At 34.2% G+C, this 41,900-nt stretch carries 48 protein-coding genes, 1 other RNA gene, 1 pseudogene and 2 riboswitches (1 of these 52 cut by a window edge); of the genes and pseudogenes, 39 read left to right on the top strand and 11 right to left on the bottom strand.

Annotation, left to right across the window (positions count from 1 at the left end; translation table 11 throughout):
* The first annotated feature begins 77 nt into the window (after positions 1-77).
* The 5 genes from NiCM35_RS19860 to NiCM35_RS19840 all read left to right on the top strand — a co-directional run bounded on the left by NiCM35_RS19860 (position 78) and on the right by NiCM35_RS19840 (position 2,196).
* Positions 78-500: a DUF1617 family protein gene (locus NiCM35_RS19860; RefSeq protein WP_433780660.1), complete on the top strand. Its 423-nt coding sequence runs from the start codon at positions 78-80 to the stop codon at positions 498-500.
* On the top strand, positions 500-727 hold the full coding sequence (locus NiCM35_RS19855; RefSeq protein ID WP_433780658.1) for a hypothetical protein: 228 nt from the start codon (positions 500-502) through the stop codon (positions 725-727). The genes NiCM35_RS19860 and NiCM35_RS19855 overlap by 1 nt, the downstream gene beginning before the upstream one ends.
* 35 nt (positions 728-762) lie before the next feature.
* Positions 763-954 carry a BhlA/UviB family holin-like peptide gene (locus tag NiCM35_RS19850; RefSeq protein ID WP_433780656.1) on the top strand — a complete coding sequence of 64 codons (192 nt, stop codon included), beginning with the start codon at positions 763-765 and terminating at the stop codon, positions 952-954.
* A gap of 14 nt (positions 955-968) precedes the next feature.
* The gene (locus NiCM35_RS19845; RefSeq protein WP_433780655.1) at positions 969-1,202 is read left to right on the top strand and encodes a transposase; all 234 of its coding nucleotides are present in this window, start codon (positions 969-971) and stop codon (positions 1,200-1,202) included.
* A 133-nt stretch (positions 1,203-1,335) separates the two neighbouring features.
* On the top strand, positions 1,336-2,196 hold the full coding sequence (locus NiCM35_RS19840; protein ID WP_433780654.1) for a peptidoglycan-binding protein: 861 nt from the start codon (positions 1,336-1,338) through the stop codon (positions 2,194-2,196).
* Positions 2,197-2,237: 41 nt separating this feature from the next.
* Here the strand turns inward: NiCM35_RS19840 and NiCM35_RS19835 are convergent, their stop codons facing one another.
* Both NiCM35_RS19835 and NiCM35_RS19830 read right to left on the bottom strand, forming a co-directional pair.
* Positions 2,238-2,984 (bottom strand): Panacea domain-containing protein, encoded by a 747-nt coding sequence (locus tag NiCM35_RS19835; RefSeq protein WP_433780652.1) that lies wholly within the window; start codon positions 2,982-2,984, stop codon positions 2,238-2,240.
* A 22-nt stretch (positions 2,985-3,006) separates the two neighbouring features.
* Complete coding sequence (locus NiCM35_RS19830; RefSeq protein ID WP_433780650.1) at positions 3,007-3,681, bottom strand: RelA/SpoT-related domain-containing protein; 675 nt, start codon at positions 3,679-3,681, stop codon at positions 3,007-3,009.
* A 227-nt stretch (positions 3,682-3,908) separates the two neighbouring features.
* Between NiCM35_RS19830 and NiCM35_RS19825 the strand changes: the two genes are divergently transcribed.
* Positions 3,909-4,031 carry a hypothetical protein gene (locus NiCM35_RS19825; RefSeq protein ID WP_433780648.1) on the top strand — a complete coding sequence of 41 codons (123 nt, stop codon included), beginning with the start codon at positions 3,909-3,911 and terminating at the stop codon, positions 4,029-4,031.
* On the opposite strand, the gene NiCM35_RS19820 is transcribed toward NiCM35_RS19825, so the two are convergent.
* Both NiCM35_RS19820 and NiCM35_RS19815 read right to left on the bottom strand, forming a co-directional pair.
* Positions 4,019-4,381 (bottom strand): YhjD family protein, encoded by a 363-nt coding sequence (locus tag NiCM35_RS19820; protein WP_433780646.1) that lies wholly within the window; start codon positions 4,379-4,381, stop codon positions 4,019-4,021. The two genes, NiCM35_RS19825 and NiCM35_RS19820, sit on opposite strands and share 13 nt — an antisense overlap.
* Positions 4,382-4,395: 14 nt before the next feature.
* A complete protein-coding gene (locus NiCM35_RS19815; protein WP_433780644.1) occupies positions 4,396-4,725 on the bottom strand; it encodes a YolD-like family protein in 330 nt (109 codons plus the stop codon).
* Positions 4,726-4,835: 110 nt separating this feature from the next.
* Here NiCM35_RS19815 and NiCM35_RS19810 point away from each other — a divergent pair, with 110 nt between their 5' ends.
* Together NiCM35_RS19810 and NiCM35_RS19805 are read left to right on the top strand one after the other, a co-directional pair.
* On the top strand, positions 4,836-5,054 hold the full coding sequence (locus NiCM35_RS19810) for a hypothetical protein (RefSeq protein ID WP_433780643.1): 219 nt from the start codon (positions 4,836-4,838) through the stop codon (positions 5,052-5,054).
* Positions 5,055-5,056: 2 nt separating this feature from the next.
* Positions 5,057-5,317 (top strand): YolD-like family protein, encoded by a 261-nt coding sequence (locus NiCM35_RS19805; protein WP_433780641.1) that lies wholly within the window; start codon positions 5,057-5,059, stop codon positions 5,315-5,317.
* 42 nt (positions 5,318-5,359) lie between these two features.
* On the opposite strand, the gene NiCM35_RS19800 is transcribed toward NiCM35_RS19805, so the two are convergent.
* Positions 5,360-6,121 carry a hypothetical protein gene (locus NiCM35_RS19800; protein WP_433780639.1) on the bottom strand — a complete coding sequence of 254 codons (762 nt, stop codon included), beginning with the start codon at positions 6,119-6,121 and terminating at the stop codon, positions 5,360-5,362.
* Positions 6,122-6,402: 281 nt separating this feature from the next.
* Here NiCM35_RS19800 and NiCM35_RS19795 point away from each other — a divergent pair.
* The 8 genes and pseudogenes from NiCM35_RS19795 to NiCM35_RS19760 all read left to right on the top strand — a co-directional run.
* Positions 6,403-7,050, top strand: a pseudogene (locus NiCM35_RS19795) (ATPase, T2SS/T4P/T4SS family); the annotation flags it as partial.
* Positions 7,037-8,074, top strand: coding sequence for a competence type IV pilus assembly protein ComGB (gene comGB, locus NiCM35_RS19790; RefSeq protein WP_164464131.1), 1,038 nt, complete (start codon positions 7,037-7,039; stop codon positions 8,072-8,074). The pseudogene NiCM35_RS19795 and the gene comGB, both read left to right, overlap by 14 nt.
* Before the next feature lie 12 nt (positions 8,075-8,086).
* Positions 8,087-8,401, top strand: a complete 315-nt coding sequence (gene comGC, locus NiCM35_RS19785; protein WP_123260859.1) for a competence type IV pilus major pilin ComGC — start codon at positions 8,087-8,089, stop codon at positions 8,399-8,401.
* On the top strand, positions 8,398-8,835 hold the full coding sequence (gene comGD / locus NiCM35_RS19780; RefSeq protein WP_095332773.1) for a competence type IV pilus minor pilin ComGD: 438 nt from the start codon (positions 8,398-8,400) through the stop codon (positions 8,833-8,835). The genes comGC and comGD overlap by 4 nt, the downstream gene beginning before the upstream one ends.
* A complete protein-coding gene (locus NiCM35_RS19775) occupies positions 8,819-9,142 on the top strand; it encodes a hypothetical protein (RefSeq protein WP_095332775.1) in 324 nt (107 codons plus the stop codon). Before comGD ends, NiCM35_RS19775 begins: the two co-directional genes overlap by 17 nt.
* On the top strand, positions 9,139-9,582 hold the full coding sequence (gene comGF / locus NiCM35_RS19770; protein WP_235850334.1) for a competence type IV pilus minor pilin ComGF: 444 nt from the start codon (positions 9,139-9,141) through the stop codon (positions 9,580-9,582). The genes NiCM35_RS19775 and comGF overlap by 4 nt, the downstream gene beginning before the upstream one ends.
* 6 nt (positions 9,583-9,588) lie before the next feature.
* Positions 9,589-9,969: a competence type IV pilus minor pilin ComGG gene (gene comGG / locus NiCM35_RS19765; protein ID WP_095332777.1), complete on the top strand. Its 381-nt coding sequence runs from the start codon at positions 9,589-9,591 to the stop codon at positions 9,967-9,969.
* A 54-nt stretch (positions 9,970-10,023) separates the two neighbouring features.
* Positions 10,024-10,212, top strand: a complete 189-nt coding sequence (locus NiCM35_RS19760) for a YqzE family protein (RefSeq protein WP_095332779.1) — start codon at positions 10,024-10,026, stop codon at positions 10,210-10,212.
* Positions 10,213-10,276: 64 nt separating this feature from the next.
* Here the strand turns inward: NiCM35_RS19760 and NiCM35_RS19755 are convergent, their stop codons facing one another.
* Together NiCM35_RS19755 and NiCM35_RS19750 are read right to left on the bottom strand one after the other, a co-directional pair.
* Positions 10,277-11,083, bottom strand: coding sequence for a YqhG family protein (locus NiCM35_RS19755; protein WP_433780635.1), 807 nt, complete (start codon positions 11,081-11,083; stop codon positions 10,277-10,279).
* The gene (locus NiCM35_RS19750) at positions 11,052-12,764 is read right to left on the bottom strand and encodes a DEAD/DEAH box helicase (protein WP_095332783.1); all 1,713 of its coding nucleotides are present in this window, start codon (positions 12,762-12,764) and stop codon (positions 11,052-11,054) included. Before NiCM35_RS19750 ends, NiCM35_RS19755 begins: the two co-directional genes overlap by 32 nt.
* Before the next feature lie 292 nt (positions 12,765-13,056).
* Positions 13,057-13,148, top strand: a riboswitch (glycine riboswitch).
* Positions 13,149-13,150: 2 nt separating this feature from the next.
* Positions 13,151-13,240, top strand: a riboswitch (glycine riboswitch).
* A gap of 103 nt (positions 13,241-13,343) precedes the next feature.
* On the opposite strand from NiCM35_RS19750, the gene gcvT reads away from it, so the two are divergent.
* Genes gcvT through gcvPB form a run of 3 tightly spaced genes read left to right on the top strand, consistent with a single transcriptional unit; the run spans position 13,344 to position 17,298 of the window.
* Positions 13,344-14,444 carry a glycine cleavage system aminomethyltransferase GcvT gene (gene gcvT / locus NiCM35_RS19745; RefSeq protein ID WP_433780633.1) on the top strand — a complete coding sequence of 367 codons (1,101 nt, stop codon included), beginning with the start codon at positions 13,344-13,346 and terminating at the stop codon, positions 14,442-14,444.
* A gap of 57 nt (positions 14,445-14,501) precedes the next feature.
* A complete protein-coding gene (gcvPA, locus tag NiCM35_RS19740) occupies positions 14,502-15,848 on the top strand; it encodes an aminomethyl-transferring glycine dehydrogenase subunit GcvPA (RefSeq protein WP_095332787.1) in 1,347 nt (448 codons plus the stop codon).
* Positions 15,841-17,298, top strand: a complete 1,458-nt coding sequence (gcvPB, locus tag NiCM35_RS19735; RefSeq protein ID WP_095332789.1) for an aminomethyl-transferring glycine dehydrogenase subunit GcvPB — start codon at positions 15,841-15,843, stop codon at positions 17,296-17,298. The genes gcvPA and gcvPB overlap by 8 nt, the downstream gene beginning before the upstream one ends.
* A gap of 96 nt (positions 17,299-17,394) precedes the next feature.
* Here the strand turns inward: gcvPB and NiCM35_RS19730 are convergent, their stop codons facing one another.
* Entirely contained in the window at positions 17,395-17,772 is a 378-nt protein-coding gene (locus tag NiCM35_RS19730) for a rhodanese-like domain-containing protein (protein ID WP_371000273.1), read from the bottom strand.
* Between the two features lie 208 nt (positions 17,773-17,980).
* Between NiCM35_RS19730 and NiCM35_RS19725 the strand changes: the two genes are divergently transcribed.
* From NiCM35_RS19725 to NiCM35_RS19695, 7 genes are all read left to right on the top strand, one after another.
* Positions 17,981-18,817 carry a lipoate--protein ligase family protein gene (locus NiCM35_RS19725; RefSeq protein WP_433780631.1) on the top strand — a complete coding sequence of 279 codons (837 nt, stop codon included), beginning with the start codon at positions 17,981-17,983 and terminating at the stop codon, positions 18,815-18,817.
* A 554-nt stretch (positions 18,818-19,371) separates the two neighbouring features.
* Positions 19,372-21,924, top strand: coding sequence for a vitamin B12-dependent ribonucleotide reductase (locus NiCM35_RS19720; RefSeq protein ID WP_095332794.1), 2,553 nt, complete (start codon positions 19,372-19,374; stop codon positions 21,922-21,924).
* A 277-nt stretch (positions 21,925-22,201) separates the two neighbouring features.
* The gene (locus NiCM35_RS19715; RefSeq protein ID WP_095332797.1) at positions 22,202-22,900 is read left to right on the top strand and encodes a response regulator transcription factor; all 699 of its coding nucleotides are present in this window, start codon (positions 22,202-22,204) and stop codon (positions 22,898-22,900) included.
* Positions 22,893-24,005, top strand: a complete 1,113-nt coding sequence (locus NiCM35_RS19710; RefSeq protein WP_095332897.1) for a HAMP domain-containing sensor histidine kinase — start codon at positions 22,893-22,895, stop codon at positions 24,003-24,005. The genes NiCM35_RS19715 and NiCM35_RS19710 overlap by 8 nt, the downstream gene beginning before the upstream one ends.
* 90 nt (positions 24,006-24,095) lie before the next feature.
* Positions 24,096-24,992, top strand: coding sequence for a VanY-A/VanY-F/VanY-M family D-Ala-D-Ala carboxypeptidase (gene vanY / locus NiCM35_RS19705; RefSeq protein WP_433780628.1), 897 nt, complete (start codon positions 24,096-24,098; stop codon positions 24,990-24,992).
* Positions 24,993-25,455: 463 nt separating this feature from the next.
* The gene (locus tag NiCM35_RS19700; protein WP_095332801.1) at positions 25,456-25,755 is read left to right on the top strand and encodes a DUF2089 family protein; all 300 of its coding nucleotides are present in this window, start codon (positions 25,456-25,458) and stop codon (positions 25,753-25,755) included.
* Positions 25,755-26,042 carry a hypothetical protein gene (locus NiCM35_RS19695; protein WP_433780627.1) on the top strand — a complete coding sequence of 96 codons (288 nt, stop codon included), beginning with the start codon at positions 25,755-25,757 and terminating at the stop codon, positions 26,040-26,042. Before NiCM35_RS19700 ends, NiCM35_RS19695 begins: the two co-directional genes overlap by 1 nt.
* 211 nt (positions 26,043-26,253) lie before the next feature.
* Here NiCM35_RS19695 and NiCM35_RS19690 read toward each other — a convergent pair whose 3' ends face one another.
* Positions 26,254-26,484 carry an inner spore coat protein YmaG gene (locus tag NiCM35_RS19690; protein WP_433780625.1) on the bottom strand — a complete coding sequence of 77 codons (231 nt, stop codon included), beginning with the start codon at positions 26,482-26,484 and terminating at the stop codon, positions 26,254-26,256.
* A gap of 325 nt (positions 26,485-26,809) precedes the next feature.
* Here NiCM35_RS19690 and NiCM35_RS19685 point away from each other — a divergent pair, with 325 nt between their 5' ends.
* Positions 26,810-27,694 carry a patatin-like phospholipase family protein gene (locus NiCM35_RS19685; protein WP_095332804.1) on the top strand — a complete coding sequence of 295 codons (885 nt, stop codon included), beginning with the start codon at positions 26,810-26,812 and terminating at the stop codon, positions 27,692-27,694.
* Between the two features lie 60 nt (positions 27,695-27,754).
* On the opposite strand, the gene NiCM35_RS19680 is transcribed toward NiCM35_RS19685, so the two are convergent.
* Complete coding sequence (locus tag NiCM35_RS19680; RefSeq protein ID WP_235850335.1) at positions 27,755-28,144, bottom strand: SA1362 family protein; 390 nt, start codon at positions 28,142-28,144, stop codon at positions 27,755-27,757.
* Between the two features lie 188 nt (positions 28,145-28,332).
* Positions 28,333-29,274 (bottom strand): DUF1385 domain-containing protein, encoded by a 942-nt coding sequence (locus NiCM35_RS19675; protein ID WP_095332808.1) that lies wholly within the window; start codon positions 29,272-29,274, stop codon positions 28,333-28,335.
* 229 nt (positions 29,275-29,503) lie between these two features.
* Between NiCM35_RS19675 and NiCM35_RS19670 the strand changes: the two genes are divergently transcribed.
* The 12 genes from NiCM35_RS19670 to NiCM35_RS19615 all read left to right on the top strand — a co-directional run.
* Positions 29,504-30,034 (top strand): YqhR family membrane protein, encoded by a 531-nt coding sequence (locus NiCM35_RS19670; protein ID WP_123257923.1) that lies wholly within the window; start codon positions 29,504-29,506, stop codon positions 30,032-30,034.
* A gap of 252 nt (positions 30,035-30,286) precedes the next feature.
* Positions 30,287-31,348 (top strand): M24 family metallopeptidase, encoded by a 1,062-nt coding sequence (locus tag NiCM35_RS19665; protein ID WP_095332811.1) that lies wholly within the window; start codon positions 30,287-30,289, stop codon positions 31,346-31,348.
* Positions 31,349-31,360: 12 nt separating this feature from the next.
* A complete protein-coding gene (gene efp, locus NiCM35_RS19660) occupies positions 31,361-31,918 on the top strand; it encodes an elongation factor P (RefSeq protein ID WP_047941155.1) in 558 nt (185 codons plus the stop codon).
* Positions 31,919-31,992: 74 nt separating this feature from the next.
* Positions 31,993-32,184: non-coding RNA, 6S RNA (ssrS, locus tag NiCM35_RS19655), on the top strand.
* Between the two features lie 134 nt (positions 32,185-32,318).
* Complete coding sequence (locus tag NiCM35_RS19650) at positions 32,319-32,495, top strand: hypothetical protein (protein ID WP_433780621.1); 177 nt, start codon at positions 32,319-32,321, stop codon at positions 32,493-32,495.
* Positions 32,496-32,534: 39 nt separating this feature from the next.
* On the top strand, positions 32,535-34,766 hold the full coding sequence (locus tag NiCM35_RS19645) for a glycosyl hydrolase family 95 catalytic domain-containing protein (RefSeq protein WP_433780619.1): 2,232 nt from the start codon (positions 32,535-32,537) through the stop codon (positions 34,764-34,766).
* A gap of 111 nt (positions 34,767-34,877) precedes the next feature.
* Positions 34,878-36,644 carry a cache domain-containing sensor histidine kinase gene (locus NiCM35_RS19640; protein ID WP_123259222.1) on the top strand — a complete coding sequence of 589 codons (1,767 nt, stop codon included), beginning with the start codon at positions 34,878-34,880 and terminating at the stop codon, positions 36,642-36,644.
* A gap of 12 nt (positions 36,645-36,656) precedes the next feature.
* Positions 36,657-38,111 (top strand): response regulator transcription factor, encoded by a 1,455-nt coding sequence (locus NiCM35_RS19635; protein WP_095332815.1) that lies wholly within the window; start codon positions 36,657-36,659, stop codon positions 38,109-38,111.
* Entirely contained in the window at positions 37,999-38,769 is a 771-nt protein-coding gene (locus tag NiCM35_RS19630; RefSeq protein ID WP_123259223.1) for a DUF624 domain-containing protein, read from the top strand. The genes NiCM35_RS19635 and NiCM35_RS19630 overlap by 113 nt, the downstream gene beginning before the upstream one ends.
* On the top strand, positions 38,766-40,049 hold the full coding sequence (locus NiCM35_RS19625) for a DUF4340 domain-containing protein (RefSeq protein ID WP_123259224.1): 1,284 nt from the start codon (positions 38,766-38,768) through the stop codon (positions 40,047-40,049). The genes NiCM35_RS19630 and NiCM35_RS19625 overlap by 4 nt, the downstream gene beginning before the upstream one ends.
* A 285-nt stretch (positions 40,050-40,334) precedes the next feature.
* Entirely contained in the window at positions 40,335-41,291 is a 957-nt protein-coding gene (locus tag NiCM35_RS19620; protein ID WP_095332819.1) for an ABC transporter permease, read from the top strand.
* Between the two features lie 10 nt (positions 41,292-41,301).
* Positions 41,302-41,900: the 5' portion of a carbohydrate ABC transporter permease gene (locus tag NiCM35_RS19615; RefSeq protein WP_123259226.1), read on the top strand. 316 nt of this gene lie beyond the right edge of the window; only the first 599 of its 915 coding nucleotides appear in the window; its start codon is at positions 41,302-41,304; its stop codon lies off the right edge, out of view.

The following is a 41,900-nucleotide window of genomic DNA, read 5'->3' as shown; positions in this document are numbered from 1 at the left end:
TTGTTTATGCAGCGTAAAAAAATAAAATCAAAGCTGATCGTAAAATTCGGTCAGCTTTTTATTATGGAGGGAAGAACATGAGAGTAGAGATTGAAAAACGAAGAATTGTTGGTTGTATTGCAGTTTTAGAGAAATTACAGATTAAGGGTCTTAAATCAATACATCGCACCAGATTAGCCAATAAATTATTGGAACATTTAAAGCAAGTTTCAGAAGAGGAAGTTCAATTAAAACAAGATCATAGTAAGAAAGATGAACAGGGAGAAGCAATTATTAAAGAAGGAAAATACGATGTAGAGGATATAGATTCTCTTAAGGAAGATATAGAAAAATTATTTAAAGAAAAGGTGATAATCGAAGGGGGTGATTCGCCAGTATTCCTAAAGTCGGTTAAACAGTCGCTAGAAGAGTCGGAAGTCGAGTGGGTAGGAAAAGAGTCTTATGATTATGCTTATTTATATGAAGCTCTTGAGAACAGTGAAAACAAGGAGGAAGAATAATGTTTACAATCGAAATTACAAGCGTAAATATCGCATATTCAAAAGGTGTAGTCAGTGGGGTTAATGTTAATTTTTTTGCTAGTCACGAGTACCAAACAATTAATCTAAATGGGTATATCCCTTTAACATTTGAGGAATACACTCCAATCGCAAACGATATTGTTGGGCTGCAACAAAAAGTTAGAGAGAAAGTAGTCGCAGGACTTACAGAGACAGAAGCCGAGTAAGGCTTTTTTATTTTGCTTAAATGGGGGAAATGGGAATGGATATGGAGTTGTCCAAGTATTTTCTTACGCAGGGGCCATTTGCGATATTATTCGTGTGGCTCCTTATTTACGTAATGAAAAATAATAAAGAGAGAGAAAATCGATTACAAGATTTACTTGATAAGTTTAGCGATAAATATGATTTAGTCATAAACAAATTGGATGATATTAAGCAAAAATTAAAGTAAAGGAGAGGTTGAAAGTGGGAGAATTATCAGTTGCAGTATTTATTGCATTAATTGTTGGATTGGTGGAATTATTCAAGAAAAGTTTAGGTTTACCTGTTAGGTATGCTCCTTTAGTGTCTGTTTTATTAGGAATTCCAGTAGGGATTCTATATTTAGGTGTCGACCTTAAAACAGGAATCGTATATGGATTAATCATTGGTTTATCTGCTTGTGGATTATACAGCGGCGCAAAATCTATAACAAAGTAAGAGTGGCTTAACAGCTGCTCTTTTTTATTGGAGTGATAAGAGTGTTTAAGAAAATAAAATGGTTCTTTAGCAAAGTAGACAAGAAAGAAATTGAAATCTTATTAAACGAAAAATATTAAGGAGTGTGGAAAGAATGAGCTTGAAAACATTACAAGATAAAGCTATAAAACGTATGGGTTCTGGAATGAAAGCGATAGTTGTAACAAAAGTATTAGAGATCATTGAAGAAGCGTACGATGAAGGCATTTACGTATTGATTACAGATGGCTATCGTTCATATGCGGAACAAGATGCCTTATATGCACAGGGCAGAACAAAGCCTGGTAAAATCGTTACGAATGCAAAAGGTGGACAATCTAATCATAATTTTGGTATTGCGGTAGACTTTTGTTTAACTAACAAAGAAGGTACAGATGCATACTGGACGGTAAATAAAGACTGGAAACGTGTTGCAGCTATCGCAAAATCAAAAGGATTCGAATGGGGTGGAGACTGGACTAGCTTTAAAGATAATCCACATCTCGAATATACTGGTGAAATTACTGTAACACCTGAAAAACCAAAAGTAGGTTCAGTTATTGTTAATACTCCATCTAAACCATCTAAAAAGGACATGATTAAGAAATTCCAAAAGTTCGAGAATGGATATACGGTTAAAGCTAAGTTCTCAAAACTAGATGAGAATGGTATATTCGGTAAGAAGACGAAAGAAGCAGCAATAAGAATCTATCAATATTTTTCCGACATATCTATCGATGGGATATTTGGTCCTAAATCTAAAGCGGCTGCTCCTGTCGTAGTATACGGAACGACTTGGAGTAAATGGACAAGGTTAATTCAAGGTATGTTGTATGCAAAGGGATATGATCCAAATGGTATCGATGGCATATTCGGAAAAGGAATGCTTGCTGCAGTTAAACAGTTCCAGAAAGACAAAGGACTTGTAGTTGATGGTGAAGTAGGTCCAGCTACTTTTGCTAAGTTGTTTGCATAAAAAAGAGAACCCATTAAACAAAAATGTTTATGGGTTCTCTTTTAGTTATGGCAAGATTCCTCAATTAACTTGTGAGGGATTTTGTCATCTTTTCCAATTCCTTCACGATAAATTATATCCCAAGGACCGGATGGTTCATGAGTAATTTCTACTAATTCAAATGCATCCAAATCTCCGAACTTTGAAATTGTTTCATCTAAAGTCTCTATTACTTCTTGATGTTGTGGGGTCTTCATAAACCTTGAAAAAACAGAAAGTTTAAAGGCTGTTTCTTTGTCAATTGTCTGAGAATCATCTTCTCTGTCAATTTGTTGTTTACCGTATACTTTATATTTATCGTAGACTTCTCTAATAACAGGTCCGTATGGCCAAGCAAGAAAATCTTCCTCAAAAGGTTTTCTCCCATGTTTTTTTACGAAGTTGCAATAAAATAAATATAATAGTTTTTGTAATTTTAGATGTGTAATCTTTAATTTGGTAGTCATAAGATTAGCTACATCTAAAGCTGTTATTTTAGAGTCGTCTGAAATATAGTGCTTAAAAGTTTCAATATCTTCAAAAGGAGTAACATCTATAAAAAACTTATCATATTTAATCACTGAATCCCATGAATGTTCAGCTGTTTGTAAATGGTGAAAACCAAAAGATAAATGTTTAAAGTCTACTTTTAGCTGTTCCATTAATCCAATTACTTCAAAAATTCCACTTACAGATAAATCACTCTTATGAAAAGCCATTCGTCTACCGCTTTTATAATCACTATATAATATTATAAAATGTTCAATCATTATTATTCACCTCTTTTTCTTATTAACCTTTTTTATAAATTTCAGGCCAGGAGGTATACTCCTTTTTATAAATTTCATGGGAGGCTAAATTAGTTTGTTCGTTTTTAGTATCCCATATTTGCAATTCGACTGGAAAGTATTTTGCATCTTTACCCATGAAATATATATGGTATGCTTCATAATCTCCGTTTATTCTTCTTTTATGTTGGAATCTAAAACCATCTGTTTTTAATGAATTTAATATTTCGATAATATATGTAATATTTTCTCCAAAGTTAGGATCAATTATTCTAAATCCTAGTAAATCATTTAAAACTTTGTTAATGGAAAAAGCACCGTTTTGCTCTTTTCTTTTTTTATGTAATTTATTGATAATTGATTCCTCGTTTTTAATTCTCCCCTTTATATAAGGAGTTAAACTTTGATTTAGTCCATTAATTATATCGGCATATAAAGTAATAAGTTCATTTTTATAGCTAATAATATAATCATAAAATTCACTTTGAAGCTGAATGTTACCTTCATTTGACATAATTGTTCTAACTTCGGTTTTCTTTAAATTATATAGCGATATCCCAGACTGTTTTGAAAGCCATTTTCCATTATGCGAAGTGTGTTTTTCGTATATTGTTTTAATAATATCTAGATATTGTTCACTAGAATAACTAATAATTGGAGAAATATTTGTTGATTGCATAATAATAAATACCCCGTTATTTTTTTCCATGCTTAGTTTACTAAATTATACCACTTTTTTTTAATAATTTCTTTGAGAGAATTTGTAGAATTTTGTCGAAATATAACATGTTAAGTATTTTTTTATTAGAACTTGGAATGAAAGACCTATTTTATTTTGTCTAATTCGTGAACTAAAAGGAATATCTACCTATTATAAAGAAACCTCCTATAGAAAGGAGGGATAAAATGACCGACTATGATTTATTGCTTCAACTGAAAGAACAGTACGAATCCGCGAAAGACTCCACAGATTTAAAACATCTAATCGAAACCTTTTTAAATAACTTTCCTGCAGATCAATCCGAATGACGATGAAAAAAATAATGATTAAGTAGCTTTTCTGTATTGTTTCTTAAATTGTAATTGAAATAACGATGTACTTCATGATATCCGTTGATATAAAAATTGTATTCCGTAAATGCTTCGTCACTTTCACCTTTGACTAGTTTCCACTTATTCTTATACATTGTCGTTTTGTTTTCTCGCATGTCCTTTTGAACTTTCTTCATCGTGTGTTCGATTAAGTTTAAGTAGACTTGCTTAAGTTTAAACGGTGCAGCATCAGCTACTTTCAAATCACGATCAAGTACAGTAAGAAGCATCGGTAAATATATAGCATTTTCAAAAATGTCTCTTTCTTCTTCAGATAATCTACTCATTATTTCTACTCCATTTATGCTCTTTCTACATCAACTAATTTTCTAAATGATACGTAGTGAATTTGATCTTTTTCGTCTTGGATACGCAGCTGGTTGTTTAAATAATCTATGTAAACAGTACGGCCATATAAAGTATTTATGTATCCATCTTTATACAAGCTGAATTTAAGCAACTGATTATATTCCATTGCTTCATGGATCAATATATCTATATCATTCAACTTATCTTCATCTAGCACAGGCTGCTCAATCTTATTTTGGTTCTCAATAACTTCTTTTACTCCTGCAACATGTTCAGGCAGCATCATAGCTACCCATTTTTTCGTACCCCGATCTTTTAACATATCCCCAACTCCTTTTCGATAGGATAATTATATAAGAACAATTGTTCGATTTCAATATTGTTTTCGAACGAATGTTCGTATATAATGATTAAAAAAAGGAGGTCTAACTGATGAAAGGTTTACTTAAAAGAGCTGCAGAAAGTAAAGAGGTTTTAGAAATGATTTATCAAAACAATAAAGGGGAATTCAGCCAACGTAGGATTCAGGTTATTAAAATGAGTGAAGAGTCCTTTAGTGCTTATTGCTTTACTCGTATGCAGCAACGAACTTTTAAGATAAGTAATGTTTTATCAGTTGGACCAGTTCGGAAAGTAAGGAGAGGTGCATAATTATGATGTTAGCAAAACCAAAAAGAGTTAAAAAACCAGCAAGGCCCATTAGAGATAAGTTCGAGTTAGAGGAACTTGCCAATACTTTAATAGAGGCATTAGAGGATAAGGTTGAACTTAGATTAACTGTGTGGAAGAGAGAAGATCCAGTCCGAGGGAAGGTAGTTAAGATGGACGGAAATACTAAACTCATTCATATAGAAAGATTCACTGAAATAATTAAAGTTCCATTTATAGATATTTTGCAGGTTAAGAGAGCGTAAGTAAAAGCCCTTCTCAAAAGAGTTGGGCCTTATTATTTTTCATTAGTTTTCATCATAATAAATGGCACTAACTTTAGCATGATCTACTTTATCTATTTCAGAAGAAGGAAAACTTGGGACACTGAATTCAACACCAGTTTTGTTATTAGCTGAAACTTTGATTTCATTATCAGATCCTAAAAGCACTGCACCCACAAATTTATTATCCTTATCAAATAGACCTGCACCAGCTTCTACTACTGGATTATTTATTTCCGTGTCATTGAGTATGAATCCAGTAACAGATAGCATCCCTCCCCATTCATCCTTTTTTATTACATTTAATTTATCAGATTTTAAGGAGTTTACACCTATCTCCATTTTCATTGGTGCAACGTTAATTTCAACGTCCTTCAAATTATCAAACTGTTCGTCTATATCCTCATTTATTGCTAAATAGGCTGTTTCACCAGGTCCGATAGATGAAGGAGCTATATTCGCATAAAATCCATTAGCTTTTGTGGTGCCAATGACTCCACCATCTTTATCAATATAAGTTAATTGTGTATCAGCTACATTTACTGGAACATTACCTGTATTTTCAATTGTTGCATATGTGACTATTTGCGGAACGTTACCAACAGATTCGTTATTCCATTTATAAAACACTTTGTTTGTTACTTCTGTTTTAACTTCTTCCTTTTTCTGTTCAGTGTCTTCTTGATTAACTGCTTGATTGGTGTTTTTCGTTGCTTCTTCTTGATTTCCACAACCTACGATTAAAGATAGTGTTAACGCAGAAATAAAAATTAAAATTTTTTTCATTGAATTTCCCCCCCTGATACTTGTCTTCTAAGCAACAATATTTTACAGTTTAAGAGGAAATATTACTAGATTTTCGACAAAAGTAGACAAAAAGATACACGGACTTAGGACTTAAATATAGCTGTATAGTTTACATCAAGGAACTTAGCCACAAAAAAACGCAATGGGAGTTTATGTATTGATTCAGATATCTCCATTGATATTAAATGTCTTGAAACAAATCGGAGGGGCTATATAATTGCTTGAAGAAGAATAGGGATGATGTGTAAATAATTAGTTATATTTACGTAACGCTACCAACTGGGTCTGGCAAGACAACAACACTCTACTCTCTCCTAAATGAAAATGCACATCTTTATCAGCGAAATGTGATTAGCTTAGAAGATCCCATTGAAAAAACGCAGGAAAACGTTTTGCAAATTCAAGTCAATGAGAAAGCTGGTATTACGTATTCCACTGGCTTAAAAGCAATTCTTCGCCATGATCCAGATATTATTATGGTTGGAGAAATCCGCGACAAAGAAACTGCTCATATTGCGATAAGGGCGAGCTTAACAGGTCATTTAGTATTGAGCACAATGCATACGAGAGATGCGAAAGGTGCGATTCATCGACTGTTAGAGTTTGGTATTAAAGAGACTGAGATTGAACAAACCTTAATCGCTATTACTGCTCAAAGACTAGTTGAAATGGTATGTCCTTTTTGTGATAAAGATTGTTCCCCTAACTGTTACCGTTTAGATAACCACTTAAAAAGATCAACTGTGTTTGAAATGATTACAGGCAGGATGATTTCTGATATTCTCTATAACCGAACAGAAACTAAGAGAGCTAACTATAAATCACTAGGAGATATTATTTGTAAAGGGATTGCCTTAGGCTATATAAAGAAAGGAGAATATGAACGGTGGATTTATGATGAAAAATAATCATGCATGGTCTAATATAGAACAAGCGAAATTTTTAAAGTGTATTGGTGAGCTGCTGGATAGAGGCTATTCGATGGCAGAGGCAGTCCAGTCTTCTCGTTACTATATGCCCGATCGTCGAATGGAAGATATTAATGCATGTTACGGTTCTTTAAAAGGAGGAGAGTCGTTTTTTGAGAACCTAGTAAGATTCAATTTTGATTATCAAGTGATAAGTTTTGTTTACTTTGCTGAAAAGCATGGCGGATTTGCTAGTGCTTTTCAAGATGCAAGTAGAATGATTCAGAATAAGCAAGATACGATAAGAAAATTAAGAAAAATCCTTACCTATCCTCTTTTTCTTTTGTGTTTTACCTTCGTTTTATTTTTCTTTGTTCAAAGTATCCTCATCCCGAAGTTTAATTCTATCTTTTTAACGATGAATATTAACAAGAATTTCTTTCTCCTATTTCTCCAATTTATTGGTCACATTATTCCATTTCTTCTTGTTTTCTTATCCCTATGTTTTATTTCCGCGCTTCTCTACTATTATTTTTCTTTTCGAAAATTAGATGTTATCAAGCAAATAAATGCACTAGCGAGTATTCCGATGATTGGGATATTTGTTAGACGTTATTTTTCCTATCTACTATCCGTGCAGTTAAGTTATTTATTATCAAGTGGTTTTTCGATTTATGAGTGTATGCAATTTTTTCTTGAAAACAAGGAGCAAAAACTATATTCCCAAATAGGCGAAATCACTATTTCACAGTTAAAAAAAGGAGTGCGACTTGAACAAGCTTTTGCTTCCTTTGATTTTTTGGAAAAAGAGCTATTACAAATTATTCAGCACGGCCAGGAAAATGGAAAGCTTGATCAGGAATTCTATTATTTCGGAAACTATTGCTTAATACAAATAGAAGAAAATTTACAAAAAACATTAAAAGTCCTTCAACCTACATTGTATACAGCTGTTGGAATTCTAATAATTTCTATTTATTTATCTGTGTTAATGCCAATGTTTCAATTACTGGACGGCTTTTGAAAGGAGAAAAAAATGAAGAATGAGCGAGGATTTACCCTAATTGAAATGATGATTGTTTTGGTAGTTATTTCCATATTATTGATTATCACCATTCCCAATATAACCAAGCATAATTCCAAAATCAATAATACTGGGTGTGAAGCATTAACAAAGATGGTACAAGCAGAGGTTCAATCTTACTATATAGAGCATAAAGCGTATCCAGAGAATCTTGCTAAACTGGAAGAAGAAAATTATATAACAGCAGACCAAAAAAAATGTCCCAATGGCAAGGCGTTAATTATTAAAAATGGAGTAATTACTACCTCGGGATCAGACAGTCCATGATAAATAATCAAAGAGGTTTTACGTTAATGGAAATGTTTGTTGCCATGTCTTTACTAGTTGTTCTTTCCTCTCTATCCATATTCCTTGTTACTTCCCAACAAACTTCTCTTAATGAAACTCACTTCTTAACCCAATTGGAAGGTGATCTTTATTATGCTCAAGCGTATGCGCTAGAAAATCAAATGCCCATTCAAGTGAGGATATATCCAACTTTACATTATTACTACATGCGTGCTGATGCTAATACTGGGAATATTGTGGAACGTTATTATGCAGATGATATTATTTTTTCTACTAACGCGACACTTTCCTTTAACATTAATTCAAATGGTAATTTTTCGAAATTTGGCACTTATGAATTTAGAATTGGTAAACAACCCTATAAATTAACCGTTTTAATAGGGAAAGGACGATTTTATGCGACTAAATTGTAAAGGCTTTATGCTGCCGGATTATTTATTGTCCTTTACGATATGGTTGTTGATAGCGCTAACATGGATGCCGGTTTATGTCCATGTGCTAAAACAGCTAGAAGATTCCGAGCATAGTAAGCTAGTAAATGAATTATTTTATAACCATTTAATAGAGCTTAAATTAGGGGAAGTGGAAAGAGGAAATACGACTATTGAAAACGAAGGTACGAGCTACTCGATTGTCTGGGAAAAAGATAGTATTGTCTGTTTGCAATATAAAAATGTATTTCAAAAAAACAAAAAAATCTGTGAAGTGTGGAAAGAATGATTAAACGAATACTTCTTAATAATAAGGGCTATGTTTTGGCAGAAATGCTTCTTTCTTTTTTTATTTTCACGATTATACTTACTCTCCTGTTAACTCCTTTGCGACTTATGCTTGACAAGCACTTTTCGGAAAAAGAATTACAAGAAATGGAGTGGGAAGTGTTCATTCTTGAATTAAAAAAAGAAACAAAAATGTCACAAGGGATTTCTGTTTCAAACAATAAATTGGTGCTCTATGTGGATGGAAGGGTTGTTACTTATGAAAAATATGGCAGCAGCATTAGAAGGCGAGTAGATTCAACAGGGCATGAGGTAGCATTACAAGCTATTAACAAAGTAGAGTTTATTATGCAGAAGAACGGATTTCGAGTTAAGGTAGTAGACCGATTTGGTAGGGAAAAAGAGTCTAGTATAAGATCTTATCTTACATTTTTGGAGTGATCGGAATTGATCAAGAACAATAAAGGATTTATTTACCCATTATCTTTATGTGTATATATTCTTTTTATCCATTTTTTATTTATACTGTATGGAATTTATGTGAATAAGAAGGGGATAGATGCAGGAGTGAAAAATAGCAATATTCAAGAATATTATTTTCTATCTTCCTTAAAAGAAATTGAGCACGAACTCTCTACAAATGAACATCCTGACCTTTCAGGTACAAAGAATTTTTCACATGGTAATGTCTTTTATACAATGGAAAAAAATTCACGTACGACTGTTAAAATCGATTATCAATTAAAGATGCAAGGGGCGATAAAGCCGATTTATGCGATAAGTTACTTTGATATAGAGCAGAATAAAATGACGAAATGGGTTGAATGAATAAAAAACAAATGATAGGGCTATCCTAGTACAAATGCTAGAGTAGGTGATTAGATGAATACCAATGATTATGTGAAGTATTTAACCCAAACATTTGTCCAGTACATGGATCAGCCCAAAGAAGAAAGAAAAAAGTTAAAAGCGGAAAGAAAAGGACTGAAAGAACCTTTCATGTTGAGGTGGTTTGGGATTTTACCTTATTTAATTTTATTCAGTTTTAAGCGTAGAAAACTAAAAAAATAGTTTGGGAAAGGAGTAGATACTGCCTTTGACAGTAATTTACTCCTTTTTTAACTAAAGATGATCTTTACGAAACAGCTTCTGAAGCTAAATAAAAAAGTCCGCCATTAACAATCGAAATATTAATCTTTGGTTCGTACTGCTCCTGTAGAGCTAATCTTTCCGTCTCCAAGGTTTCTTGTCCTTCCTCCATGCCTTCCATATCTTCATAAAAATGCTCTAGCAAGTCTAAATCCTTTTTCCACCTTTTTTTTGCTTCATCTGCCCATGTATGATCTTCTGCTAATAAAGATTGCTTTATCATATTCTCAATTCTTGTTATCCCACTTATTGGCATGATTAAGGGAGAAAGTGTGAACGCATAATCAGGAATTTTGGCAGAAAGGTTCATTTTCTCTACTTTTGCTTGGAAATCTGTTGCGATTTGACCATTGATAAGCTGCAGTCCAATCGATTGAAATACATCTCGTTTTCTGTCACATTGATACGAAATTTTCACATTAAGTGCAAGCCATGGTTGTAAAGCGGTTTGCTGCTTTCCGTGTGTTATCTTATTTTCATATAAACGAATATACTTCGATAAGTTTTTTGCAGAAGCAAAAAGTTGATGAAGACGGGGAGACCCAAAGTGAATCAGTTCACCCTTCAAATCCTCTGGTGCCAGCTTTGGATCAGTAATGAGGGTAAGACTGGCAGGATTCGGAACACCACCAGTCTTTTCAAGATAATGCCAATAAAACGGTCGATTCATTAACTCCTTGTCCATTTCAATTGTTAATTGGACAAGGAGATAACCAGGTTTATTCTCCACTATCTCACAATCATTTGCGACAAAAAATCGTTCAAGAAATTGATGAATTTCCTGCTGCTTCATACGGCTGATCCTCCTTCATACTTTGTGCGAATTCAATCATGCTTGTTAAATTATCCATTTTGATTTTCATTTCTCCTTCAGATTTAGAGTGGGAGAAAATATCAATCATATAATCATCCATATTGCCAAAATCCAATTTCGTCAAAATATCATCTAGCTCGCCAATAACTTTTTCAAAAAGATGGATTTTTTCATAAAGTAATTTTAAAATATGATCTTCCACTGTGTCTTTTACGGCAAAATTATAAATCTTCACATCTTCTTTTTGACCAAGTCGATGAATCCGGCCAATTCTTTGCTCCAATCTCATTGGATTCCATGGTAAATCAAAGTTTATAATATGATGACAAAATTGGAGGTTGATACCTTCACCGCCGGCCTCTGTGGCAATTAATACTTGTGCATGATTCTGGAAGAGATCTCGCATCCAATCCTTTTTGCCTCGTTTAAAGCCGCCGCGAAATGGAACAGATGTAATACCGTGCTGCTTCAAAAACCATTGTAAATAAAGTTGCGTAGCCCTATATTCGGTAAAGATGATTACTTTATCATTTATCTTCTTAATAAGCTCTAGTGCCTTGTTTGCCTTTGAGTTTTGCTGAACTGCTTCGACTTTTTTTATTAGTTCTTGTATTCTTTGTTGGAATTGTGGTGTTGGATTTTCCACTTTTCTCACCATGTTTTGCAGTGTATAATATACTGCTTCCCTGCTGGAGCATGCCTCTCTTTGTAATGTAATCATCGAAAAAGGACTGCGGGAATTTTCGATGTTGCTAGAAAGATTGGTTTCTGTTTTTAAATCTACCAGTCCTTCATACAATGCTCTTTCTTCTTTCGTAAATTCAATAGGAACGGCTTCAACAATTCTTTTGGTCCATTCAATCCCTGTATCATGGCGTCTGTTTCTGATCATGACTTTATTGACCAATGCTTTTAGATTTTCATCGTCATCAATGGAGCGAGCATCTTTTTTATATTTTTCATAGAAAGATGATTCACTTCCTAGATGACCTGGTTTTAATAAAGATACTAAATTAAAAATTTCGCTAATTCTATTTTGGATAGGGGTAGCTGTTAATAGCAAACAAAATTTCTTTTTTAAATTTTGGACAAACTCATAGTTTTTTGTTTTATTGTTTTTGAGTTTATGGGCCTCGTCAATAATCACCAAATCATAGTCCAGATTGTTTATAATATCACGATGAGGCTGTCTTTTTGCTGTATCAATAGAAGACACGACAATGTCGCATTGCTCCCAAACATAGCTTTTGCGCTGAACCATTGCAGGAATATAAAATTTGCTATTTAACTCATACGCCCATTGTGTGACTAGAGAGGCAGGAACTAAAATAAGCACTTTTTTTACTAAACCACGAATCATGTATTCTTTTAGTATCAATCCTGCTTCAATCGTTTTTCCAAGACCTACTTCATCTGCCAAAATAGCTTTTCCATTCATATCTTCTATTACTTTTTTCGCAACCTCCAGCTGGTGAGGTAATGGAGAAAGGTCTGATAGGTATTTAGGGGCTTGGAGACCTTCGAATTCTGGTATGATATTATGTTGTTCCACTTCTACTGCTAGCTTATATAGTTCCCAATTGGCCCATGGGCCATCATCTGAAATTCGCTTTAATAGCTGATTATTCCACGAATCATCAAAATTGATTTGGAGCGTCATCTTTATTCATCCTTTCTAATGTTTCCTTTGGTAAAGCTAAAATATTATGTATATAAGAATTAAAAAAAGAGAGCTAGTAAACATAAAAACTTATTGCCACCTTTTCATTCGGATGTTAGGATAAAAGGGTAAAAAAGTTTTTAATTTTGTCACAATTTATTTATATTGGGACAAAACATGAACATTAAATGAAAAATGATCAAATATTAATCGTATTTTGCTAAGTACATAAACAAACATTATTTCTGGTAGTATTTAGTATGACCAATGGAGAAAATTTTATGAATCGCGGATGAGAAATAGGGGAGAGACTACGTTCGTAGCGCCGAAGGAGCAAGCAATATTATTTGTGAATCTCTCAGGCAAAAGAACTCTATTTGGACGCAGCTCTGGAGAGTGCTTACAAGTACATGTGTAAGCCACCAAAGGGGACAGCCGACATTATATCGGTAAACTTTCAGGTGCAAGGACAGAGCCCTTACTTTTTTTAAAAGGGGGGTTTCTGTCTTTTTTTGTTGCCATTTTATGATATGCAATAAATGAGAATGTCTAATACATAGGGGAATGGAGTGTTGTTCATTGACTTTATTAAAGCAAACACCGTTATACGAGGTGTATAAACAGTATGGCGGAAAGACAATCGATTTCGGAGGCTGGGATTTACCTGTACAATTTTCTGGCATAAAACAGGAGCATGAGGCTGTTCGTACAAAAGCAGGCTTATTTGATGTTTCTCATATGGGGGAAATCGAGGTTAAAGGGAACGATAGTTTAGCTTTTCTGCAAAAAATGCTTACGAATGATATTGAAAAAATCAAAAATGGTGCTGCTCAATATTCAGCAATGTGCTATGAAAATGGTGGCACTGTGGATGATTTATTAACATATAAGCTAGCGGATAACCACTATTTATTAGTTGTAAATGCATCCAATATTGAAAAGGATTTCGAATGGTTACAAAAGCATGCAAGTGGGGATGTAATCTTAAGTAATTTATCAGAAGATTTTGCTCAATTAGCACTGCAAGGTCCATTAGCAGAAGAGGTTCTAAGGAAAATAAACCCTTCTATTGATTATGCTTCTATTAAATATTTTCACTTTCAGAACAAGGTGAATATAGCAGGTAAAGAAGTTCTTTTATCCCGTACTGGCTACACAGGTGAAGATGGATTTGAAATTTATTGTCAAAGTGAAGATGCTATTGACTTATGGAGAGAAATTTTGACAACAGGAGAGCCGCTAGGTGTACTTCCTTGTGGGTTAGGTGCAAGGGATACGTTGCGCTTTGAAGCAACACTCGCCTTATATGGGCAAGAATTATCAGCAGATATCTCTCCTTTAGAAGCTGGAATTGGCTTTGCTGTTAAAGTAAATAAAGAAGCAGATTTTATTGGAAAAGCAGCTTTAACGAAGCAAAAAGAAGAAGGACTGATTAGAAAATTAGCCGGTATCGAAATGGTAGATAGAGGAATACCGAGACATGGCTATAAAGTATATGCAAATGGATTATGTATTGGGGAAGTAACTACTGGTACACAATCACCAACCTTAAAGAAAAACATTGGTCTTGCATTAATTCAAAGTGATTATACAGCAATAGATACAGAAGTAGAAGTAGAAATTAGAGGAAAGTATTTAAAGGCAAAAGTAACCCAAATTCCTTTTTATAAACGAAAGTAATTTTTAGGCTTTTTTCTACAAATAAATCAAATGGGCTAATGACTGGGGGAAAAACGAATGAAGCATCGTTATTTACCGATGACGGAACAGGATCAAAAGGAAATGCTAGCGGCAATAGGAGTAAGTTCAGTAGAAGATTTATTTTCAGATATACCAGAAAAAGTGCGTTTTCAAGGAAACTATTCGATTAAACGCGCAAAAAGTGAATCAGCTTTATTGAAAGAATTAACAAAACTTGCCCAAAAGAATGCTGATGCAAAAGCGAATGTTTCTTTTTTAGGTGCAGGAGTTTATGATCACTATTCGCCTGTTATTGTCGATCATGTTTTATCACGATCTGAATTTTATACAGCCTATACTCCATATCAACCAGAAATTTCTCAAGGGGAATTACAGGCTATTTTCGAATTTCAGACAATGATATGTGAACTGACGGGAATGGACGTAGCAAACTCTTCTATGTACGATGGGGCAACGGCATTAGCAGAAGCAGGAATGTTAAGTGCCGGTACGACGAAACGGAAGAAAATTCTTCTCTCAAGTGCTGTCCACCCTGAAGCAAAAGAAGTAGTGAAAACCTATGCAAAGGGACAGTATATTGAAGTTCAAGAAATTCCTCATAAAGACGGGATAACAGATATAGAGGCATTAGAGGATATGGTAGATGATACAGTTGCAGCTGTTATGATTCAATATCCGAACTTTTTTGGAAGAGTTGAGCCGCTTAAGGACTTAGAAGCAATTATTCATGCCCATAAATCATTATTTGTTGTATCTAGTAATCCATTAGCTTTAGGGGCGTTGACACCACCAGGAAATTTTCAGGCAGATATTGTCGTGGGGGATGCGCAACCTTTTGGAATTCCAATGGGCTTTGGAGGTCCGCACTGTGGTTATTTTGCGGTAACGTCAAAATTAATGCGTAAAGTGCCTGGGCGTTTAGTGGGGCAAACTGTAGATGACAATGGCCAAAGAGGTTTTGTGTTAACTCTGCAGGCGCGAGAACAACATATTCGCCGTGATAAGGCAACTTCTAATATATGCTCGAACCAAGCACTTAATGCATTAGCTGCTTCCGTTGCTATGACCGCACTTGGAAAACATGGCGTGAAGGAAATGGCGATTGCTAATATCCAGAAAGCCCATTATGCTAAAACCAAATTAAAAGAAGCAGGATTTGAAATAGTGTATGAGGGACCATCCTTTAATGAGTTTATTATTAAATGTAATTCCTCTATTTCGGCAGTAAACCGAGCGTTATTAGAAAAAGGTATGATTGGTGGCTATGATTTAGGAAGAGACTTCAAACAATTAGAAAATCATATGCTCATTGCCGTAACCGAATTGCGTACAAAAGAAGAAATAGATGAATTCGTTGCAGAAATGGAGGATTATCATGTCTAATAAAAATCAACCTCTTATCTTTGAAAGCAGTACACCAGGCAGAATTGGCTATAGTTTGCCAGAAATGGATATTCCAGCAGCAGATCTTACGGAATTGCTGCCGAATGATTATATAAGAGAAGAAAATCCAGAACTACCAGAGGTCTCTGAATTAGATATTATGCGTCATTATACTGCATTATCCAAACGAAATCATGGCTTGGATTCTGGTTTTTACCCATTAGGTTCTTGTACGATGAAATATAATCCAAAAATAAATGAAAATGTGGCAAGATTTAATGGGTTTGCCCATATTCATCCGCTCCAAGAAGTGTCAGCTGTACAAGGGGCTCTTGAGTTAATGTATGATTTACAACAGCATCTCGTCGAAATCACAGGGATGGATGAAGTAACCTTGCAGCCGGCTGCAGGTGCACATGGCGAATGGACGGGTTTAATGCTGATTAGAGCATACCATGAAGCCAATGGAGATATGCATCGTACAAAGGTAATTGTTCCCGATTCTGCGCATGGAACCAATCCTGCTTCGGCAACTGTTGCTGGCTTAGAAACAATAACGGTTAAATCTAACGAACATGGACTTGTTGATCTAGAGGATTTAAAACGAGTAGTAGGAGAAGATACTGCAGCATTAATGTTAACAAATCCTAATACTTTAGGTCTATTTGAAGAAAATATTCTAGAAATGGCGGAAATAGTCCATAATGCCGGTGGGAAATTATATTATGATGGCGCTAATTTAAACGCTGTTCTTTCTAAAGCCAGACCTGGAGATATGGGCTTTGATGTTGTTCATTTAAATTTGCATAAGACATTTACAGGACCACATGGCGGCGGTGGACCGGGTTCAGGACCGGTAGGAGTGAAAGCTGATTTAATTCCATTCTTGCCAAAGCCAGTATTGACTAAAGTAGGGGAAGAATTTGTATTAGATTACAATAGACCTCAATCGATCGGCAGAGTTAAGCCATTCTATGGTAATTTTGGGATTAATGTCCGTGCTTACACTTATATCCGTTCTATGGGACCAGATGGCTTAAAAGCGGTCACAGAAAATGCTGTATTAAATGCAAACTACATGATGCGTCGTTTGGCTGAATATTACGATTTACCATTTGATCGTCATTGTAAACATGAATTTGTATTAAGCGGAAGACGACAAAAGAAGCTAGGTGTCAGAACACTTGATATAGCCAAAAGGCTTCTGGATTTTGGCTATCATCCACCTACTATCTATTTTCCGCTTAATGTAGAGGAGTGTATAATGATTGAGCCGACTGAGACCGAGTCAAAAGAGACATTAGACAGCTTTATCGATGCAATGATCCAAATTGCAAAAGAGGCAGAAGAAACACCGGAAATCGTTCAGGAGGCTCCACATACAACGGTGATCGGTCGCTTGGACGAAACATTAGCAGCGAGAAAACCTGTTTTACGCTATACAAAGTAATTCGTCTGGGTGCTATGATTTAAGTAATAAAAAAGCTGATGTCCAAGTAAATTGGCATCAGCTTTCTTCTATATAATAATTTCAATAAGAGCATTATTATTTTTTTGCTTTAATTTTCCCTGTCCACTTTTTAAATCCGCCTTCTAATTGGGTTAAATCCTTGTACCCTTTACGATATAGAAATTGAGCAGCTCTGCCGCTTCTCATCCCATTTTGACAGTATAGATATACTGGTTTATCAGGACGGATTTCACTTTTTCTCATCTTTAGCTGTGATAGTGGAATATTTCTTGCGCCAAGTACATGTCCTGCCTCATATTCGTTCGGTTCACGTACATCAATTAATTGTGCTTTTCTGTAGCCTTGACGAAATTCATCTTGGTTAACAGTTTTAACAATTCGGCGTTGATACAGCCACATCACTAATGAATATACAAGGAATGCGACTAAAATGATGAGAAGAGTATAAATCATTGTCAATTCTCATTTCTCCTTTCAATTACTTGCACTATCTCTATTATATCTATCAACTGGTATAGTAGTAAAGTAAATACTTACATGAACCTTCTAAAGTTTGAAGAATAGCATGTTTTTCATGCAAGTTACTTTTAAATAATCTGATATTTTGATATCCTTAGTAAGGATTTAGGAATACATCATACATAGAAAAAGAGGGTTCATCATGGTAAAAGAAACATGGAGATTTATTGATTCAGGCAATCATTCTCCTTCTTTTAATATGGCATTAGACGAAGCTTTATTAGAATGGCATTCTAAAGGAGTTTTTCCGCCGGTTATCCGTTTTTATGGCTGGAATCCTGCTACTTTATCTATTGGATATTTTCAGAAGGTAGAGAAAGAAATTGATTTAGACGCAGTGAAAGAATTGGGACTTGGATTTGTTAGAAGACCGACAGGCGGAAGAGGTGTACTGCATGAACACGAATTAACATATAGTGTTATTGTTTCAGAAGAGCATCCTAATATGCCTAAAACAGTTACAGAAGCATATCGTGTAATTTCGGAAGGCATTTTAAAAGGTTTTCATTTTTTAGATTTGGATGCCTATTTTGCAGTGCCGAAAACAGAAGAGCAGCGAAATAATTTAAAAAGCCCAAGGTCCGCAGTATGCTTTGATGCTCCTAGCTGGTATGAATTAGTTGTGGAAGGCAGAAAAGTTGCTGGAAGTGCACAGACAAGACAGCAAGGTGTAATTTTGCAGCATGGTTCCATTTTACTTGATTTAGATGAGGATAAATTATTCCGTTTATTTAAGTATCCAAATGAGCGTGTTAAAGAGAGAATGCAAAAAGCATTTAAGAGCAAAGCAGTGGCAATTAATGAGTTAACCACAAGAAATATTACTATTGAAATGGCGAAAGAGGCCTTTAAAAAAGGGTTTGAAGAAGGGCTACAAATTCAATTAGAAAACTATCAACTATCAGATGAAGAAGTAGAATATGTTGAAAAAATTGCCAAAGAAAAATATGAAAACGATGAATGGAACTTTAGACGATAACATCCTTAAACACGAAATTCTTTTATTAATGGAATTTCGTGTTTTTTTGTGGACAATTGTTAATGTGAAAAACGAGTATTCGCTTATAAATGCAAAAAAATTTGAGCTATTTTATCAATCGATAAATCGCTCTATTCCAATGGCTTATGCTTTTTTGTATGTTGCAAGTGCAAAAAGAGTTGAAAATCCTTTTAAATAACCCGTTATCTTAATTTCTCTTTCCTTTTCTTTAGAATCTATTTATTTTATCATTTGACAAATAGGTTAACACTCTATCTATATACAATATATAGATGTTTTGCATTTGTTTATATACTATATATTGATTTCGCTGTTTTTGTGTGATAGATTTAGGTTATCACATTACTAGACACCTATTGATGGATTTATCCCACTCTTAAACTTCTATAAGGAGAAGGGTAGATATCAACTGTTTGGAAAGGTATGTATGGATCAATTAACCATGATTATGGATAGAAGTTTCTTAATTTAAGTTTAATAGAAATTTTTCATCAATTAGTTAGCATTTTTTTATGAGTGAAGGAGTTGTCTGCATGTCAGTATTGTTAAGCCAGGGTATTAAGTTAAATGTTGAGAAGCTGAATAAGGATATTGCTTTATTTCCGGAGGTCCATCCAATTACCCCAGATATGAAGCTAACATATAAAGGCGTTTCTCGACTGGTAATGCTTGATCGTTATACGTATAAAGATACAGAGAAAATTACATTAACTGCTGGTGATTTTGTAGTTTTAACTATTAAAGAGGATCCTAAGTTTCCCGCAAGAGGACTAGGATTTATTCAAGAAATTGATCATGTCTTAAACACGGCAACAGTGTTAGTAGAAGAAGATTATCGTGGTGTGCTGGAAGGAAAAGAAGCAGAAACAGGTGTTGTCATTCGTTCTTTAGAGGTTATTGAAAAACCACTGGAGCTATATTATGAGCAAATCGCTAAGCGTAATGCAACTGGTCTAGCGTCAGTAGAAAAGACGGAAGAGAAAAGAAAAGAATGGTTCGAAAAGTTTTACCATGAGCTTGTTAATTTGAACTTCATCCCGGCTGGTCGTGTGTTATATGGAGCAGGTGCAGGAACAGATGTTACATATTTTAATTGCTATGTAATGCCTTTTGTTCCAGATTCAAGAGAAGGTATTTCTGAGCATCGTAAGCAGGTTATGGAAATCATGAGTCGTGGAGGCGGTGTAGGAACAAATGGATCTACATTAAGACCGCGGAATACATTAGCCAAAGGAGTTAATGGAAAATCTTCAGGTTCTGTTTCTTGGTTGGATGATATTGCAAAATTAACCCATTTAGTAGAGCAAGGTGGATCTCGTCGTGGCGCTCAAATGATTATGCTAGCTGACTGGCATCCAGATATTATTGAATTCATTATTTCGAAAATGCAAAATCCCCGCATTTTACGGTTCTTGATCGATAATACACAAGATCAAACCATTAAAAAATATGCACAAGATAAATTAAAATTTACGCCATTAACGGAAAAAGAGCGTGCCATGTATCGAGGCATTCTAAATTATAAGAATATCCCTGGCCAAGGTGGTTTTAACGAGGAAATTTTCAGGGATGCAGAAGAAAAGCTTTCAATCGGCGGGACATATTCCGTTCATCAGACAGAATTTTTAACTGGCGCAAATATTTCTGTCTGCTTAACAAATGAATTTATGGAAGCGGTGGAAAAGGATGAAGAATATGCACTTCGTTTCCCAGATGTAGAAAGTTACGATGAGGAGCAAATGCAACATTATAATGAAGAATGGCATAAAGTTGGTGATGTAAGAGAGTGGGAGGCAAAGGGAAATAGAGTTCGTATTTATCGTAAAATGAAGGCAAAGGAATTATGGAATCTAATTAATATCTGTGCAACTTATTCTGCAGAGCCCGGTATCTTCTATATTGATAATGCGAATGAAATGACAAACGCAACTAGCTACGGTCAAAAAGTTGTCGCGACAAACCCATGTGGTGAGCAGCCGCTGGCACCATATAGTGTATGTAACCTTGCTGCTGTTAATCTTGCAGAAATGGCAGATAAAGAAAACAAGACCGTTAATTTTGAGAAGCTTAAGAAAACAGTAGAAGTAGGCGTAAGATTGCAGGATAATGTTATTGATGCCACACCTTACTTCTTGGAAGAAAATAAAAACCAGGCTCTAGGAGAGCGCCGTGTTGGACTTGGAGTAATGGGCCTTCATGATTTACTCATATACTGTGAAACAGAATATGGCAGTGAAGAAGGAAATGTCTTAGTAGATAGAGTATTTGAAACGATTGCAACAACTGCATACAGAACATCGATTGACTTGGCAAAAGAAAAAGGCAGCTTCCCATTCTTACAAGCAGAAACAGAAGAGGAAGAAGCGGGATTACGCAATGCTTTTATTCATACTGGCTACATGAAAAAAATGCCTGAGGATATTAGAGACAATATTCTTCAATATGGTATCCGTAATTCCCATTTACTAACTGTTGCACCAACCGGAAGCACAGGTACAATGGTTGGGGTATCAACTGGTCTAGAGCCATACTTCTCCTTCTCTTACTTCCGAAGCGGGAGACTTGGAAAATTTATCGAAGTAAAAGCAGATATTGTTCAAGAATATTTAGATGCACATCCAGAGGCAGACTCAGATAATCTTCCCAATTGGTTCGTTGCTGCAATGGATCTGGCACCTGAGGCTCATGCTGATGTACAATGTATCATTCAGCGATGGATTGACAGCTCTATTAGTAAAACGGTAAATGCGCCAAAAGGATATAGTGTAGAGCAGGTTCAGAAAGTATATGAGAGATTATACCGTGGCGGTGCTAAGGGTGGTACGGTATATGTTGATGGTTCACGTGACAGTCAAGTGCTAACATTAAAGGCAGAAGAGAATACATTCGAAGATATACTACTACAAAAACAGGAAAAAACACATGTTGTTCTTGTTGATACAATAAATGAATTGCAATCAACAAACGTAACGATTGGGTCAGAGATAGGCGATACTTGTCCTGTATGCAGACAAGGCGTCGTCGAAGAAATTGGCGGCTGTAATACTTGTACGAATTGCAACACACAATTAAAATGTGGACTTTAATAAATTTTAGATATAGAAAAATGGCTGAATTGAAAACATTCTCCCAAAAAACCTCTTCTTAATATTAATGAAGAGGTTTTTTTATAGCTGAAAGTTGAGAATGAATTTATGTGATACTAAATAGGGACAGGAGAAGTTGCGTAAAAGTAGTATAACAGCTTATAGTAATGAATAGAACTCGGAGAGGATATATTGAAAAACGGTATTCCTCCTAACCATTTTTGAAGCTTGGAGTTGTGCTATTAAAGCGATGAAACTTCTTAAAGGAGTGAAACAGATGAAAACTATTTCGATTTTAATTGCAGATGATGAGGAAGAGATTGCTGATCTGGTTGCAATCCATCTAGAAAAAGAAGGTTACAATTGCGTGAAAGTGCTTAATGGCCAAGATGCAATATTAGCTATCCAGACTCGGTCCATTGATTTAGTGATTTTAGACATAATGATGCCGATAATGGATGGATATGACGTAACTCGCCTGATTCGGGAAAAATATAATATGCCTATCATTTTTTTGAGTGCAAAAACTTCTGATTTTGATAAAGTCCATGGATTAGTGATTGGAGCAGATGATTATATGACAAAGCCATTTACTCCCATTGAATTAGTGGCACGTGTAAATGCTCAGTTACGACGATTTATGAAGCTGAATAATCCAATCGCAAGCACTAATAAAACAATCTTGGAATTTGGTGAAATAGTCATTTCACTTGAGCAACGTACTGTGTTGCTTCAAGGAGAAACGATTGAACTGACACCGAAAGAGTTTGATATATTACATTTGTTAGCCAGTCATCCGAAAAAAGTTTATAGTGTTGAAAATATCTTTCAAAAAGTATGGGGGGATGCATATTTTGAAGGAGCTAATACGGTAATGGTGCATATACGTACATTGAGGAAGAAGCTTGGAGAAGATAAGCGGAAAAATAAGATTATCAAAACTGTATGGGGAGTGGGGTATGCTTTCAATGGCTAAATTTATGCGCAGTTTTCGTGCTAGAATAACTGCATTATTTGCTGCCAGTATGTTTCTGACAGGTATCATCACTTATTTCATTTATAAAGTGTTACAACTTTACTATCATACGATGGTTCAATATGGTGATTCACTAGTACTACTTCGTCAATTCATCAAAAGTATTGGAGATTTTGCCTTCTTCTTTATATTATTTTTCTGCCTGTCCTTATTGTTTTTTTATATACTCACAAAGCCTTATTCAAATTATTTCAAGGATATATCCAATGGAATTCATTATCTTTCTCATGGGAATTTTAAACATAAAGTAATAATCAACTCAAATGATGAATTTGGAGATATTGGACAAGCAATTAATCTGGCTAGCGAGAAATTAGAAGATGCCATACAAAGAGGCGACTTTTCAGAAAGTAGTAAGGAACAGTTAGTTGTAAATTTGGCTCATGATTTGCGTACTCCCTTAACTTCTATTTTAGGTTATTTAGACTTAATCCTGAAGGATGAGAAGTTGACTAAAGAACAACGGAGGCATTTTTTAACGATTGCTTATACTAAATCCCAGCGTTTGGAAAGATTGATTGATGAATTATTCGAAATTACTAGAATGAACTATGGGATGCTGCCAATTGATAAGAAGGAAATTAATATAAGTGATTTACTTCTTCAATTAAAAGAAGAATTATATCCTGTTTTCGAAAAAAATGATTTGATTGCCCGAATAAATATTCTCCCCCGTTTACTTATTTGGGGAGATGGAGAGTTATTAGCTCGTGTATTTGAAAATCTTTTAACTAATGCTATTCGATATGGATATGATGGCCGGTATGTGGACATTAATGGTTTTGTTGAAGAAAATGTAGTAGTTGTTCAGATTGTGAATTATGGAGATAGTATTCCGGCTGAAGAACACCCTTTTCTTTTTGATATGTTTTATACAGGTGATAAAGCACGAACTCAGCAAGAAAATAGCACAGGCCTTGGTTTATTCATTGCAAAGAATATTGTGGAGCAGCATAATGGCACGATAAAAGCTGAAAGTAATTTGATACGTACTGTGTTTGAAGTACGTTTACCGCAGGAAAATGCTCCAATTGAAATTTTATAAAGAATTTAAGAAAAATTTAAACTTTACCCTACTCTTTTTTTAAAAAGTTGCCCCTATTCTATTATTTATAAGAATAAGGAGGATTTTAAAATGAAGAAGTGGGGATGTTTATTGTTATTATTAATAGGTGTGTTTTTTTTCTTTGTCTATAAAGAATCTCCTCTTTCAGATAAAATAGTGATTCAAAAAAACAGTGGATATTTAGACAATCGTGCTAACGATGAGGGTTTACGAAAAATAAAGATTTCAAGAGAAATGGTCTTTCAAGGAAATTTGCTTCTGATTAATAAAGAATTTCCGGTTCATCAAGAGAGTATAAAGTCAGATGTTGTCGAGTTATTCAGACATAAAGAATGGACACAGGGATTTGTGCTGTTCGATAATAAAATTAAATTGTCTAAGGAGGTACTCCATGAATTCTCAGAGATGATAGCTGCCGCTAAAAAGGAAGGGGTTAATCATTTTCTAATCAGTAGTGGCTTTCGAGACTTTGAGGAACAAAATGTTCTGTATCATGATATGGGGGCAGACTATGCTTTGCCGGCAGGCTATAGCGAACATAATTTAGGTTTATCACTTGATGTAGGATCTACACAAATGAAGATGGAGGCAGCACCTGAAGGTAAATGGTTAGAGAATAACGCTTGGAGATATGGCTTTATATTACGTTATCCCAATGATAAAACAGAAGTTACTGGAATTCAATATGAACCTTGGCACATTCGCTATGTTGGATTGCCGCATAGTGCAATTATGGCGGAAAAGGATTTAGTTTTAGAAGAATACTTAGCTTATTTAAAAGAAGAAAGAAACATTTCTATTACGCTAAATGAGAAAAAATATGATGTCTCTTATTATCCACTCGCAAAAACTACGGATATTCATGTACCAGACAATCTTCACTATGAGCTATCAGGCAACAATATAGATGGTGTTATAGTGACAGTATTTAATGGGGAAACAAATCCTTCTCAGATGGATAGATGAGGGGGATGCAAAATGTGATTAATCCCAAAACTGAATTACATGTAAAAGAAGGCTGTGAAATGCACAGTCTCTCAGACTATAGACAAACTCTTTGAAATTTGAGGTTTTGCCTATGGTCTTTTTTTATGACCTCTTCTAATAAGGTATTTATTTCCGCTACAGGGGTTCGCTTTCCTTGGGTCGAGCGCCGAGCCGCTTCGTCTCATACGCTCCTGCAGGGTCTCAGACTTTCTATCAGCCCATAGGAGTCTCACCCCTTCCGCTCCAATTATTGGTAGAGAAAGTAATGATTTAAAGTAATAACTTCTTTCATTCTTAAATAAAACTCTAAAAAACTCAACTAAATTATCATAAAAATTAAAGTGTAGATATAAAATGTTTTTAATAAAATTAATATTTTGTTTTATTTTGTTCAAAAATATGTTAAACTAATTTTGTGATAAATAGAAAGGAGTGAGGTTGTGTGGATATAAAAGATGTGCCAAACTGGATTTTAACATTAGAAATTGAAGATCTTGAATTTATCAAGAAGTTTATTCTAACTTCAGGATCGTTAAAAGAAATTGCCAAAATCTATGAGGTTTCCTATCCAACAGTGAGACTTAAACTTGATCGTTTAATAGATAAAATTAAAATGAATGATGTCTTGGAAAACGAAGAGTTTATTAAATTTATCAAGGGCCTCTCAATTGATGATCGTATAAGTGTGGAAGATGCAAAATTAATTATTGAAAAATATAAAAAAGAAAGGAATGAGAAATAATGGATATAGATTTTTATGGTGTTTTTATTACTGCTGGTATTTTAGCTGTTCAGTTCTTCTTTTCAACTAGAAACAGCATTTACTGGGGAGCAGTTTTACCTTTACTTTATATTGGATTTGTTACATGGATGCTGGCAACAGATCGAATCGAAAGTTTTATTGCATACATCCTTATTCTGTTATTAGGAATTTTATTTCTTCTTGCAGAATGGAGTGGCGGAAGAAAATATCTTCACGAAAAAAGAAGAAAAGAATTAGATAAAATGAAATCTCATGATATGAAATAGCGAAAGCTTAGTAAAGGTACTTCTGAACTATGTATATTGGTCACGAATAAATACCTAAACAATAATGTAATGGAACTTACATATTATTGTTTAGGTTTATTTCTATTGCGATAGTGAATTCTTCTTTTTAACAAATTCGCAAATGATTGCTAGATTAAGTTATGATTTATACTGTTTTCACCATACATACACTATAGGGAACAACCGGTTTTTAATAAAAACCAAATGGCGGAACGCCAAAGCCGAAACCAAATGGTGGATAACCCCATCCTCCAACAAATGCTGGACTAAGCAATGCACCAGTTGCAAATCCGCCTAATAATCCTAGTCCAAATCCAAATCCTGGTCTTCCAAACCCTGGTCTTCCAAAACCAAACCCTGGTCTTCCAAAGCCAGGTCGAATTCTTCGTAGGTCATTTGTATAAATGTATTGATTTTGCATAACATTTCCTCCTCTTTGTATTTTTGTTTTAACACATATCCTTAAAACAAACTTCATCTTTTTATTAGCTTTTTTGCAAGGGAAAGTGCCTAGATTTTTCTGCTTTCGAAATAGTGTATGTTTCTCAGCGCTATTTTGCTTGATACAAATGCCTAACAAGCATACGGCAATTTTATAATTTAGCTAAAAAGATGCTTATAAAACCACTAACTTTTAACTTGTCTTCTGTACTATTTTTCACTTTGTAATACTAAATTTGAGGTAGGGAGGTGTAGGGATTCCATCTATATCTTTCGTCTTAACCGCTTTTAAAAGGAGTGATTATATGTATATAGACGGGGTATTTTCTGGCGGGGGAATTAAGGGGCTGGCATTAGTAGGCGCCTATGAGGTAGTGGAACAGCGTGGCTTTCAGTTTGCTAGACTAGCAGGAACAAGTGCTGGTTCCATTATTGCAGCCCTAATTGCTGCAGGCTATACAAGCAGAGAGATAGCAAAGCTACTTGAAGAATTGGATTTAAATTCGTTTTTAGATGAAAGAAAGTTATTCATACCCTTTCCCCTTGCAAAATGGTTCTTTCTCTATTGGAAATTAGGACTATATAAAGGGGAGGAATTAGAAAAATGGATAGAAGAAAAATTAGCAGCAAAAGGATTAAGAACTTTTGCGGATATCCCTCATCAAACATTACGTTTTGTCGCTTCAGATATTACAAATGGCGTATTAATGATCCTGCCAGATGATTTACCGAAATATGGTATCAATCCTCAGACATTTTCCATTGCAAAGGCTATTCGAATGAGTTGCAGTCTTCCTTATTTTTTTGAACCAGTGATAATCGGCAATAAGGCAAATAAAAATGTCGTTGTCGATGGCGGTGTATTAAGTAATTTTCCAATGTGGTTATTTGATCAAGAAAATGTATTGAAAACACGACCGGTATTAGGGATTAAGTTAAGTCATAATATCACTGAGCATCCAAAGCATAAAATCACAAATGCCATAGATTTATTTGCAGCAATGTTTGAAACAATGAAAGACGCTCATGATTCGAGATATATTTCGCGTAAACATGAGAAAAATATCATCTTTGTTCCAACTGAAGGGGTTTTAGCAACAGAATTTGCGCTTACGAAAGAGGATCAAGCGAAGTTAATACAACTAGGGAGAGATTGTGCCATGAAATTTTTTAAATCATGGGCTTATTAAATAGTTCTTTAAAGAGGTGTATCGCTATTGATAAGAATGTTAAAAAGAAGAATCGAGCCTTTATAAGGAAGCTCGATTCTTCTTTTTGCTCTTCTTGCCTTCAATAACAGTCAAATGAGCAGTGCTTTTACTTCTTTTATGCTTATTTGCTTTTATGGAAGAGGTTTTTGTTGATTGTTGTTGTCCAGAAGATGATCTGTCTTTTGTCTGTAGCCTTTTCTTTGATTGCTTTGCAGCTTTTAGAAAAGCTTTTTGCTCTCTTTTTTGGGGACTAGATGTACTTAAATGGCGATAAATGAACCATATAATGCCACCGACAGCAACCATCACAACAATGTTTAGAAAAAATCCACTAGGATTCTTAATTAAATTTACAGTTAGACCAATGAAAGCAAGGAAAATGATACTTCCAAATAAAATAAGTGAAAATCGGTTCTTCAAAAAAGCCACCTCCCTAAAAGCATGATGAGCATTTTTTCTAACTTTTAAACTATTAATAAGAAAAGTTTATTCAAAAAAGGTTAAATTGTTCACTTGAAAAAGTTTTCAGAAAAAAGATTTTTCGTATCGGTAGGGATATTACCCATTAAAAAAGGGATAATCCCTTTTTAAAGATAATACCCATTACTTCTATTTATTCAATCATTTGTTGTTGATAATTGTGCTTCAGTTTCTTCCTCGCGTCTTTTTAATTCATTGAAGGAAAGTATCGCTACTTCTACTTGATCATCACTTGGTTCTTTTGTCGTTAATAATTGCAGCCATAGTCCAGGTAAACCAAGATATTTTAACACAGGAACGTCTCTTAATTTATTCGTGATTTGAAGTACTTCAAATGAAATCCCGATAACTACTGGAATTAAAGCAATTCGGATTAATACTCTTTCTAATAGATTTTCTGGATAGAAGAATAGATAAAGAAATAAACCAACTATTACGGTAAAAAGGATAAAGCTTGATCCACAGCGATAATGTAATCTAGAAGCTGCTTGCACATTTTGCACAGTCAAGTCTTTCCCATTTTCATATGCGTTAATTACTTTATGTTCAGCTCCATGATACTGAAATACCCTTTTTATAATGGGAGTGAGGGAAACAAAGTAAATATATCCAAGTAAAAGAATTAGTTTAAACAAGCTTTCTAACAATATTTGGGCAACATGACCAGAAATGATAGGCATAAATAAAGCTGCTAAAAAGGTTGGAATAAGCGTGAAAATGAATTTTCCGAATAGAAAGGATAGGACTCCGAGAACAGCTACCCCTAAAATCATCGATAATTTAGAAGGTTCTTGTTCTTCTAATTTATAATCTTCAGAAGGATCTAAATCAAATCTGTCTGTTGAGAAATTTAAATGTTTTGTTCCATTTCCACTCGATTCAATAATGGCAATAAGCCCTCTTAAAAATGGAATTTTTTTTAATCTTGTAAGCTTTTCATTATACGTTCTTGGAAGATGAAAGTAATCTACAGACTGATCTTTTCGTCTAATCGCGGTGACATAATGATGTTTACCACCAAACATTACACCTTCTACAACAGCTTGGCCTCCGTATAATGGTTTTTGTTCACTTGACATGTATAATTACACCAACCTCAGGATAAATTAGGTGAAAACAACAAGCTTCCTATAAAAGGGAAGAATATGAAGGTTGTAAATTCCCCTATTACTATATTACTAAAAAATTCAAAAAACCACTAGCAGGACATTCCTTTCTTTCATATTACTTTGTTCAAAAAGATGTTAAAGAGATATTTTGCAAGGAAAGAAAAGGAATGGGACATACTAATATTCGGAGGTGGACAGGATGGGTAATCAACAAGATTCACATGAAAAAGAAAGACCAATGTCTTTTATTTCATTAGTAATTTGGACAGGAATGTTTGGCGGAATATTCTGGACGTTTATCGGTTACATAGGATATATTTTTAATTTTACCGAATTACGCCCTAATTTTATTTTAGAACCTTGGGCGATTGGGAGCTGGAAATATGGATGGCTTGGAACGATCATAAGCTTCATTGCCATAGGTTTTTTCTCCACTGGAGCAGCCTTTGCCTATTATTTAATATTAAGAAAATTTAAAACCATTTACATTGGCATGGGGTACGGTATTGCTTTGTTTGTTTGTGTTTTTGTTATTTTAAATCCCCTTTTTCCAAGTATGGCACCTTTTTTGGAATTAAAAAGAGATACAATCATTTCGTCAGTTTGTTTATACGTTTTATATGGGGTATTTGTGGGAACTTCAATCTCTTATGAAGAAAGTGAAATTCAGTTGAAAAAATATAAAGACAAAAAAGCAGTTACGAATATGACAGGGAACGAAGGGGATTAAACCTATAGAATATTGAAAAGGGCAAACGAACTCTGATTTTTTCAGTTTTTTAAGATGTTTTTTGGATCAGCTAGTTAGGGTAACTAAAATCTCTGTTTACATGCAATTTTGCCTGTATTCTACCTGTATTTATGTTAAACTAATTAACATGAGTGTACTTTTTTCATCATTCAGATTTTTACCTTGTCTAGAATAGGGAAGGCTGAACTGTGAGCCTCTAGAAAGTGTATAAACTAAGGGAGAGGATTATAAATGGAGAAACTGAAAAGAATAAGAGAAGCGCTGACAGAAGTTGGGGCAGAAGGTATTTTAATAACAAGTACCTATAATAGACGCTATGTAAGCAATTTTACAGGTTCTGCTGGAGCAGTCTTAATCAGTGGCGAAAAAGCGTTATTCATTACAGATTTTCGTTATGTAGAGCAAGCTGGGAATCAATGTATTGGTTTTGAAATCGTCCAGCATAAAGGAGCAATTTTGCAAGAGGTTGCTACTCAAGCAGAGAAATTAGGAATCAAGAAATTGGCATTCGAACAAGATTATACGACTTTTACTCAGTATAAGGAGTTAGAAACAGTAGTAAAAGGTGAATTAGTGCCTGTTTCAGGAATTATTGAAAAGTTACGCTTGATTAAGACAAATGAAGAGATTAAGATATTAAAGGAAGCTGCTAAGATTGCTGACGCTGCTTTCACCCATATTCTTGATTTCATCAAGGTCGGGAAAACAGAATTGGAAGTTTCGAATGAATTAGAGTTTTTTATGAGAAAATTAGGCGCCACTTCATCTTCCTTTGATACTATTGTTGCATCAGGAAAAAGATCTGCATTGCCGCATGGTGTAGCATCCGATAAAGTGATTGAAGCTGGTGATTTCATTACATTAGATTATGGTGCGTATTATAATGGATATGTATCTGATATTACGAGAACGATCGCTGTCGGTAACCCAGATGAGAAATTAAAAGAAATCTATGATATTGTTTTAAAAGCTCAACTTAAGGGTATGGAAGGCATTAAACCAGGTATGACTGGTGTCGAAGCAGATGCACTTACGCGTGATTACATAACTGAAAAAGGATATGGAGAGTATTTTGGACATACAACCGGACATGGAATAGGGTTAGAAGTACATGAAGGACCGAACCTGTCCTTCCGAAATAGTGCTCCATTAGAACCAGGTATGGTAGTAACAGTAGAACCAGGAATTTATATTCCAGGTCTAGGTGGAGTGCGTATTGAAGATGATACAATTATAACCGAAGATCATAATGAAGCTTTAACCCATTCAACGAAAGAATTGATTATTTTATAGGAGGATTACTGCATGATATCAGTAAACGATTTTAAAACAGGTTTAACAATTGAGGTAGACGGAGGAATTTGGCGCGTACTGGATTTCCAACACGTTAAACCTGGTAAGGGTGCAGCTTTTGTTCGTTCCAAATTAAAGAATTTACGTACAGGTGCTGTTCAAGAAAAAACTTTTAGAGCTGGGGAAAAAGTGGCGAAAGCACAAATTGATAACCGTAAAATGCAATATTTATATGCAAATGGTGACCAGCATGTATTCATGGATGTTGAATCTTATGACCAAATTGAACTTCCTGAGGCTGTTATTGAATATGAATTAAAATTCTTAAAAGAAAATATGGAAGTCCATATTATGATGTACCAATCAGAAACATTAGGGGTAGAATTACCAAATACAGTTGAATTAGAAGTTACCGAAACAGAACCAGGTATTAAAGGGGATACTGCTTCTGGGGGTACTAAACCAGCTGTAATGGAGACAGGGCTAACTGTTCAAGTTCCTTTCTTCGTTAACCAAGGTGATCGTTTAATCATTAATACATCTGAAGCAAGTTACGTTTCACGCGCGTAAACAGGCAGGGAAATCAGAGGATATACTTTATTTTCCATTTGCTTTTCTTTCCATAATCATGTATGATAAAAACATAGAAGCTGCGTTGTACGTTATCGTATGAAGTTTCAACCTTTATCGATAATTAGGGAGTTCTATATTAAAGCAGGATCAGCAGGCCTAATGCCATTTGTCATTAGGACATATGATGAGAGCTTTTGCGAACACCCACCTGGTGGAGCAGGTTTTGAAACTCCATACATCAAAGCGGCAAATGCGGCAAAAAGAAGGAAACCATTGGTTTCCTTCTTTTTTTATTTTAATCGATCGTAGAAACCACTAATTTTTCTATTTTTATAACTAATATTTACAGCTATTTTTAATAGCATAATTGTTATTATTAAAATATGTAAGCGCAATCATGAGTGTGAAAGGATTGATTCTTTATCAAAAAAACTATAAGGTGCATATTGCAAATGATCAATCAAGCGGCTGCAGAATGCTTAGTGATACTATTCATCCCGTAGGTGCAGAAGTATTGGCGACCTACTGGGAGACAGAACCAAAGCTGTGTAAAAAAATATCTGGTTCATTATAGATCATCGAAATAGCTTACTTTAAAGATAGGGGATAGTTAATGATGACAAAATTAATTAATCGTACCATAGCTGATCGTTGGGAAGATGGCCTATTAATTGGAAATGGAAAGATTGGGCTGGCACTATATGGAAATCCACAGATAACTTATTTGGATTTTACAGTTCAAGACCTATTTCTAAAAGGTAATCAAATGCAAAAGCTACCATATTTAGCTCCCTATCTGGAAGAACTTCGCTCCATTATAGATATGCAAGGCTATAGGGAAGGAATTAGATATTTTTATGAGAGAGCCCAAGAACAAGGCTATAAGGGTTTAACGATGAGTGATCCTTTTATACCAGCTGCTAGGTTCCTTATAGAGATAAAACAAGCATCAATAGAAAATTATCAGAGGATCACTGATTTTCAAAATGGAATGATTCAAGTAACTTATGATTCTTCAATAGGAGGCAAGGTAGAAGAAACCTTATTTGCCTCCAAAAAGGAAAATTGTATTTTTGGTAAAATTAAAAGTGAAAAACCGTTAACTGGAAGCATTATTCCGGTTAATTGGAAAGAAATAAAAATGGAAGAGAAGATAACTGTCGCAGCGAATGGCAAGTTAAAATGGGAACATAGATATCAAGATCAAACTGGCTATGATGTAATCTGGTCTATCGATTCCACTGATGGGAGAATCATCTCTAAAAGAGATAGCCTGATGTTTCATGATTCTACCACCATTTATTTTACAATCCAATGCGTTGAAAAAAACAGAGAGGAAAGACAAGTCCGTTGTTATGAAAAGGCAGTTATTGAACACAAAAAAAGTTTTTCAAAAAAATTTAATGCTGTCAAACTTTTATTAACGGATGAACAAGGAACTATTTATCTTGAAGAAGTTCTTTCAGAAATGAGAACTAGAAAACAAATAACACCAGTATTTATGCAGCTTTTTTATCAAGCATCACGATATATCATTCAATCAATGGCAAATGGAATTCCGACATTGCAGGGAATCTGGTCGGGAACCTTACATCCTGCTTGGAGTGGTGATTATACATTTGATACAAATGTCCAGCTGGCTATTTCATCATTAGCAAGCAGTGGCTATTTTGCAGAATATCGCAGCTTTTTTGAACGATTAAAAAAGTATTATCCAGATTTTAGAGAAAATGCGCAATCCTACTATGGATGTCATGGATTTTTGGTACCTGCACATGCCAGTACTACAGCAAAACATGTACATTGGAATGAAGAATGGCCGCTCATTTTTTGGATATCAGGAGCCGGTTGGCTCGCTTATTTTTATCATGAATATTGGCATTATACAAAAGATGCAGCTTTTTTGAAACATGAATGCATCCCTTTTTATGAAGAAGTGCTGGCATTTTATTTAGACTTTGCACAGTGTAAAGAAGGAAAACTTCGCTTGTCCCCAAGCTATTCAGCTGAAAATGGAATGGGAGACAATACAACAATGGATATTGCGATTGTTAAGAGTGTGTTAAAGTACTATATTGAGGCGAAAACCTGCTTGGGTGAAGAAGTGGCAAAGATTTATAAGCAATTTTATAAACAAATCCCACCTTATCGTTTGTTAGAGGATGGTGGTATAGCGGAATGGCTAGATCCAAGAACAGTAGAAAATGATAATCATCGTCATTTTTCCAATTTGTATCCGCTTTTCCAAACAAAAGAGATAAATCAAGATACACCGGAATTATGGGAATCTGCAAAAATAGCTTTTAGAAAACGAATGGATTCTTGGTTAAATAATATAGAAGGCGATACAACATCTTCCCATGGGAGAATACACGCAGCAATGTGTGCGATTAGTTTAGAGCAAACAAAAGAAGTAACAGAATCTTTAGAAGCACTGGTGTTGGAAAACGCATTTATGGATTCATTGGCAACTGCCCATTATCGAGATAAAAATATATTTAATGTAGATGCGAATGGTTCTTTGCCGAAAGTAATTCATGATTGCCTAATTTATTCGGAACATGAGGATAGTGTCACGATCTTAAAGACGGTCCCTTACTTTTTAAGCAGAGGAAAGGCTACTGGTATTTGTTTACCCGATAATTTTTATGTCCAAGCTTTAGAATGGGATATAGAAAAGGGTGATGTTTCTATCACTTTAGAACAAAAGGAAAATCGCTTTCCAAATCTGAATTTAGGTAATCAATATCATGTGAAAAAGGAGACCACGCATCTAAAACAGTTAAATAAAAATATGTGGCAATATACTTGGACTTGTACTTTTGATACATGGGAAAAAAGATAAGTCTTTGAATAGTACTTGCTAGAAGATGTTATTAACAATGCAATAACGAATTAGACACAGATATCGTCTTCATCTAAAAATAGTGCTGTCTAAGTAGAGAGGCGATGAAAGATGCGTAGTAAATTTATACCTATAAAGAGAAGATTGATGCTTATGTTCTTAAGTGTAGTTATCCCAATATTTATTGTAGGGATTTATTTAACGATAAATATAAGGCAGGATATGATTAAGTCTCGAGAAAGAGATATACTAGTTGAAACCGAAAGAGTAAGGAAGGGGCTAGAAGATAATTTCACTTCCATTATCCAAATATCAGATTGGATATATCAGGATGAAGGCTTGGAAGAGCTTGTAACAAAAAGGTATGCCGATCCAAAAGAAATGATTGAAGGGTATAATGAATTCACTTTATTTGATTATTTTCTTAGGTATCATAGTAATTTAGCTAATATTCGATTTTTTGTAAATAATAAATCATTTATGACCAATTCGAACTTCGTTTTTGCTGATGAACAAATAAAAGAGATGAATTGGTATGAAATGGCTCTAGAGGGAAAAGGAAAGATTTATTGGTGTAATCTAGTAGACCCAGTAACAGAGAAACCTTTTTTGGCATTAGTCAGAAGTGTGTATAACTTGGAAAATCAGTTTCTTGGTATTCTTGCCATTTATGTGGATGAGTTATCGTTAATGGATATATTAAATTCGGCAACAATTGATAACGCTTTACTATTAGACAAAGAGCTAACGAATTTTCAATATACAAACCATACACCGAAAAACTACTTAACAAAACAATTGCAAAACAAAATGAAAAATCACCCAATAAATGTTGGGGAGACATATTCCATTGAAATGAAAGAAACAAAACCATTTATATTTTATGGGCAAATGTTAGATTTGCCTAAGTCCATTACGAATCATTTTCAAGTAGTGACAGTAATGAATAATCAAGAAATATTGAACGAAGTAAATAAAATAATGATAAAGAGCTATACAATTATTAGTCTTGTTATGTTACTAGTATTATTTGTTATTAAAAGATATACAAGTTCTATGGATAGAAGGATATTACAATTAAAAGTTTCTATGCATAAAGTGGCAAACGGTGATTTTGATATTCCGATAACGATTGATGGCAATGATGAAATAAGAGATATCTATATTCAGCTTTATACAACAATGGAAAGCCTAAGAGATCTATTGCATAAAAATTATCAGCATCAATTACAAGAAAAAAGCTGGCAGCTGCAGCAGAAGGAATCGGAATTTAAATTATTGGCGAGTCAAATTAATCCACACTTTCTTTATAATACATTAGAAATGATACGGATGAGAGCATTAAAGAATAAGGATAAAGAAGTATCGGAAAGTGTAAAAATTTTAAGCAAACTATTAAGAAGATCCCTTGAAAATAATCAGCAGAAATATGTGAAATTAAGTGAGGAAATTGATTTTTTACTGCTTTATCTGCGAATTCAGCAGCTTCGCTTTGGAAATAGAATTAGATATGAAATTACATCAGATGTAAATACAGCACAATATAATATTCTTCCCCTTATCTTGCAGCCTATTGTTGAAAATGCATTTGTGCATGGGATTGAAGAAAAAGTAGAAAGTGGACTTATTCTAATAAATATTGTGCAAATGGAAGAAGCTATTCATATTTTTATTCAAGATGATGGCAAAGGCATATCGAAAGAAAAATTAATCGAAATTCAACAAATATTACATAAAGAGAAAATAGGAAACCGCATTGGCTTGAATAATGTGAACGAAAGAATAAAAAGAATGTATGGAAAAAAATACGGACTAACAATAACTAGTACAGAAGGGAAGGGAACGATTGTTAAAGTTACCATCCCAATAAAAGCATAGGGGGCGTATAAAATGAAAAAAGTACTAATTGTTGATGACGAGCCGGTAATTAGAGAGGGACTTCCTTATATTATTGATTGGCAGGAATATGGATTTGAAATTGTTGGTGCTGCTCAAAATGGGAAAGAAGGAATAAAACTAATTAATGAATACCAGCCTGATTTAGTAATAACAGATATACGAATGCCTGAGATGGACGGGTTAGAAATGATACAGACTGCCCAAAAGAGAGGAGAAACTTTTTATTCTATTATTCTATCAGGATATTCAGAATTTACTTATGCTCAAAAAGCCATTCGCTTAGGAACAGTATCATATTTGTTAAAACCAATAGATGAAGATGAATTAACAGATATATTGTTAGGGATACGCAAAGAAGTAGATAAACAGAAAGGGACGAATAATGATATCTACAATCTTCTAAGGAAAAATATTTTTGAAGGAGATTTTAAGCCCTGTACGCTTGAATATCGTTTAGCTTGTTTAATTCGTTTTCCAAACCAATCAATAGCAAGGGAATTTCAGACAAGAATAAGGGAGAATAAAAACGTTCTTTGCTATTTATTCACACACGATGATTATACGTATGCTTTGACGCTAATTTTAGATGATTTTGATTTAGATACCGTGGAAAAGGAACTACTGTCTATAGCCAGTCAAGAAGGTGAAGTTATACTTCAGTCTTCATGGCAAAATAAAAGCAGTCATTTGAAGCAGCTATATAAAGAGATAAGAAAGTTAAAGGATATTACCTTTTCTTATGCCAACTTAGGGGTTATTTCAAATGAAAGGATAAAAAGTTTACAAGCTAAAACTCATTTTACAGGAAATATACCAGAGCAGCTGTTAAAGGATATTTTGTATGATGGAGATCTTGCAAATTCTTTATTTAAATATAAGGAAAACTTCCGTTATCATCCCCTCCATGAAAATGAAATCAAATGGAATGTCAGTAAGGAGTTACAAAGTGTTGTAAATAACGTGATAGATACTATTAACCCAACAGATAGAGAGCGCTTGCAGGAAGTGGCGAATACTGCTGAAAGGAGTATTGCAAGAAGTAGGACGATGGAACAGTTAATGAAGGAAATGGAAAATAGTTATCGTGTGTTACAGCAAATTGTGAATGAAAGCTTTAATAGAATTAATACGATCCAAGAAATAGAAAGATATACACAAAAACACTATAAGGAAGATTTAAATCTAAAAATTATATCAGAGCACTTTAATTATAACAACGCTTACATCGGCAAGAAATTCAAAAAAGAAACAGGAAAAAGCTATTCTCAATATTTAGATGAAATACGAATGGGCAAAGCAAAACAACTACTAAAAGATTCTAATTTGATGATTTATGAGATTGCAGAAAGAACAGGTTATGCTAATTTGGACTATTTTTATAAAAAGTTTAAGCGACACTGTGGCATGTCACCAAATGAATACCGAAAATTACAAGGCAATGGGTGAAGCGATGAACAGTAGGCAGCTTTATCATATTCTAAATTACATATCCACTTTCTTTCTTTTGAATCTATGTTTTGTATTCAGTAATATATTATTCTTTACTGCTTTACTACTTTTTCCATTTTCCCTAGAAAATATTATGCTGTTTTATATATCACTTCTCCCTATGGGAGCAAGTCTCACTGCCCTTTTCTCAACTAACGGACGATTGTTAAGAGAAGGTGGTATTACTCCAGTAAGAGATTTTTTCATGGATTATAAAACAAATTTTAAACTCAGTTTTATTTATTGGTTTATACAGTTAACCATCCTTTTTATCTTATTTATTGATTTTTTTTATATGCTACAAAAAAATAATTTAATACTGGCTTGTGTAGTTGCTATTCTTTTAGCAATCGTCTTTATCACCACAAGTATTGGTCTTAGTGTATTAAGCCGATTTGAAAGTAATATGAAAACACTATTAAAAGCAGGACCATTTATATTGTTGCGATTTCCAGGAAAAGCATTTTTACACTTGTCCACTTCTGTTATTCTTATTGTTTTTTTTTACTATGTCCCCGCTGTATCCTTTTTATTTGCTTTTAGCCTGTTCGGCTTTATTTTAATGTATTATACAAATCCGGTGCTGTATCAGCTAGAGAAGGAGTTAAAAAAATGAAAACCAGTCCAAAAAACTATCTATATATTTTTATCCCTTTCGTAATGTGTCTGTTGGTAAGTTGCAATCAGGAAAGTGAACATGCTTCTCCCAAACAAAGCAGCATAAACTTAAAAAACATCGAGCAGGCAAGTGAGTTGCATATTAAACAACAGGACAGTTCGATAAAACTCAGCAAAGAAGGAAGTGATTGGACTGTAAAGGAACAGACTTTCCAAGATGATATGGCAAATCAATTTGTGCTAGCTTTTTCAAATATGAGAGGAGATAAAGTGAAAGAGCAGAATGAAATGGATTTATTATTCGAGGTGGCAGCAGATCAATCACAAATGAAGTTATATAAAAAGAAAAATCAATATTATTTAATGAGACAAAACCAAACCTATCAGCTTTATAATGTTCCAAATCTTGTGAAATACTATTCGCCGGTCATTTTTTCGGAAAAGAAGGCATTTCCGCTAGAAGCAGATCAGATAAAAAAAATTGAATTTCGGGGAGAGCGAGATCATTATTCCTTGAGTAAACAAACTGATTATTCATCTGTAGAAAAGGCCCCCTTTATAAGTGGATGGTTTCTTCATGACTATTATTCACACGACTATTCAGTGGAATACAAAAAAATGGATGAAATCTTATCTACACTTACACATTTAAAAGTATCAGATCCATCAAATGAAATCGATCAAAGTAAGCTGACCAATTGGAAGGAGATTATTATTCAAGAAGAGGGCAAGGAATATACTTTAAAATTGTTAAAGGATGAAAATAATCAATACTATGCTACCGTTAATAAAGAAAAAAATTTGTTTGTCGTTCCAAAAGGGCAAATCGAAAATTTAGTAAATCGCCCTTTTTCTATTATCGATAAGTTTCTGTGCCTTATTATGGCAGATGCTTTGAACAAGTGGACAATTGAAGGCAAACAATCAGAGCAGATAACTGCTATCCATCGACTTAATAGTACATCAGATAAGATTATTTCTACCTTTCAATTGAATAATAGCAATATAGATGAAGCAGACTTTCGAAATTTATATCAATATATTGCTGTACTATCTGCAAATAAGGAATATAAAGGAGAAGCATTAGAAAAGAAACCTTATTTGAAAATGGCGTATGAGTTTGCGTCTGACGGAAGAGAACATAGTCGAAAACTAGAATTTTATCCTTTGAAAACAAATAATAACATGTTTGCTATTAAAGAGAATGGCAATATTGATTTTGTTATCAAAAAAGACCAATTAGTAACGATGCTTAAGCAAGTTAATGAATTTGATTAATCGAGCAATTAGATGGCTGAAATTCTTTCATATAAGGTAGTTTAGAAATATATCCAATAGACAAATTGGTAGCAGTACTTCTAGAAGATAAATTTGCATCTTATCAAAGTGCTCATTCAGCCATGAGCACTTTTGGTTTATTTTAAAGAATATATCAATAAATTAAACGCTTTCAAAACACTATTTTTTACTACTTACTACACTAAGAATTACTATTAAAAATGAAAGCGTATCCAATTATACTTTATTTATAAAGAAGTTACTTTAGATAGGGAGTGGGGAGAGATGGAGATAGCACCTCTTGTTAAGCAAGAAAAAAAGCCCCAAAAGGAGAAAAAAATAACCTGGAAAAAGCTGAAAGATCAAAAAGTACTTATCATCATGGCACTACCCTTGGTAATTTGGCTTATCATTTTTTGTTATCTACCTCTTTTTGGATGGATTATGGCTTTTCAAGATTATAAGCCAGCATTAGGAGTACTAGAATCTCCATGGGTTGGTCTCAAGCATTTTAAAGCGCTGTTTGAGGATGAATTATTTTATCGGGCATTAATTAATACATTGGGTATGGGTGGATTAGGAATTGTTTTTGGAACCGCAAGCTCAATTGCTTTGGCTCTCTTATTAAATGAGCTGCGATTCACAAGATTTAAGAAATTTACACAGACCGTATCATATCTTCCGCATTTTGTATCGTGGGTAATTGTAGCAAACATTGTAACTACCATGCTTTCAACAAATGGAGCATTGAATGAATTATTATTGTCCCTCCATATCATTGATACCCCAATACAATTTATGAGTGATCCCAATAAGTTTTGGTATATTGTCACATTCTCTGATGTTTGGAAAGAGATGGGGTGGAATGCCATTATTTATCTCGCCGCAATGGTGAGTATCGATAAAGAAATGTATGAAGCAGCTTGGGTAGATGGAGCAAGTCGCTTTAAACAAATGATCCACATTACACTTCCATCTATCAAACCTATTATCCTTATATTACTAATTTTGAGTATTGGCAATCTTATTAATATTGGATTTGAAAAACAAATGCTGCTTGGAAATAATATCGTAGCAGATAAAGCGCTTGTACTGGACAAGTATGCTCTTGATTACGGTATTGGTATGTTTAGATATTCCTATGGTACAGCAATAGGAATTTTTAAATCAGTCGTTAGTATTATTCTTATCTTTATATTTAATAATATTGCCAAAAAATCAGGAAATGGCGGACTTATGTAAGGAGGCTAATATGACAAATTTATTCAGGAAGAAAAAGAGCATAAATCGACCTACTGGCTTTGATTTAGTCATTGGAGCAATAATGATTATCATCATTATCGCCACACTCTATCCATTTTTAAATGTTCTAGCTATTTCATTAAATGATTCAGTGGATACAGCTAAAGGTGGATTGCGCATTTTGCCAAGGGAATTTACTTTTGCAAACTATATAGAAATCTTCAGCAATAATGATCAACTGCTGTTAGCCTTTACCAATTCTGTTTTAAGGACAATCATTGGTACTATAGCAGGAGTTTTATGTACATGTGTGATGGCTTATGTCATTAGCCGAAAAGACTTCATCTTTCGAAAACATCTTACAACATTATTGATCGTTACGATGTATGTCAGCGGCGGACTAATCCCTGGATATATTTTAATTCGCAATTTAGGATTGATTAACAGTTTTGCTGTCTATATTATTCCAGCATTACTAAGTGCTTTTAATGTAATCGTTATAAGATCCTTTATTGATAGTTTACCAGATGCACTGGAAGAATCAGCAAAAATAGACGGAGCAAATGACTTTGTTATATTTTACAAGATTATTATGCCGTTATGCATTCC

Origin of the sequence: Niallia sp. M35, assembly GCF_050971705.1 — a bacterium.
GTDB lineage: Bacteria > Bacillota > Bacilli > Bacillales > Cytobacillaceae > Niallia > Niallia circulans_A.
The sequence above is the reverse complement of the archived record's forward strand: the minus strand, read 5'-3'. Positions and strand labels throughout refer to the sequence as shown.

Coding starts and splice junctions, on each gene's coding strand:
- NiCM35_RS19860 (WP_433780660.1), top strand. CDS start 78: ATGAGAGTAGAGATTGAAAAACGAAGAATTGTTGGTTGTATTGCAGTT.
- NiCM35_RS19855 (WP_433780658.1), top strand. CDS start 500: ATGTTTACAATCGAAATTACAAGCGTAAATATCGCATATTCAAAAGGT.
- NiCM35_RS19850 (WP_433780656.1), top strand. CDS start 763: ATGGATATGGAGTTGTCCAAGTATTTTCTTACGCAGGGGCCATTTGCG.
- NiCM35_RS19840 (WP_433780654.1), top strand. CDS start 1,336: ATGAGCTTGAAAACATTACAAGATAAAGCTATAAAACGTATGGGTTCT.
- NiCM35_RS19835 (WP_433780652.1), bottom strand. CDS start 2,984: ATGATTGAACATTTTATAATATTATATAGTGATTATAAAAGCGGTAGA.
- NiCM35_RS19830 (WP_433780650.1), bottom strand. CDS start 3,681: ATGCAATCAACAAATATTTCTCCAATTATTAGTTATTCTAGTGAACAA.
- NiCM35_RS19825 (WP_433780648.1), top strand. CDS start 3,909: ATGACCGACTATGATTTATTGCTTCAACTGAAAGAACAGTACGAATCC.
- NiCM35_RS19820 (WP_433780646.1), bottom strand. CDS start 4,381: ATGAGTAGATTATCTGAAGAAGAAAGAGACATTTTTGAAAATGCTATA.
- NiCM35_RS19815 (WP_433780644.1), bottom strand. CDS start 4,725: ATGTTAAAAGATCGGGGTACGAAAAAATGGGTAGCTATGATGCTGCCT.
- NiCM35_RS19810 (WP_433780643.1), top strand. CDS start 4,836: ATGAAAGGTTTACTTAAAAGAGCTGCAGAAAGTAAAGAGGTTTTAGAA.
- NiCM35_RS19805 (WP_433780641.1), top strand. CDS start 5,057: ATGATGTTAGCAAAACCAAAAAGAGTTAAAAAACCAGCAAGGCCCATT.
- NiCM35_RS19800 (WP_433780639.1), bottom strand. CDS start 6,121: ATGAAAAAAATTTTAATTTTTATTTCTGCGTTAACACTATCTTTAATC.
- comGB (WP_164464131.1), top strand. CDS start 7,037: ATGATGAAAAATAATCATGCATGGTCTAATATAGAACAAGCGAAATTT.
- comGC (WP_123260859.1), top strand. CDS start 8,087: ATGAAGAATGAGCGAGGATTTACCCTAATTGAAATGATGATTGTTTTG.
- comGD (WP_095332773.1), top strand. CDS start 8,398: ATGATAAATAATCAAAGAGGTTTTACGTTAATGGAAATGTTTGTTGCC.
- NiCM35_RS19775 (WP_095332775.1), top strand. CDS start 8,819: ATGCGACTAAATTGTAAAGGCTTTATGCTGCCGGATTATTTATTGTCC.
- comGF (WP_235850334.1), top strand. CDS start 9,139: ATGATTAAACGAATACTTCTTAATAATAAGGGCTATGTTTTGGCAGAA.
- NiCM35_RS19760 (WP_095332779.1), top strand. CDS start 10,024: ATGAATACCAATGATTATGTGAAGTATTTAACCCAAACATTTGTCCAG.
- NiCM35_RS19755 (WP_433780635.1), bottom strand. CDS start 11,083: ATGAAGCAGCAGGAAATTCATCAATTTCTTGAACGATTTTTTGTCGCA.
- NiCM35_RS19750 (WP_095332783.1), bottom strand. CDS start 12,764: ATGACGCTCCAAATCAATTTTGATGATTCGTGGAATAATCAGCTATTA.
- gcvPA (WP_095332787.1), top strand. CDS start 14,502: ATGAAGCATCGTTATTTACCGATGACGGAACAGGATCAAAAGGAAATG.
- gcvPB (WP_095332789.1), top strand. CDS start 15,841: ATGTCTAATAAAAATCAACCTCTTATCTTTGAAAGCAGTACACCAGGC.
- NiCM35_RS19730 (WP_371000273.1), bottom strand. CDS start 17,772: ATGATTTATACTCTTCTCATCATTTTAGTCGCATTCCTTGTATATTCA.
- NiCM35_RS19725 (WP_433780631.1), top strand. CDS start 17,981: ATGGTAAAAGAAACATGGAGATTTATTGATTCAGGCAATCATTCTCCT.
- NiCM35_RS19720 (WP_095332794.1), top strand. CDS start 19,372: ATGTCAGTATTGTTAAGCCAGGGTATTAAGTTAAATGTTGAGAAGCTG.
- NiCM35_RS19715 (WP_095332797.1), top strand. CDS start 22,202: ATGAAAACTATTTCGATTTTAATTGCAGATGATGAGGAAGAGATTGCT.
- NiCM35_RS19710 (WP_095332897.1), top strand. CDS start 22,893: ATGGCTAAATTTATGCGCAGTTTTCGTGCTAGAATAACTGCATTATTT.
- vanY (WP_433780628.1), top strand. CDS start 24,096: ATGAAGAAGTGGGGATGTTTATTGTTATTATTAATAGGTGTGTTTTTT.
- NiCM35_RS19695 (WP_433780627.1), top strand. CDS start 25,755: ATGGATATAGATTTTTATGGTGTTTTTATTACTGCTGGTATTTTAGCT.
- NiCM35_RS19690 (WP_433780625.1), bottom strand. CDS start 26,484: ATGCAAAATCAATACATTTATACAAATGACCTACGAAGAATTCGACCT.
- NiCM35_RS19685 (WP_095332804.1), top strand. CDS start 26,810: ATGTATATAGACGGGGTATTTTCTGGCGGGGGAATTAAGGGGCTGGCA.
- NiCM35_RS19675 (WP_095332808.1), bottom strand. CDS start 29,274: ATGTCAAGTGAACAAAAACCATTATACGGAGGCCAAGCTGTTGTAGAA.
- NiCM35_RS19670 (WP_123257923.1), top strand. CDS start 29,504: ATGGGTAATCAACAAGATTCACATGAAAAAGAAAGACCAATGTCTTTT.
- NiCM35_RS19665 (WP_095332811.1), top strand. CDS start 30,287: ATGGAGAAACTGAAAAGAATAAGAGAAGCGCTGACAGAAGTTGGGGCA.
- efp (WP_047941155.1), top strand. CDS start 31,361: ATGATATCAGTAAACGATTTTAAAACAGGTTTAACAATTGAGGTAGAC.
- NiCM35_RS19650 (WP_433780621.1), top strand. CDS start 32,319: ATGAGTGTGAAAGGATTGATTCTTTATCAAAAAAACTATAAGGTGCAT.
- NiCM35_RS19645 (WP_433780619.1), top strand. CDS start 32,535: ATGATGACAAAATTAATTAATCGTACCATAGCTGATCGTTGGGAAGAT.
- NiCM35_RS19640 (WP_123259222.1), top strand. CDS start 34,878: ATGCGTAGTAAATTTATACCTATAAAGAGAAGATTGATGCTTATGTTC.
- NiCM35_RS19635 (WP_095332815.1), top strand. CDS start 36,657: ATGAAAAAAGTACTAATTGTTGATGACGAGCCGGTAATTAGAGAGGGA.
- NiCM35_RS19630 (WP_123259223.1), top strand. CDS start 37,999: ATGAGATTGCAGAAAGAACAGGTTATGCTAATTTGGACTATTTTTATA.
- NiCM35_RS19625 (WP_123259224.1), top strand. CDS start 38,766: ATGAAAACCAGTCCAAAAAACTATCTATATATTTTTATCCCTTTCGTA.
- NiCM35_RS19620 (WP_095332819.1), top strand. CDS start 40,335: ATGGAGATAGCACCTCTTGTTAAGCAAGAAAAAAAGCCCCAAAAGGAG.